The following is a 56537-nucleotide window of genomic DNA, read 5'->3' as shown; positions in this document are numbered from 1 at the left end:
CGCAGCCCAGCAGGTGGACGCCGGAGGAGGCCAGCGCGCGGACCTCGCCGAGCAGCCCGGCGAGCGGCGCGCCCTCCTCGAAGTCGCTGACCACCACGACCAGGGTCCGGCTGGGCACGGTGACCAGCGAACGGGCGTGCGCGAGGCCGGCCGCGATGTGCGTACCGCCCCCGACCCGGACCTCCAGCAGCAGCGACAGCGGATCCGCGACCCGGTCGGTCAGGTCGACCACCTGCGTGGAGAACGCCAGGAAGTGGGTGGACAGCGTCGGTACGCCGCCCAGCACGGCGGCGGTCAGCGCGGACCAGATGACCGACGCCTCCATCGACCCGGAGACGTCGACGACGAGGACCAGCCGCCAGTCCGCCTCCCGGCTCGCCCGGGTGCCGAACACGGGCCGTTCCGGTACGACCACCACTCGGCCGTCGCCGGTACGGCGGGTGTGCGCCAGGTTGGCGCGCAGGGTGCGGGCCAGGTCCAGCCGGCCGCCGGGGCGGTGGGTGGGGCGCGGTGTGCCCAGCCCCGACAGCGCCGGGCGCAGCCGGGTGGCGAGTTCCCGGGCCAGTTCGTCCACCAGCCGCTTCACCAGGGGCCGCAGCCGGGCCAGTTGGGCCTCCGGCAGGCCGCCGGCGAGGGACAGCACCGAGCTCAGCAGCTCCACGGACGGGCGTACGGCCGCCGGGGCGAGCTGGGTGAGCACGTCGGGCCGGCCGGCGTCGGCCGCCTCGGCGAGGACCTCCTCGCGGACGTCGGCCCCGAACAGCGCCTCCAGTTCCTGCGACCACTCGCGGGCCGTGGGGAAGGCGGGCTCCGATCCGCCGGCCTGGCCGGCTCCGCCACCGTCCAGGTCGGCGGCGCCTTCGCCGCGTCCGGTGCCGTACAGCTCGTCCAGGGCCCGGGCGTAGGGGCGGGCGCCGGCGGACAGCCGGTCCCGGTGCCGGCCGAGCAGCAGCCGCCACCGATCGGCGGCCCCGAGCCCGGACCCGCCCGCGGGGCCGGACCCGGACCCGGCCGCGGCCCCGTCCCCGGTCAGGGACCGGGTCCCGGCTCCTGTCCCGGCCCGGGGCCCGGTCATCGCCGGACCGGCACCGGGCGCGTCGCGGTCCCCGTACGCGCGGTCCTCGTCCGGGTGGTCCGCGTCCGGGCGTTGACCCTGCGGAGGGAGCGCGCTGACCGCGGCCAGGCCCGCCGCGTCGGCGGCCGCCCACAGCGCGAGCAGTTCGGGCGGCGCCTCCAGTGCCAGGTCGACCCGGTCGCCGAGCCGCTCCCCCACGGTGGTCAGCAGCCGCTCGCGGGCGGCCGGGGCCAGGGCGTCGAACCCGCCGCGCAGGGCGGGCAGCCGGTCCAGGAACTCCCGGTCCGGGAGCGCTTCCACGCGGTCCAGGAGCGGGGCGAGCGCCTCGGGGGAGGACTGGAGCAGCGGGCCGGCCGCCGTGAGCAGCCCGGCGAGCCGACGGGTCAGCGCGCGGCGGGTGTCCGGGGAGGTCGCCCCGTCGATCCAGCCGGCCGTCCGGCCGCCGAGGCCGGCCGCCGGATCCAGGTCGAGCACCACCCGTACGGCCGCCGCCGCGCCCTGCATCAACGGGCTTGCTTCGGAGGCGAGTTCGGCGAGTGCCTGGTCCAGGCGGACGCCGAGGTGGCGGACGGCGGCCCGGTCCGCCAGTGCCACCAGAGCACCGGCGTCGGCGGGGCTGTCACTGCCCGCGAGGCCGGGCAGGGACCGTACGGCCGCCTCCAGCAGCTCGCCGGAGAGGCGGCCGGCCTCCGCCCGGTCCCGTTCGGCGGTGCCGGGCAAGTGGCCCCGCCGTAGCGACTCCAACAGGTCGAGGGCCTCGAGGAGTTCGGGCAGGGCGGCGCTGCCGGGCAGCTCCCGGGCGGCTTCCCGCAGCCTCGCGCCGACCAGTTCGGGCAGGTCGCAGCGCGCGGCGGCGGCCAGCCCGGCGAGGATCCCGGCAGGGGTGGGGCCGCCTTCGGCGGCCTCGCGGCGGGCGGTCTCCCGGAGGGTGCCGGCGGCGGCCTGCGCGGCGGTGACCCCGCGGACCCCGGCCAGGTCGAGCCGGGCGGGGACGGAAGGGGTCCAGGACAGCCGCCACTTGGTGCCGAGGGCGGTGCCGTCGCCGGTGGCGGCGACGGCGAGCGGTTCGCCGTAGCCGGTACCGATGACCCGGAGCCGCTGGAGCAGCACCTCGCGGCGGCCGTCGAGGGGGGACCGGAGCGGGTCGAGGCGCACCTCGCGCGGCTCGGGGTCGGCGGGCCCGGGCAGACGCAGGGCGGCCAACTCCTCCTCGACGGAGGGGCCGAGGCCCGAGCGGGGCGCGCGCGGACCGATCCGGCCGCGGGCGGTGCCCACGCACACCGCTTCCAGGGCGCGGGCCAGGGCCCGGCCCCGGCCGAGGGGCTCCCCCTGCCCGAGCACGGTGGTGACGGCTTCGAGGAGTTCCCCGCGTCCGGGCGCGGGCAGTCCCCGGAGCGCGGCCAGGTCACAGGCGAGCCGCAGCGTCTCGGCGGCCTCCCCGGTCCCGGCGGTGTGCCCGGCGCGCCGGAGGTGTCTGCACACGGCGGTCACGGCGGTCCCGGCAGCCTCCCGCACCCGCTCGGGGTCGCCACCCGCCTCGAACACGGCCTGCTGCCACAGGGGGTCGCGGATCCCGGCGGGGTATCCGGAGCGGGAGTCGAGGAGGTCGAAGGAGTACGGCACGAACGAGGTGACGGCCGGCGCCGCGACCCCGCCCCCGTCCCCCACGGCCCCCGCCGGGCGCCCGGCGGCCCCGTCCCGGAGCCCCGCGTCCTCCGAGCCGGCCGAGGGGCCGCCCAACCCGGCGCGCCCGGCTCCGGCCCGGGACCCGGTGGTTTTGCCCGGCACGCCCGTGTCCGCGGCGGCCGTAGGGCCGCCCGCGACCCGCCCGGCCGCGGGCACCGTCGGCGCGCCCGTGTCCTCGTCCCCACCGGCACCGCTGTGTCCTCCGATCGCCGCCGCAGGACCAGCGGTCTCGCCCGGCACGGCGGTGTCCCCGGCGGGCGCGGAGGCCGCGAGGACGCGAGCGGCCCTGTCCACAGCACCCGACACCACGGCGGCCGCCGTCCCACCGGGCATACCCCCGGCCCCGGACACCCCCGGCCCGCCGGGGAGTGCGTCCCCGACATCCGCACACGACACCGGGGCCATACCGGACGCGGCGTCCGCGAGGACAGGAGCGGCCTCATCGGCAGCCCCCGACACGACGGCAGCCACCGTCGCAGCGGTCATCCGGCCGGCCTTCGACGCGCCCCGACAGTCGAGGCGTTCGCCCCCGACATCCAGGGACGACGCCCGACCCACGGCGAGCGTGGTCGGCCCGGCGACCGCGGACCCGCTGGGGGTCACGTCCACGGCGCTCGACACGGCAGCGTTCGCCGTGGCCTCCGGCGTCGGGCCGGTCGCGGACTCGCCCCGCCCGCCGGGGTGTTCGGCCCCGAGGTCCGCGGACGACGCCCGGCCCACGCCGGACCCAGCGAGGACAGGAGCGGCCGCCCCAACGCCGCCCGACACCAAGGCGGGTGCCAGGGCCGGGGCGTGGAAGGCGCCGATGACCGCGGCCACGCGGCGGCCCGACGCGGCGGCCGCGGCGATGACCTCGCGCATGCGGGCCTCGCGGGCCAGGTCGGTGGCGGAGACCTCCGCCGCGTCCGAGCGCAGCGCCCAGCCCACGCCGAGGGCCGCGCGGCGGACGGCCTCCGGCGTGCAGCCGGGTGCGAGGACCTCGACCGCGCGGTCCCAGAGGTCGTCGCCGTCCCGGCCGGTGCCGGACGCGCTGAGCGCGTCCGCGTACGAACGACCCCGCGGCGTCCCCCGCGTCCCCGGCGTCCCGGCCGCGGGTTCCGGGTGCGACCAGCCGGGATCGGTCAGCGGCAGGTCGCAGCACAGCACCTCCGCCCCGCGCTCGCGGGCCCAGCGGACCGCCGCCAGTTCCGGGGAGAAGTCGGCGAACGGGTAGAACGCCAGTTGGCCGCCCGCGCCCTCGCCGGCGAGGGCGACCGGCGCCACCGTCTCGGGGTCCGCGAGGTGCTCCAGCCACGGCTGGAAGTCGGCCGGCAGCTCCACGCAGACCACCTCCGCCCCCGCCTCGTCCAGCAGCGCGGGCACCACCGCGGCCAGCGCCGGGCTGTGGTGGCGTACGCCGAGCAGGTACGGCTCGCGCGCCGCGGCCAGCGCGTCGAGGGCCGCCCGCGGATCACCAGTGGTCACCGTCACCGCAGGCTCCCGCGCAGGTCCCACAGGCGGCGCCACATCGCCGAGCCGTCCTCCGCCCGGCGGCGCACCGGTCCGTCCCAGTAGCCCAGCAGCCGGGCGTGGTCCGCGGGGTCGTCCTTGCGGACCACGCCCAGGAGGTGACCGGGCAGCAGGTCCAGGACGTCGCCGCCCGGCAGGTAGGCGGCCGACAGCCCCAGCGAGGCGGCGACCTGCACCGCCTCGGCCGTGGACATGACCGTACCGGGACGCTCCACGTCCCAGCCCTCCGCGCTGCGGCCGGAGCGCAGGTCCCGGAATACGGTGACCAGGGCGTCCAGCACGGAGTCGTCCACCCCGAACGCGGCGCCCGCCCGCTGCACGGCCGCGACCGCCTGGCGCCGGACGAGGGTCGCCTCGGCGTCGGCGTCCGCGATCGGGTCCACCGTCTCGAAGTTGAAGCGCCGCTTCAGCGCGGCGGACATCTCGGAGACGCCGCGGTCGCGGAGGTTGGCGGTGGCGATGACGGTGAAGCCGGGGGCCGCGGCAACCACCGCGTCCTCGGAGGCGGTCAGTTCGGGGACCGTGACCCGCCGGTCGGAGAGGATGGAGACCAGGGCGTCCTGCACCTCGGGGAGGCAGCGGGTGATCTCCTCGACCCGGACCACCCGGCCGGTCCGCATCGCGGCGAGCACCGGGGAGTCGACCAGGGCCTGCGGAGTGGGGCCCTGGGCCAGGAGCAGCGCGTAGTTCCAGCCGTAACGGAAGGCGTCCTCGGTGGTGCCGGCGGTGCCCTGGACGGTCAGGGCGCTGGTGCCGGAGACGGCCGCCGCGAGCAGCTCCGACAGCATCGACTTGGCGGTGCCGGGCTCGCCGGTGAGCAGCAGGCCGCGTTCCCCGGCGAGGGTGACGACGCAGCGCTCCACCAGGGCCCGTTCGCCGACGAACTTGGGCGCTATGGCCAGCTTGGCGGGCAGGCCGGCACGCCGCTTGGGCAGGGCCAGCTCGGCGCCGTCGCTGCCGCACACGAAGGTGACGACGGCGCGGGGGGTGAGGGCCCAGCCGGGCGGTCGCGGGCCGGGGTCCTGGGCGGCGAGGAAGGCGAGTTCGGCGGCGTACCGCTCCTCTGCGGGCTGGGTCTGCCGCGCCGGTACGGCGGCGGCCTGCTGGGTCTCGGTCATGCGGGTTCCTTCGGAAGACGTTCTTCGGCTGGTGGACGGCGGACGATGAGCAGAGCGGAACAAGAACAGCGGCGGCCGGTCCCCCGGCCAGGGACCCGCCCCGTCCGGCCCCGGAGCCGGACGGACCAGACAAGGCCCGGCCGGGCAACCGGACCAGGCCCGCCCAGGCCCCGACCGGCACCCCGCCACGGGACTCGGCCAGCACCCGAACGAGGCCCAAGCGGGGCCCAGGACCGGACAGGCACCCGGCCCGGCCCGGCCCAAGAGCGGACCAGACCAGGCCCGGCCAGGGACATGACCGAGGGCCGACCGGAGCCGGCCAACGGGCCCGGACGAGGCCCCCTGCCGGGACCCGATCGGACCGAGACGGCCCGGAGCAGACGCCCAACCGGGCCCAAGGAGCCTCGCAGGGGCCCGACCCCGAGGCCTGGCCGGGGCCCCGGCCAGGCCCGAACAGGGGCCCGACCGTGGCCCGGCCGGAGCCGGCCACGGGCCTGGACGAGGCCCCTGACCACCACCCGGGCGAGACCCCGGTCAGAGCGCCCCGGACCCGGACACGGGACCGACCGGGACCCGACGGGGGCCCGGTCTGGCCCCGGACGAGGCCCCGACGAGCCGGACCAGGCCCGGCGAGGACCTGGACGAGGCGCGCCCACAGCCCCCAACCGCAGGCACCCGACCCGAGTCCGACCGGCGCTCCGACAGGAGCGCTTGGAGCGGATGCGCCCCGGCGGGCCGGACGGTCCGCGCCGGACGAAGCCCGGATGAACCTGGACGGAAGCCGGACGGGGACCGGACGGGGACCGGACGGAACGCCGGACGGGGGGCCGGACGGACCCCAGGGGGACCGGCCGGACCCCGGACAGAACCCGCCGGACGGACCCCGGAACCGCACCCGCCGACGGACCCCGGACCGAACCCGCCGGACAGAGCCCCGACAGGGGGCCGGACCGGACCCCGGAGGGCAAGCCCGGATGGCCCTGGATCCGACCCCGGGGGTCAGCGGCGGCGGCGGGTGCGTTTCACCTTCAGTTCCTCGAAGCGCGGCCGGTCGCCGGCCCCCGTCCGCTGCCAGGCCCGCGCGTACAGCTCCGCCGGCGGTTCGTGTGGGACGAGGGCGCCGAGCACCGGCCGGCCGTGGCCGACCGGACCGAACATCGGCAGCTTCCACTCCTCCACCGGCAGCCCGGGCGACGCGAGGTCCGCCCAGCCGCCGGGCAGGAACAGCGTCCGGCCGGCCCGGCGGCGGTCGCCGGACACCACGAGGTCGGTGGCGGCGAGTTCGGCCCGGGCGGCCTTCAGCCGGGCCGGCTTCCAGCCCGTCCACCGCGCGGTGTTGCGGTCCGTCGGGTCGGGCATGGCGAGCAGCATCAGGTACAGCGCCGCCGCGTCCGTACCCAGCCCGTGCTCCGCGGAGGCCTCGGCCACCAGCCCGGGCACGGACCGCGAGGGGTCCTGCGGCCACCAGGTGCCGTCGGGGCCGGCCTCGCCGGCGACCGGGGCTCCCGGGTCGGCCAGCAGCCGGGCGAAGGCCGGGTCGCGGGCCAGGCGCAGAGCCGTCTCCAGGGCGCCGGGCCGCTGGTCCTCGCCGCGCAGGGCGGCGAGGTAGGGGTCGGAGCCGGTGGAGTCCAGCAGGGCGGGCCGTACGGCGGGCTGCGGCCGTCCGTCGTGCGTGGACAGGAACACCGCGCCGTACCGCTCGTACTCGGGGGTGGTCTCGGTCGGCGTGCCCGCCGCGACGCGGAACTGGGCCAGGTCCACGTAGTGGCCGTAGGCCAGCAGCAGACCGGGCGCGGCCAGGCGGGCCCGCAGCGCGGTCAGCGCGGACGGCAGCGCCGCCCGGTGCGGGTCGCCGGCCGGCAGCCGGTGGGCCAGCCAGCCGGCCGTGGCCATCGCGCCGGTCAGCACCGACGAGGTGAACGGGTCGGTCGCGGGGGCGGCGGGGGTGGCCCGGTCGCCGTCGATCCGCCAGTCCACGTCCGTGCTGAGGGTGTGGGAGCCGGCCGGGTCGAGGAGTGCGGGCAGTGCCCGGTGGGCCGGCCAGCCGCTGGACACGGCACGGGTGGCCTCGGCCGCGAGCCAGTCGGGCACCGGGGTGCGGCGGCCCACGCGGGCGTTCCACAAGTCGGCGGCGGCCGCGGCGTCCGGACCGCGGGTCCACAGCTCTTCCGGGGCGGCGGGCAGCAGTGCGGCCAGCACGGCCCGGCGGACCTCCTGCGGGACGGCGCGGAGTTCGTCGCGGGCGGCGGCGGCCTCGGCCACCTTGAGGCCGAGCGTGGCGCGGAGGTCGGCGGGCAGGAAGTTCCGCTCCCAGCGGCCGATCCCCGGCATGCCGGCCACGACCAGCGCGGCCAGCGCGCCGGACGCCCCGGTCAGCCGGGAGAACTCGGCGGCGGCCTCGGGCCGGTACGGGGCGGTGCCGTGTTCCCGGGCGGCCGCGAGGAACGCCGCCGCCCATCCGGCGGGCCGGGAGCGGTCGCCCACCGGGGCCGTGCCGCGCACGGTGTAGGGGCCGGGCACCTCGAAGCGGCCTTCCGGGTCGTGCAGCAGGGCCCCGTACTCGCGGCCGTCGGGCACGTCCCGGTGGTACTCGGTGATGCCGAGGGCCGCGCCGCCGCCCAGCGGCAGGACGCTGCGGTGCCCGCCGGAGTGCTCCGCGCCGTCCGGGGTGCGCAGGTGCGGGGCGTCCAGGTGGACGACGAGGCGCCGCCAGTGCGGCGCGGAGCCGGCCACGGAGGTGAGGTCCAGCGCGTCGGCCCGCGCCAGCAGGGTGAGCAGCGCCTCCCGCTGGTCGTCGGGGATCCCGGGCACGGCGGCCCGGTAGGCGAGGACGGCGGGCTCGTCCAGCAGGTCGGCGAACGGCAGCCCGGTGTAGGGCAGGGAGGGCAGGTCGAAGTGGAGGCGGCCGGGCACGGCGGTGGCGGTGGTGTCCGCGCGGGCCGTCTCCAGCTGCGTGAGGAAGAGGTGGGAGACGTCCGCGTCGGAGCCGTAGCGGTAGTAGCCGCCGTCGAAGACGCCGCCGAGCGCCTCCCCGACGAGCCGGTCCGCGGGGCCGCGTTCGCGTACGGGCGCGGGGGCGGCGGACGGGTCCAGCCGGGCGGCGACGGAGTCCAGGGACTTCTGCTGGGCCAGCGCGAACCGCAGGTGCCTGACCACGCCGGCGAGCAGTTCGGGCGCGGTGAGCTCAGGGAACGCGGCGGTGACCAGGCCGGGCAGCTCGGACAGCTGCCCGGCCGCGGCGGCCGCCTTGAGCAGGGTGCCGGTGGCCGCGTCGTCGGCGGCGCGCAGCGCGGCCGATCCGCGGGGGTCGCGGGGGCGCAGGGCGTACCAGAAGTCCTCCGGCGGCAGCGGTCCGCCGGCCGTGCCGGTCAGGCCGCCGTCCGCGTCGGCGGTGGCGGTGACGACGCCGTCCGGGTCGGTGATCCGGGTCTGCCGCCACTTGCTGGTCAGTGCCCGGGGCCGGTCGTCGCCGGGGAAGGCGAGGGCGGCGAGCGGCATGTCGGAGCCCTCGGGCAGGGTGACGGTGCGGCCGCCGGTGTCCTGGGCGTGCCAGCCGTTCCCGTGCAGCCGGACCGCGCGCCAGCCGAGCAGGCCGCCTGCGGCGGGGCCGAGGGCGGAGCCCTCGACGGTCGGGGCGGGCCTCAGCCGCGCGGAGCGCCGGGCCAGTCTGGCGCCGGTGTGGGCGGTGTGGCCGGTGTGGGCGGCCGTCGCGTCGGCGAGGAACGCGGGCAGGGAGCGGCGGCCCACGGCTCCGGTGGCGGGGTCGTACTCGGCCCAGCCGCTCTGGTCGGGCTGGTCGTCGCGTTCCCACACCCAGTACGAGGTGCCGTCGGACAGCAGTTCGCGTTCGGCGGGCAGCCGGGTGTCGCCGCGGTGCAGCACGCCGCCGCCGGTGGTGCGGCCGCCGCCGGGCAGTTCGAGGCTGAGGTGGTCGGAGCGCAGCGACCAGTACGCGGGGGCCCCGTCCAGGGTGAGCACGGTGTCGGGCGCGGTGTGCCAGTACCCCTGTACCTGGTCGCGGCCCCAGGTGGTCCAGAACACGAGCAGTGCGCCGTCGACGTAGTGGAAGCCGTACCGGTAGCCGGAGCCGTTGGGGCCGCGCAGGTCGTGGGTGAGGACCGTGCCGTCGGCGTCGATGACGTGGACCCGGACGGTGTTGGCGACGATCAGGTACGGCCAGGCCTCGACCACGGTGAGGCCGTTGCGGTCGTCGCGCGGGGCGAGGGCGGCGACGGCCTCCTCCCAGGCGGGCCAGGTGAATTCCTCGAAGAGTCCGCCGCGCAGGGTGCGGGCGAGGATCGCGCCGACGTCGGTGGCGGCGGCCGCGGCCACTTCCCGCGGGGCGAGGGCGAGGGCCTCGGCGGGCAGCCAGGCCAGCCGGCGGATCGCGTCGGGCAGCGCGGGCAGGCCGCTGGCGGCGGAGTTGCGGGCGACCTCGGTCATCCACTCCGTCAGCATGGGGCGTCCGCCGGGCGAGGCGGCCAGGCGGCGCATGACGGCGGCTCCGGTCGACGCGTCCCCGAAGGAGTAGGCGCCGGCCCTGAAGGCGGGGCGGAAGCGGGGGTCGGCGGCGAGGGCGACGAGGTCGCGGGGGTTGTCGCCGCGGGCCCAGTCGGCCAGGTTCAGCTGGTCGTGGCGGTTGGGGTGCTTGGGGTCCGGCGGGTCGGCCACCGGGACGTCCAGGGCGAGCAGCAGGTCGAGCAGGTCGACGTCCTCGACGCCGACGCGCAGGGCGCCGTCCTGGTCCGGGCGGGCGGCGAGTTCGGCGCGCAGCCGTCCCGCGGCCCGGGTGACGAGGTCCAGCAGGGCGGGCGGGGTGGGGCGGGTTCCCCAGCCGCGGTGCCGGGCCGCGTGGTAGCGCTCCAGCCAGCCGGCGGCGCCGTCGGGGCAGCGCTGCTCCTCGGGTGCGTCCGCGTCGGTGAGGCCGGCGGTGGCCCCGGACTCCTCCAGGACGGCGAGCCACAGGTCGCTGAGTTCGCCGTCGTCCCCGGGCGGGGTCATCGCCAGCAGGGTGCCCCGGACGGCGGGGACCCGGCGGGCGAGGGCGACCAGCGCCGACCGGTGGGTCTTCCACCATCCGGCCGCGGCGCGCAGGGTGGCGGGCAGCGGCAGGAGTTCGGCCAGGTACTCCTGTTCGGGTTCGGTGCCGGTCAGGCCGGCCGCGCGGGCCAGCCGGCGGAGTTCGGTGGCGGCCTGCGCGGACGGGGCGAGCCCGCCGGCGGTGCGGCGTACGCACAGCCGCCGGAAGCGTTCGAAGGCCTCGGCGGGCTCCAGCCGGGCGGACAGCTCCTTGGCGTAGGCGGTGAGCACCTTCACGGGGAGGGCGCCGGCCAGGGCGAACTCCAGCAGGACGGCGTCCAGGCGGTCCTCGTCCACGGGCAGCCCGTGCCGGGCCTCGCTGGTGCGGGCGCGGGCGAAGAGCTGGCCGGCGTACGTGGTGTTCTCGACGGCGAGGAAGATCCGCGCGGCCTGCTCGTAGAAGACGGGCAGGAAGTGCGGGACGGCCGCGGCGAGCCGTCCGGCGAGTTCGTGGCAGGCGTCCAGCGCGGCCTTGGGCTTGGACTTGGCGTGGCGGGCGAGCCGGTCCAGTTCGGGGACGACGGCGAGGGCGTGGTGCCCGTCCTCGGGGTGGTGGACCAGCACCCACTCGGGGAAGCCGAGCGCCTGGCGGCGGCCCAGGCCGACCACGGCGGGTGCCTCCGCGGGCTCCAGTCCGAGGAATCCGGCGGCGAGGTCCTCGGCGGCGCCGAGTTCGGCCGCGGCCAGCCGGACCACGACCCGGTCCTCGCCGAGGGCGGGGTGCCGGTAGGCGCGGGCGGTGAGTTCGACGGCGGCGGGGCCGGCTCCGCGGGTGCCGGGCGGGAGCACCGCTCCGGCGGCGAGCAGGTCCGCGGGCGCGAGCACCGGCGCGGGGGTGGCGTCGGACGCGTCGGACGCGTCGAACGTGTCGGTGGTCTGCGTGGTGGCGGTCATGCGTTCCGGCCTTCCTCGATCGTGCGGCCGGCGTAGAGCGCCGCGGCCATGCGCATCCCTTCGGACCAGGCGACCGGTCCCACGTCCGCCAGCCGCACCGCGCGGCCGTCCTCGTCCTGCCAGCTCAGTCCGCCGGTCTCGGACTCCCCGTCCCAGTACGGTTCGCCGATCCACACCGAGGCCTCGGTGCTGCGGCCCCCGTCGAGGACCTTGCAGGTGGCGTAGCCGCCGGAGACCCGGTAGCCGAGGGAGGTGGCGCGGGCGGCCAGTCCGAACCGGGAGGCGAACTTCCCGCCCGCGTAGTCCCGCACCTCGGTGGCGGTGGGCTTGAAGCCGTCGGCGGGCTTGGTCCAGGTGGCGCGGTGGATCTGCTCCACCTTCTGGGTGATGCCGAGTTCGGCGGCGAACTCCCGTACGTCGTCGAGGTCGGGCAGCAGCACGGGGTGGGGCAGGGTGACCGTGCGCGGGGTGAGCCGTACGGTCTCGCCGTCCAGGTCGACCACCTTCAGCGCGCCGTCCCCGGTGACGTCGCGGAGGAAGCCCGTCTCGTCGGGGTCGTCGCCGACGACGGCGACGTCGCGGAGCGCGGAGCTCCAGGCGTCGTCCCGCCAGACCCGTGCGATCAGGCCGGTGGGGACCGGGAGCGAGGACACCATCCAGGCGTCCACCTGCGCGACGCAGGCGGCCTCGTGGCGGTCCAGCCACTCGCCGAGCCGGCGCAGCCGGTCGACCTCGGGGTGGTCGCGGAGGGCCTTGGGCAGGGATTTCAGCTGCCGTCCTCCGTTGCGCCGCGCGGCCACGCGACCGTCTTCACCGAGGGTGATCTCGTACCCCTCGCCCGCTGTCAGCCAAGCCATCTGCCCGTGCCCTCCACCTGTCCCGACCGAATCCGCGCAGCCGGAACCAGGGCGCCAACGCCTCGGTGAGCTGCGGTATGCGGGGAGACTAGCCAGGGCCACTGACAACGCGATCAGCGGGCCGGGCGAACCGGAGGGAAGCGTTCGGGAACAGAGGGGGCGTCAGACGGCACTTCCGGACTTCCCGGGCGCGGGGCGTGGCACGTGGGACGTCAGACGCGGACGCGAGACGCGGGACATGGCCCGACAGGGCGGCGCGGCGGGGGCGCGGGGCGTGGCCGTACCGCTCCCCCGGCCGGCGGCGCGGCGTCAGCGGGCGAGCAGGGCCTCGGCCATCGCGGCGTGCAGGGCGGCGCCGGCGGCCATGGCCTCCTCGTGGAAGACGACGCGGCCGGAGTGGATGTCGGGCGCTTCCCCGGCGGGCGTTCCGGGCGGCCGGGCGCCGAGGAACGCCATGGCACCGGGGACGCGTTGCAGTACGTACGAGAAGTCCTCGGCGCCCATGACCGGGTCGGGCAGGCGGTGGACCCCGTCCGGGCCGAGCAGCCGGCCGGCGGTGGCGGTGACGAGGTCGGTGACGTCGGGGTCGTTGACCACGGGCGGGTAGCCCTCGGCGAACTCCGTCTCGGCGGTGGCCCCGTGGGCGGCGGCGACGCCCCGCGCCACGCGTTCGATCCCGTCACGGGCCGCCTGCCGGGCTGCGGGGGACAGGGTGCGGCAGGTGCCGGCGAGGGTGGCGCTGCCGGGGATGACGTTGGTGGCGGTACCGGCGGTGAGGCTGGTGACGGTGATCACCGCGGGGTCGAAGACGCTGACGGTGCGGGTCACCATCGTCTGCAGTGCCTGGACGATCTCGCAGGCCACGGGCACCGGGTCGAGGGCGAGGTGGGGTGCGGAGGCGTGCCCGCCGCGGCCCCGTACGGTGATCCGGATCCGGTCGGAGCCGGCGAACAGCGGGCCGGGCCGCAGGTGCAGGGTCCCGCTCTCGTGGCGGGTGGTGACGTGCAGGGCGAACGCGGCGTCCACGTCCGCTCCGTCGGGCTGTCGCAGCACCCCTTCCTCGATCATGCGGTGTGCGCCGCCGCCCGCCTCCTCGGCGGGCTGGAACATGAACACCACCCGGCCGGCCAGCCGCTCGCGGCGCGCGTGGAGCAGCCGGGCGGCGCCGACGAGCATGGCGGTGTGCGTGTCGTGGCCGCAGGCGTGCATGGCGCCGGGGACCTGCGAGGCGAAGTCCAGCCCGGTCTCCTCCGTCAGCGGGAGGGCGTCCATGTCGGCGCGCAGCAGCACGGTCCGGCCGGGCCGGGCCCCGTCCAGGGTGGCGGTGACCGAGCTGAGGCCCTCGCCGGTGACGACGCGCAGGGGCAGGCCGGCGAGGGCGTCCAGGACGGTGCGCTGGGTCCGGGGCAGGTCCGTGCCCAGTTCGGGGGTGCGGTGGATGGTGCGGCGCAGCTCGGTGATCCCGGGGAGCAGTCGGCGGGCCGCGCTGAGGAGGTCGGGGTCGTCGTGGTTCACCGCGACCAGTGAACCGGGTCGGGCCCGCCCCCGCACGGTCACGACACGCGGGCGGGCGGGCGGCGCGTGCCGGCGGGCGGGGTCGGCCGCGTGTGACGGACGCGAGCGCCGCGGACGTGCCGGCGCCCAGCACCATGCTCACCACCAGCAGCAGTGAACTGCTCATGGCCAGCACGAGCAGGACCAGGCCGGCCAGGGCCAGCCTGTCGGAGATCGTGACGACCTGGGTCCGCACGCTACGGCGGTTGCGGGGAGATACGAGCGGTCCCGAGGGACGGTCACGAGCTCCCCGGCAGCCGGTTCACCGGTGCCGGCCCGGCGGGTGATACCTCGTCACCTCCGCCGGACCGGCGGGTGAAACCTCGTCACCTCACGCCGGACCGGAGCGCGCCCGTCCCGCCACGGCGCGGTGCCGCGGCGGGAGGGCGGCGGCACGGCGCCGGCCCATCGGGGTCCGCGGGGTTCAGCCGCCCGCGGCGGCGTGCCGCGGGGCTTCCGGCGGTGCGGCGGGGGCGGTGGCCGCGGTCTGGGCCGGGTCCGCGTTCCCGGTCCGGGTGAGGCCGCCGTGGGAGCGGAGGGCGAGCAGGTAGCCGGCCTGGAAGCGGCTCTCCGCGCCGAGTTCGTCCATGAGTTCGGCGATGTGCCGCCGGCAGGTCCGCAGTGACATCCCGAGCCGCCGGGCGATGAGTTCGTCCTTGGCCCCGCCTGCCAGCCGTCCGGCGATGGTGTCCTGCAGCTGGGCGGAGGTGGCCGCGGTGTACGAGGCGGCGAAGGGTTCGGCGAGGCTCCAGGCGTGGCCGAAGACGGAGCGGAGGAAGGCGACGGCGGACGGTTCGCGCAGCACCACGGCCGCGTCGGGGTTGTCCCAGACGGGCAGGAAGGCGGTGGCGCGGTCGAAGACCAGCATCTTGCCGAAGAGTTCGCCGAGGGTGCGGACCTCGGCTCCGGCCGCGGTGACGGCCTGGACGTACTCCTGGGTGCCCGCGCTGTAGCGGGACGTGTGCTGGTACAGGGTGTGCAGTCGCACTCCGCGGCGCAGCATCTCCAGGTCCCTGGGCAGGGCGCGTTCCAGGTAGCCGGGCGGGCGGCCGCCGCCGGGCTGCACGGTGAGCACCTCCTCGGTGCAGCGGGCGGCGGCGTCGGAGATCAGCAGCATGACCCGGTCGCGGGACTCGACCACCTCCACGGCGCCGGTGTCGGCTCCCCGCCGGTAGGTGTCCTCGTACAGCGGGATCAGCGAACTCAGCCTGGCGCGGGTGCGTTCGAGGACCTCGAGGCGGCGGCGCAGCGCGTTCTCCTCGGGGCCGACGAGTTCGGCGGTGGCCGTGTACGGGCTTACGGCGCGCAGCGGGGCGGATCCGTCGTCCGGGTCCTGGACGGCCAGCCGGTGCCGGAGGAGTTCGGCGGCGGCCCGCTCCGCCGCCGGCCCGTCGAGTCCGAGGGCGCCGGCCAGGGCGGCGGCGGTCGCGGCGCCGTGTTCCAGCAGCCGGGTGTAGAGCCGGACAGCGGTGGGACCGAGCTCCGTGAGGCCGCCTTCCCCCGGTGGCTCGGCGGAGGAGTGCGGCCGTAACCGCCCCCGCACCCCGCCCGGCACCCCTGTCTGTTCGCTTATGTCCATTTTTGCCACCCCTCCCCTTCGTGCCACGCACTTTGCTGAGGGCCGCCCGCCCTGGACCGGGAGTTCTCCCCCGGGTGATTCTTGGGTCGTCGGAAAGAAAAGACGCCGGCAGGAATACCCGCCCGGAATTCAGTCCCAAGGTCCTCAGGAGTACAGCATGAAGTTCACCCGGTTCCTCTGTGCGGCGGCGCTGGCCACGGTCATTACGGGCAGCCTCGCCGCCGGAGCGGCGAACGCCGCCGGCTCCGGTGCGAATTCGGCGCAGCCCCCGGCCGCGTGCGAGACCCGCCCGGGGGACACCGAGTGGACCAACCCCGCGACCCACTGCCCTCCGGTCCTCTAGAGCCCTTCCAGGCCCGGCGGGTTCCCGATTCACGCGAAAGCCGCTGGAAAACCCGATGCCGAACCCCCCTCCCGGCCGCTGGGAGAATCGTTTCCCCTGGTGGCCGGCCCTGTCTCTGATCTGCGCCGCCACCTGCGCCCTCGCGCTGCACCGACGGATCACCGGTCCCGCCCCCTCTCCCCCGGGCCTGCCCCGCGGCGGGCTCCGCCCCTTCCGGGACGACGCCGCCGCCCACCTCACCACCTCGTGGTGAGGCGTGCGGGGACATGACGCCCCGCCGCCGCAATGGGACTCGAAACGTCCGTCGAGTAAATCAGCCGCACGGCACTCGGCAAGGCCCGGTCGAATGGGATCGGCCGAAATCAGGCCCGATCCTTTCCCCCGCCCGCGACCGGGTACGGCCGGGCCCGCAGGCACCCTGCCCGGCACCACCGGAAATCCCGGCGTCCGGGCCGCGTATTCACCCGCAGTCCATTCCCCCTTCGGTGGGAGCACGGCCGCCGGCCGGCCGCCACCTGCCCGAAAAATCATCGGAAACATTCACAAAAGGAGAAAAGTCATGACCATCAGCCGCAAGCGCATCGCCCTCACGCTGGTGAGCACCATCGCCGCCGCCGGCGTCCTGCTGCCCGTCACCGCCTCCTACGCCGCCGAGGCGCCCCTGGCGAAGCCCCGGCCCGCCGCCGTGCAGCCGGTGGCCCCGGGCGAGGCTGGTGCCCTCGCGGGCCGGGTCGACGTGGCGTCCGCGATCCTCGACATCACCCAGAAGATCTACAACATCGTCAACGAGGCCATCGAGCGCGGCCAGAACCGCTCCGGCTACGTGAAGTCCCTCATGGAGGGCGCCTTCTACGAGTCCGGGCAGCGCTACAACGTCATGGTCATCAACAACGCCAACCACCACACCGCCAACCTGCACGGGGTGGTCTACGACGCCAAGGTCAGCGGCATCCACGGCACCTACCGGGTGCTCGTCTTCGAGTCGGGCCAGTTCACCAACCACGGCGACGGCGGCTGGATCAACTGGGCCTTCCGCGGCTGGTTCGACCGCGACGGCGGCTACGTCAACTTCCGCCGCTCCTGGTGACACCGCGCACCGCGCCGCAGCACCCCGCCCCGCAGCACGCAGACCTCCGTACGCCACTCCCTCGGGCCACCGGCCTCGAAAGAACAGGAAACCCCGCCATGCGCCGCAAGACCGCCCTCGCCACGCTCGCCCTGACCGCCCTCGCCCTGACCGGGGCCGCGCTCCCGGCCCAGGCGGCCGAACGCCCCGCCGCCACCGCCTCCGTACAGGCCCCCGCCTCGTCCCCGTCCGCGGCGGCGGAGCGGGTGGCCCCCGCGGCGGCGGCCGGCAAGAGCGTCTCCGTCAAGGTGTCCATGGACCAGCTCGGTCGGGGCGCCGCCATCGCCGAGGCCCTGCGCTCCATCAGCACCGACGACCGCGGCGCCTTCGTCCAGGAAGCCATGAACAAGGCCTTCGACGCGGCCGGCGGCAGGCACAACGTCATGCTGTTCAACCTGAGCCAGAACTACGACGACCGCTTCAACGGCACCCGGGTCTACGCCAACGTCCAGTGGGGCAACATCCACTACGGCCTGTGGATCTTCGAGTCCGGGGAGTTCACCAACCAGGGCGACGGCGGCTGGATCAACTGGGGCTTCCGCGGCTGGTTCGAGCGCAACGGCGGCCACGTGAAGTTCAACCGCTCCTGGTAACCCACCCGCCCGCGGCCCACCTGGGGACCACCGGAACGACCCGGGGACCACCCGGAACCACCCGGAACGACCCAGTCCCAACCCGCGAACGCCAACCGGTGGCCCCCTCCGGTCCTCCACGGACCCGAGGGGGCCGCCGGGCGTGCGCGGTCAGCCCTGACCGGCGATGTTGACCATCCAGGTGATGCCGAACCTGTCGGTGCACATGCCGAACACGTCGCCCCACATCTGCTTCTCCAGCGGGACGGAGACGGTGCCGCCGTCCGCGAGCTTCTCCCAGTAGCCGCGCAGCTCGTCCGCGTCGTCGCCGCTCAGGCTCACCGCCATGTTGTTCCCCGGCTCGTGCGGCATGCCCGGCGGCGTGTCGGCGCCCATCAGGGTGAACCCGGCGGGGGTCTCCAGCATGCCGTGCATGATCTTGTCGTCGTATCCGGGCGGCCCCCCGGAGCCGTACTCGCCGTATCCGTGCAGGCTCAGGTTCCCGCCCAGGACGCTCCGGTAGAACTCCATGGCCTCCCGGGCATCGCCGGAGAAGCTGATGTACGGATTGAGTCGCGACGCCAACGGACGCTCCTTCTCGGGACGAGCACCAAGTACCGGCAGCGTACGGGCGTCCCGGGCTAAATCGGACGGGACACGCGCCCGCCTGTCGCCCGGAACCGCCGCTGCCTGGTGGAATGCCTTACTCGACGGCCGACGGCGACGGGGGTGACGGGGCAGGGTGTCCGAGCAGGGCGGGCTGGAGACGCGTCTGCGCGCCGCGGAAGCGGCCCTCGACCGGATCGGAACGACCTCCGACGAACGGCAGACCTGCCGGGAGCTGGCCCACTTCCTGATCCGCACGCTGTGCGACGCGGCGGCCGTGGACCTGGCCGGCCCCGGAACGGAACCCGCGCGCGTGGCGCTGGCCGGAGCGACCGCCCTCCTCGAACCCGCCCCGGACGTCGCCTCCGCCGTACGGGCGCTTGACCGTGGCCACCCCCTCCGGGCGTGGACCGCGGGAGCCCCGGACACCCCCGTGCACCTGGTCGTGGTCCCGCTGATCACCCGCGACGAGGTGTACGGCACGCTCCTCGCCGCGCGCAGGCACGTACCGTTCGGCGACCAGGACCTGGCGACGCTGCACTTCGCGGCGCGGCTGGCGAGCGTCCACATCGGGTACGCCCGCCGGCTGTCGGCGATGGAACGGTCCACGACCGAACTCCAGCGGGCCCTGGTCTCCGAGCCCGGCCGGCCGCACCCGAACCTGGAGGTCGCCAGCCGCTACCTGCCGCACGGCGGCGGCACCGTGGTGGGCGGCGACTGGTTCGAGACGGTACGGCTGCACTTCGGCCGCACCCTGGTGGTGGTCGGCGACGTCATGGGGCACGGCCTGGACGCCGCCGTCGACATGAACGCCTACCGCGCCGTCCTCCGCGAGATCGCCTCCACCGACCTCGCCCCGCACCGGGTGCTGCGGCAGATGGACGCACTGTCCGCGGAGGACGAGGCCCGCAGACCCGCCACCTGCCTGCTGGTCCGGGTCGACCCGGCCCGCGGCACCGCCGTCTACGCCAGCGCCGGGCACCTGCCGCCCGCGGTCTTCACCCGGGACGGCGGCGAGCTGCTGGACGTACCGGTCGGCCCGCCGCTCGGCACCGGCATGGGCGGCTACGAGGCGCTCGCCCGGCCGATCGACACCGGTCAGGTGCTCCTGCTCTACACCGACGGCCTCGTCGAGCGCCGCGGCGAGGACATCAACGCCTCGTTGGACCGCCTGATCTCACTGCGCGTCAGGGTGGACGCGCCGCTCGGGGACGTGGTGGACGCGGTCTGCGACGGACTGGACGCGCAGCACGCCGAGGACGACGTGGCCGTACTCGCCGCCCGCCTGCGGCACCGCCCACCGCGCCACCCCCACGACGCCGCAGACCATCCCGCTTGAGGCAGCGCTGCACGCCGGGGTCCCCGACGACGAGCCGGCCGACACCCGCCGTTCACCGCCGACCCCACTGCACTTCGGGGGTGCTGGTTCCAGCGTGGCCAACTCGGCCCTGAACTCACGCTCCCCGCCTTCGAGCGTCGGGTCCTGATCCGACGGCGGCGCCGGGCCGTCCGGTGGTGGTCGGTTCGGGGTGTGGGGGCGGCCTTGATTAGGCTCGCTCTGGCGCCCCTGTGATCGTGTACGACCGAGGAGGTCCTCATGTCCCCCGCCGGCGAAGACCAGCAGCTGCTGGACCCGGTCAGCGTGCTCAACGCGAAGACGACGCTCGTGCAGCTCCTGGCCCGTGCGGGGGTGCGCACCGGGGACGCGGAGGAGCTGATCGGGCTCGTCGAGGCCGGTGCGCTGGCGGTGGCGCACGCGCAGGTCGCGGGGAGCGGGACGCCCGCCCCCCGGGAGGACGGCGCGGACTACGCGTCCGGATGGCGCGACGGTGCGAGCGCCGTCCGCGACGAGCTCGGCGAGCTCGCGGAACGCACGCTGCGGGACGCGTTCGGTGCGGGGGCGGCGGAGGGTGCGCCCGGTGACGTCCGTCCCGTGGGGAGGATGGAGCTGGAGCGGGCGCAGGTGGCCGTGCTGCCCCTCTACCTCGCCGTCAGCCAGGTCTCGGACCTCGACCCGGAGGTGTCGAAGCCGGTGCTCACCGCCGTCCTGGGCACGATGGGCGCGCGGGAGCGGGCCGCGTACGCGGGGCGGCTGACGCGGTTCGCCTCGTCCCACCGCGACCGTCTGGAGCGGCTGTACGGGGGGCACGGGCCGGGCAGCCCGATCGCGGTCCACGGGCGCTACACGCTGCTCCACTCCCCCACGAGTGTGGCCGTGCTGGAGCGTCTGATCACCACGCCGGCGGAGCTGCGGGAGGAGTGGGACGCCGCCGAGCTGCCTCCGATGTGGCTGGACGGCCTGCTGAACGCGTGGGCCGCGTCGGCCTGACGGGACCGCCGGCCGGCCTGCCGCGCGGCTCGAAGGGGCTGCGGCGGGGCGGGCGTCAGCTGTCCCGGAGCCCGGCCAGTTCGGCGTCGATGGCGCCGCGCAGCAGGTCGCGCGCATGGTCGATGCGGGTGCCGCCGCTGAGCCACCGCATGCTCAGTCCTTCGAGCAGGGCGGTCAGCCGCTCGGCGGCGGCGGCGAGCGACGGGGCCGGTGCGGTCGGCTCCACCTGGCCGAGCAGCGCGGCCACTTCCTGCACCCACACCCCGGTGGCCCTGGCCAAGTCCTCGCGCAGGACCTCGTCGAAGACGGCGCTCGCCCGGAGTTCACCCCACGCCGCGCTGTTCTCGCGTACCTCCACCGTGTCCTGGAGTTCCAGCAGCAGGGATTCCTCCAGTTCCTCGCGGGGCGAGAGCGGAGGGTCGGACGGGTCGCGGTCGGTGGTGTACCGCTCGGCGCGGTCGTTGATGAACTCCAGGGTCTGACGGAGGACGCCGGTGCGGTCCTTGAAGTGGTAGTAGATCAGGGCGGTGGAGACACCGGCCTCGGCGGCGAGTTCCTCGACGCGCAGTCCGCGGACGCCGCGCCGGGCGATCACCCGGGCGGCCGCTTCGAGGATCCGTGTGCTGCGCGACGCCATGGCCCGCACCTTACCGGGACGCCCCGGGCCGCGGGTAAGCGGCCCGTCACGGCGCGCGCTGGTCAGGAGCGTGCGCTCGGGTCCCGTACCCGTTAGGACCCGTGACCGCCGCAGCCGGCGCCGTGGCCTGCGCGGTCACGACCGGCGCCGTCAGATCCGCCCGGGCTCGAACGCCGGCGAGGCTGGAACGGCCCGACGAGGGCGCCACCCCCGCAGCCGGGCCCCGGTGCGGCCGCCCAGGCCCGAGCGCCCCGCACCCCGCGCCTCGAACGCCGGCGAGGCTGGACGTGCCGGCCGTGCGGTGGGTCCGGTCGGTCGGCGGGGTCGGCGGTCGGCAAGGGGGCGGGGCGGGGACATGAGGTGTGCCACACCCGGGCTTCGGCTCTTCCCCGTCGAACACGCACTCTGGTAGACGTGGCGGAACCAGTCCGTTTCCGCCGAAAGCACCCGCCATGAACCAGGGCCCCGATTCCGATCAGCTGATCTTCACCATCGATCTGACCGTCGAGGAGGCGCGTCGGCGGGCCGAGGTGATGGCGGCCCTCGGTTCCGAGTGGGATCCGGTGGCGGTGCTGCGGGACGAGGACGCCGCGTACGCGTTGCTCTACTCGGGTCTGGACGCCGAGCAGCAGCGGATCCACGCCGCGCTGGTGGAGGCGGGCGTGCTGCCCGGACGGGAGCAGGGCGATGCGGCTTCCCATTGATCCCCACGCCGACCGGGCCCGCCGGGCCTGGGTGGCGTGCCCGGGGTGCGACGACGCGCGGGGCTGCGAGCCCTGCGGGCAGGGCCGCAACTGTGCCGCGCACTGGCGTTACCTGATCTCCAGCAACGGGCACCGGGTGCATCTGCAGTGCCCGAACTGCGCCCATGCCTGGACCCTGGACACCTCCACCTCCACGCCCCGCGGCCGCCGTCCCGGGCGCTGAGGTTCAGCAGATCCGCGGCAGCTGTTCGCCGAGCGGCATGTCCACGACGCGGGTGCCGCCGAGGCCGGTGCGGGCGACGACCATGCCGGGGTGGGCCTCCACGGCTTCGCCGATCACGGTGGCTTCGCCGCCGAGCGGGTGGGCGCGCATCGCGGCGAGGACGGCGTCGGCCTCGCCGCGGGGTACGAAGGCGACGAGCTTGCCCTCGTTGGCCACGTACATCGGGTCCAGGCCGAGCACCGCGCAGGCGTTGGCGACGGGTTCGGGTACGGGGACGGCCCGTTCCCGGATGACGACGCCGGTGCCGGAGGCGGCCGCGATCTCGTTGAGCGAGGCGGCCAGGCCGCCGCGGGTGGGGTCCCGCAGGACGTGCAGGTCGGGTGTGACGGCGAGCATGGTCTCGACCAGTCCGCCGAGGGCGGCGCAGTCGCTCTCGATCTCGACCCCGAACTCCAGGCCCTCCCGGACGCTCATGATCGCCACTCCGTGCAGACCGATGGCGCCGCTGACGATCACGACGTCGCCGGGGACGACGCGCTGGGGGCGCAGGTCCACGCCGTCGGGGATCAGTCCGATTCCGGAGGTGTTGACGTAGATGCCGTCTCCGTGGCCGGCTTCCACGACCTTGGTGTCGCCGGTGGCGACCTGGACGCCGGCCGTCCGGGCGGCCGCACCGAGGGCGTTGGCGACGCGGGCGACGACGTCGGTCTCCACGCCCTCCTCCAGGATGAAGCCGCAGGCGAGGTAGGCCGCCCGGGCACCGCTCATGGCGAGGTCGTTGACGGTTCCGTTGACGGCGAGGTCGCCGATGCTGCCGCCGGGGAAGAACAGGGGCCGCACCACGTAGGAGTCGGTGGAGAACGCCAGCCGGGCGCCGCCGAGTTCGAGGGCTGCGGCGTCGGTGGTGGTGGAGAGCGCCGGCCCGCCGAACGCGGGCGCGAAGACCTGTTCGACGAGTTCGGCCGACATGGCGCCGCCGCCGCCGTGGCCCATCACGACCCGGGACCGGTCCGCCGACGGGGCCGGGCAGGTCCAGTTGAGGAGGTCGGGTGCCTGCTCCGGCACGCCGGCGCGAGTGGTCTCAGACAACGGAACCGGCCTCCGTGACGCGGGAGTTGGAAGTGGGCACGGGTGGGGTCGGCAGCGGTCGCGGTGCGGTGCCCCGGTCGAGCCGCCGGTAGAGGTAGTAGGCGGCGCAGGCGCCCTCGCTGGAGACCATGGTGGCGCCCAGCGGCGAGCGGGGCGTGCAGACCGTGCCGAACGCCTCGCACTCGTGGGGCTTCAGCAGGCCCTGGAGCACCTCGCCGCTGCGGCACGCGGCCGGTTCGCGGGTGTCGATGCCCTCGACGGAGAAGCGGACCTCGGCGTCGAAGTCGCGGTACCGCTCCGACAGCCGCCAGCCGCTGTCCGGGATGACGCCGATGCCCCGCCACGCCCGGTCGGTGACCTCGAAGACGTCGTCGAGCATGGCGCGGGCGGCCGGGTTGCCCTCCGGGCGGACGGCCCGGGCGTACGCGTTCTCGACGGCGTGTTCGCCGCGCTCCAGCTGGCGCACGGTCCGCCGTACGCCTTCGAGGATGTCGAGGGGTTCGAAGCCGGTGACCACGATCGGGACCCGGTACTTCGCGGCGAGTTCGGGGTACTCCTCGGTGCCCATCACGCTGCACACGTGGCCGGCAGCGAGGAAGGCCTGTACGCGGCACTCCGGGGACCGCATGATGGCCTCGATCGCCGGGGGCACCCGGACGTGGGAGACGAGCAGGCTGAAGTTGCGGATGCCCAGCCGGCGCGCCTGGTGGACGGTCATGGCGTTGGGCGGTGCCGTGGTCTCGAAGCCGATGCCGAAGAACACCACTTCGCGGTCCGGGTTCTGTTCGGCGATCCGCAGCGCGTCGAGGGGCGAGTAGACGACGCGGACGTCGCCGCCCGTCCCGCGGACCTGGAACAGGTCGCGGCCGGTGCCGGGCACCCGCAGCATGTCGCCGAAGGAGCAGAACACCACCCCGGGGCGGGAGGCGATCTCCAAGGCCTTGTCGATGACCTCCAGCGGTGTCACGCACACCGGGCAGCCCGGCCCGTGGATCAACTCGATCTCCTCGGGCAGGAGTTGGTCGATGCCGTGGCGGATGATGCTGTGCGTCTGGCCGCCGCAGACCTCCATCAGCGCCCAGGGGCGGGTCACCGTCGCGCGGATGTCGTCGAGCAGCCGTCGGGCCAGCCCGGGGTCCTGGAACTCGTCGATGTACTTCACCGGTGCACCTCCCCGGCGGCGCCGTCGTGCGCCGGCCGTTCGCTTCCCGCCGCTTCGGCGGCCGACTCCCACGGGTCGCCGAACTCCTCCTGGAGCATGCCGAGGGTCTCGAACAGCTCCAGCGTCCGCCGCGCCGACTCCTCGTCCAGTCGCTGCAGGGCGAACCCGACGTGGACGATGGCGTACTCGCCGACCTTCAGGTCCGGCAGGTACTCCAGGCAGACCTCCTTGACCACGCCGCCGAAGTCGACGGTGGCCATCCGGGTTCCCTCCCGGTCCTCGACGTCCAACACCCTTCCGGGTACCGCCAGGCACATGTGCTTCTCCTCACTGTCGCTGTCCCGGTCCCGCGCCGGGGGCCGCCCCGGCGGCGGCACGGGCGGCCACGACGAGCTGGCCGAGCGCCAGCCCCCCGTCGTTCGGCGGGATCCGGCGGTGGCGCAGCACCCGGAAGCCGTCCTGCCGCAGGGCGTGGGCGCACGCCGAAGAGAGCACCGTGTTGGCGAACACTCCCCCGGTCAACGCGACGGTATCCACGCCGAGTCGGGTGCGGGCGGCGGCGCAGGCGGCGTGCACCAGGCCGGCCACGGCGTGGTGGAACCGGGCGGCGACCACGGCCTCGGGGACGCCCGCGCGCACGTCCTCGGCGACGGCCGTCAGCAGCGGCGCCGGGTCGGCGGCGATCGGGTCCCCGGCCCGCGGCGCGTCCAGCCGGAAGGCGTAGCGCGGGTCGGCGCCGGTCCCGGGTGCGCGGAGCGCGGCGGCCTCCAGCTCGATCGCGGCCTGCGCCTCGTAGCCGGAGTGGTGGCAGATGCCGGCGAGGGAGGCGACCGCGTCGAAGAGCCGGCCCATGCTGGACGTCGGCACGCAGTTCACTCCCCGCTCCAACTGGCGGCGCAGGAGCGGGAGTTCCGCCGGAGGACAGGCGCGTACGCAGGGCAGTTCCGGGTCGGGTGCGAGGTCGGCCGCGTACAGGTGGGCCAGGGCCATGCGGTAGGGGTGCCGTACGGCGGCGTCGCCGCCGGGCAGCGGTACGTAGGCCAGGTGCGCGAACCGCGTGAACCGGGCGTAGTCCGCGAGGAGGAACTCCCCGCCCCACACCGCCCCGTCGAGGCCGTACCCGGTGCCGTCGAAGGCGACGCCGAGCACGGGACGGGTGCCGTCGAGGCCGTTCTCGGCCATGGCGGCGGCGACGTGCGCGTGGTGGTGCTGCACGGGGACGACCGGCCGGCCGGCGGCATGGCGGTGGGCCCAGCCGGTGGACCGGTAGCCGGGGTGGCGATCGGCGGCCAGCAGGCCGGGGCGGACGCCGGTGACGGACTCCAGCTGCCGCTCGGCGGAGGCGAGGGCCTGCTGGGTGGCGAGGTCGTCCATGTCGCCGACGTGGGCGGACAGCCAGGCCCTGCGGCCGTCGCCGAGGCAGAAGGCGTTCTTGAGGTCGCCGCCCACGGCGAGGGCCGGGACGACGTCGACGGGCAGGTCGACCGGCAGGGGGGCGTAGCCGCGGGAGCGGCGCAGCACCAGCGGCTCGCCGTCGCAGATCCGGACGACGGAGTCGTCGCAGGGCACGTGGATGGGGCGGTCGTGCAGCAGCCAGGCGTCGGCGAGGCCGGCGAGCCGCGTCAGGGCCTCCGTGTCGTCGGTGACGATCGGCTCGCCCGAGAGGTTGCCACTGGTCATGACCAGCAGGCGGGGCCCGTCGCGGTCGGGGGCGCCGAGCCCGAGGAGCAGGTGGTGCACGGGGGTGTACGGGAGCATGACGCCGAGGTCGGGGCTGCCGGGCGCGACCGCCGGGGCGGGGGCGGTGCCGGGGCGCGGGCGGGCGTCCTGGCGGCGGCGCAGCAGGACGACGGGGCGGACGGGGCCGGTGAGGAGGGCGCGTTCCGCGGGGCCGAGGTGGACGAGGGCTTCGATGTCGGCGGTGTCGGCCGCCATCACCGCGAACGGTTTGTCGCCGCGCGCCTTGCGGCGGCGCAGTGCGGCCACGGCGGCGGCGTTGGTGGCGTCACAGGCCAGGTGGTAGCCGCCCAGGCCCTTGACGGCCAGGATCGCGCCGGCGGCGAGCATCCGCCGCGCCTCGGCCACCGGATCCGGCCCGGGCTCGGGCGCCGGCCGGCGGCCGCCCGGGTGCGTCCCGTGGCCGGACGCCGGGTCCGACCCGCGGCCGGGCGCCGGGTCCGGCCCGGGGCCGTGGACCGACTGAGGTACGGAAGACGGCCGTTGGCGGCGGGAGGCCGGTGCGGTGACCAGGCGGAGCCGGGGGCCGCAGCCGGGGCAGGCGACCGGCTGGGCGTGGAAGCGCCGGTCCGCCGGGTCCTCGTACTCCCGGGCGCAGTCCGGGCACATGGGGAAGCCGGCCATGGTGGTGTGGGCTCGGTCGTAGGGCAGGCCGGTGACGATGGTGAACCGGGGGCCGCAGTGGGTGCAGGTGATGAAGGGGTGCAGGTGGCGGCGGTCGGCGGGGTCGGCGAGTTCGGCGAGGCAGTCCTCGCAGGTGGCCGTGTCGGGCGGTACGAGGGTGCGGGCGGTGCCGCCCCGCCGGGAGGGCACGATGGTGAACCCGCTGCCGCCGGCGGCGGCGACCTCGGCCGTCTCCACGGACTCCACCCGGGCCAGCGGCGGCGCTTCGGGCGCGATCCGGGCGCAGAAGGCCGCCACGTCCGCCGGCTCCCCCTCGACCTCGGCGACCACGCCGTCGGGGGTGTTCGTCACGTGGCCGGACAGCCGCAGCCCGGTGGCGAGGGCGTACAGGTAGGGCCGGAACCCGACGCCCTGGACGACCCCGCGTACGACCACCCGGCTGCGCCGCGCGGCCGGGGCGGGCGCGGGACCTGGCCGCGCGGTGGTCACGCGCCGGCCCGGGCCATCACCGGGGTGTGGACCCCGTTCCCCCCGGCGGCGGCCAGGGCCCGGTCCAGGAGCACGCCGGTGCCGCGGCCGTCGCGTACGGAGGTGAGGGCGACTTCGACGCCGGGGTTGACCTGCTCCACGTTGCGGCGGAAGGCCGCCTCGTCGAAGTCGGCGGCCGCGGCCAGGTCGGTCTTGGTGACGACCACCAGGTGGGCCAGCCCGAACGCGGTGGGGTACTTGAGGGGCTTGTCCTCGCCCTCGGTGACCGAGGCGAGGACGACGCGGAGGGTTTCCCCGAGGTCGTAGCCGGCCGGGCAGACGAGGTTGCCGACGTTCTCGACGAACAGCAGCCGGGTGTCCTCGGGCAGCCAGTCGTGCAGGTGCCGGGCGACCATGTCCGCCTCCAGGTGGCAGAGGCCGTCGGTGAGGACCTGCTTGACGGGGACGCCGGCGCGGGCGAGGCGTTCGGCGTCGCGTTCGGTGGCCAGGTCGGCGGTGAGCGCGGCCGCGCTGACGCCCCGTTCGACGGACAGCCGCAACTCGGCTTCCAGCAGGGCGGTCTTGCCGCTGCCGGGGCTGGAGAGCAGGTTGACCACGGTGGTGCCGCGGGCGGTGAGTTCGGTGCGCAGGACGCCCGCCGCGGCTTCGTTCCTGGCGAGGACCGCCCGCTGGAGGTCGACTACTCGGCACATGTTCGGCTCTCCTCGGTGATCGGTCGGGGCAGCGGTTCGGGTACGGGACGGGCCGTCCCGGCAGCGGCAGCGGCATCCGCATCGGCAGAGGCAGCGGGTGAGGCGGCGACGGCAGCCGTACCGGCGTCCGGAGCGGCAGCGCCGGCACCCTCGTCGGCACCCCCGCCCCCGCCCTCGTCCGCCCCCGCCCCCGCCTCCGCCCACCTGACCTCGCGGATCCGCAGTTCGCGGCCGGACACCAGCTCCACGGCCGCCCCGCCGCAGCCCGGGCAGAGCAGCCGCGGCGGCATGCCGACCGCCCAGACCTCGGCGCACGGCTCGCAGCGCGCGGAGCCCGGGACGGTACGGGTGATCAGTTCGGCGCCCTCGGCGACGGTGCCGGCGCAGGCGAGCCCGAAGCAGAAGTCGAGCGCGTCGGCGACCACGCCGGCCAGCTCGCCGACGTCCAGCCGGATGGTGGTGACGCCGGCGGCCCCGCGGGCCCGGGCCGCCGTCTCGACCTGCTCGACGACGGCCAGCGCCACGGACATCTCGTGCATCGCTCGCTCTCCGTCCCGGCCCGGTCCTCCTGTTACGGGCGCCATTACAGGACGGGCGGGCGGTGCGGCGTCGCCCGGCGCGCCGGTCCCGGCGCGCGGTGTCGTCCGTTCGGTGCAGCCGGAAGCAGCCGGAGGGTCACATCCTGCTGATGCGCAGGTAGCGCCGGACGTCCGGCAGCACGCCCTTGGCCAGGGCGACCACGGCCAGCGCCGCGGTGACGGCGGCCGCGGCGGTGCCGATGCCGTTCCTGTGCTTGGCGGACTTCTTGTGGTGCTTCATACGACGGCCTCCTCGGCGACCAGTTCACGGACCATGCGGACGGCCTCGGGAACCGCGGCCCCGACCCGCGGGCTGAGGCCGATGCCCTCGTCGAGGCAGGCGGGTTCGCAGCCGACGACGAGGATCCGGCTCGGTGGTTTCGCGCCGGTTCCGGCGCACAGGGTGTCCAGCAGGGCGAGGACGGTGTCGGGGCCCATCCGGTGACCGTCCAGCGGTACGTGGGTCCTGCCGCCGGTACGCCCGTCGGGCTCGGTGACGTCCAGCAGGTACAGGGTGCCCGGTTCGCCGCCGCGCGCGGTGACGTCGACGAGGACGAGGGTGTCGAAGCCGTCGAGCAGCCGGTAGGCGAGGTCGACGCCGCGGATCCCGGTGTCGACGGCCTCGACGCCGTCGGGGAGCGGTTCGCGCAGCAGGCGGCGTACGGTCTCGACGCCGAAGCCGTCGTCGCCGAGGAGGATGTTGCCGACGCCGGCCACCAGGGTGCGGGCGGTGCCGGGCGGGGGGTGGTTCACGTCTCCTCCGGTGCTTCGACCTCGTCGGGCTGGAAGTAGAGGAACCGGCCCTGTTCGCGGCGGATGTCCGCGCCCGGGTCGTCCTCCAGGGTGACGGCGATGTGGACGCCCCCGTCGACGTCGTGCAGCACGGCCTCGACCAGGGCGGTGCGGCCGGCCACGAACAGGTCCTGGGCGTCCGTGCGGTGCAGCCGGGGGCGCAGGACCACCCTGCTGCCGGCGCGTACGGGGTGCCCGCCGACCAGGACGTGGTCGCGGGCGGGGTCCACGGTGGTGTCGCCGCCGGGGTCCCACCAGGGGGTGTCCGGCGCGAGGACGTCGCCGGTCGCCGGCCGGTCCGGTCCGGTGGCCTCCCGCAGGCCGCGGACCGCTCCGTGCAGGCGTTCCAGGATCTCGGGCGGCATGGTGTCGGCGAGGTCGATGACGGCCGCGGCGCGCGGGTCGGTCCCCCGGGCCTCGCGCTTCTCCTCGTCGGTGAGGGCGGCGGTGCGCAGGGCGAGGATCTCGTCGATCTCGGTGGCGTCGTAGAGGGCGCCGGGGCTCTCGGGGGCGATGGCCGGGTGGTCCTCCAGGATGATCGGCGAGGAGAGCACCAGGTCGGAGCGGCCGGGTTCGCCGGCCAGGACGGGCCAGGTGCGGAGGTTGTCGCAGCCGGCGACGGCTCCCCTGGCCCATTCCGGGGGGTCGGTCATGGAGAGGAAGGAGCCGCTGTCGAGGCGGAGCAGCGTGTGCGTGGCGACCAGCGAGTACGGGAGTGCCGCGTGCCGGTCGGCGGCGGGGCCCGGGATGAAGGGCGTGGTGTTCTCCACGGTGACCGTCAGGCGGGCGACGCGGTAGGGGCCGTCGAGTTCGGTCGCGGTGATCCGCACGGTGCCGGTGATCTCCTCGCGGCGGCGCAGGAGCCGGCCGCGGACGCGTCCGTCGGGGCCGGTGACGTGTTCGACGTCCTCGGCGGCGGGGCGGGTGAACGGCAGTGCGGTGCCGTCGCCTTGGAGTTCGGTGACGGGGACGGTGAGGGTGACGGTTTCCTCGACGCCCTCGTCCCAGGCGACCAGGAAGCGGTCGTCCAGGCGGAGTTCGGCGGCCGGGGTGAAGGTGCCGTCCTCGTGGCGTTCCTCGACGGTCCGCCGCTGGACCCTCAGGAAGCGGACTTCCAGGGCGAGTTCGGCGCCGGTCCTGGGTTCCATAAGGCATTCGGTGCGCTGGAGGTGGTGTTCCTCGGTGCGGGCGCTCCAGGCCGGCGGGACGAGGACGCCGAACTGCCAGCGGAACCTGTTCTTCGCGGCCGACGCCCGGTAGGGGTAGAGGACGTAGCCCTCGAAGAGGACGGCGTCGGCGACCTGCCGGGCGGCGGCGAACCGTGCCTCGGTGGCGGGGGCGAAGGCGGCGGGGGTGAGGGTCATCGGGTGTCCTCCGCGGCCGTCGCGAGGAGGGACTCGACGGTGGCCTGCCAGGAGGGCAGGGCCCGTCGTGACCGGTAGGCGAGGAGGGCGTCCATGGTGTCGTCGGGGAGCCGGATCCAGCCGCAGCCGGGGAAGTGCTGGTCGATCATCTCCTGCCAGACCTTCACGGGCATCCGGTGGGCGACTTCCTTGTCCCAGGGCACGGGTTCGACGTGGAAGCCGCCGGGGCCGGTGAAGGCGGTGCCGGAGAACAGCAGGAGCAGGGGGACCTCTCCGCCGGTGAGGGCCCGGAAGTAGCGGGAGGCGGCGATGTCGGTGTCGTAGGTGCAGGGCACGGTGAGGTCGGTCTCGATCTCGCCGGTGAAGCCGGGGACGATCGTGGAGACGTGGGCGAACTGCACCGGGTTGAGGGTGTTGCCCCAGCGGGAGCGTTCGCCGAACAGGTCGGTGAGGGCGGCGGCTTCGGCGTCGTCGTATCCGCGCCGGGCTGGTTCGACGCGGATCTGGCAGCGGAGCGCGAGGGCGTGGACGCGGGTGCCGGGCGTGGCGGTGATCCGCAGCCGGAACACCAGGGTCGGTCCGGCGGCGTAGGGGTCGGCCCGTACGCCGGTGCAGGCGAAGGAGAACTCGGTCACGGCCGGCTCCCCCGGGGCTCGCGGGCGGTGTCGCGTACGCGGGCGAAGACGGAGTCGAGGTCGGCGCGGGCCTCGGCACCGCCGTCGAAGCCCTGCCAGTGCAGTCGCATGCGGCCCACCAGTTCGTAGCAGAGGTCGATCGGGACGAGGAAGCACTCGGTGTGTCCCCCGTGCCGGCGCAGCAGCAGCGCCTCCACGTCGGGTTCGAGGTGGGCGGCGAGCCGGGTGGCGTCGAGGACGGTCCGCCAGGACTCCTCGTCGAGTTCGCTCTCGGTGGCGCCGGCGGGGCTCGGGTAGAGGGCGACCGGCCGGTCGAGGGCGGAGTTGTGGAAGAGGAACGCGACGGAGACGGGGATCCGCAGCGCCTCCCACACCCGGTCGTCGACGTGGTGGTGGGGGTCGCTGAGGTAGCGGGCGGGGACGGTGCGGAAGCGTCCGGGACCCGTGCCGGAGTGGTCCATCAGCTGGGAGCAGGGCACGCAGGCGCAGACCAGGGCGCGTCTGCCGGTGTCGGCCAGGTGCGGGTGGCTCTCGCCGGCGAGGTGGGCCCCGCACAGTTCGCAGCGTTCCTCGCGGGGCGGCCGGGGCGCGGTGAACCGGTACAGCCCGGCGGGCCGGCGGGTCGTACGGCCGGGGCCGCCGGGCAGAGCGCCTGGAACACCGCCCGGCAGACCGCCCGGCAGGCTGCCGGGCGGGCGGACGGGGTGCCCGGTGTGGCCGGTCACTGGGTGCCGGCCGGGGCGAGGCCGCCGGCGCCTGCGCGCGGCGGGGCGTTGCCGATCTGGAGCAGCGGCGGCTCCGGCGCGCCGGCCGGCTCCAGTTCGACGGAGGTGACCTCGGGGGCGAAGCAGGACAGGGCGTCGGCCGCGGCCTGCCGGACGGATTCGCGGGTGCTGGAGCAGCCGCAGCCGGAGGAGCCGGCCGGCTGGAGCCGCAGCCGCAGCACCCCGGTGTCGGGGTCGAAGCCGGCGTTCGACGCGGGCTGCGACAGTCCGGCCAGGGCGCGGTCGATGCGGTCGGGCAGCGCCTCGGGGTGCAGCCCGTGCAGGTTGAGCAGGCTGGCGACGAGTTCGTCGCCGAGCAGCGCGGCCGTGGGGCCGGCGGAGCGTCCGAGGAGGTCGAGGATGCGGGCGAGCCCGCTGCCGTAGAACTCCATCAGCACCCGTACGACTTCCTCGGCCGCCTCGCACGCCTCGGTGTCGCCGGTCCGGGCCAGGCGGTCGAGGACGTCCTCGACGCGCCGGCCCGCCTGCTCGGCGGTGGTGGCGGGGCTCATCCGCCCAGTCCGCTCAGGCCGGTGGGCACGTGCATCGCCTTCACCGTCCGGCCGTTGCCCGTGTACATGTGGACGCCGCAGGGCAGGCAGGGGTCGAAGCTGCGCACGGCCCGCATGATGTCGATGCCCTTGAAGTTCTCCGGGGAGTTCTCCTCGAAGATCGGGGTGTTCTGCACGGCGTCCTCGTAGGGTCCGGGGGTGCCGTAGCTGTCGCGGACGCTGGCGTTCCAGGGGGTCGGCGGGTAGGGGTGGTAGTTGGCGATCTTCCCGTCGCGGATGACCATGTGGTGGGAGAGCACGCCGCGCACCGCCTCGGTGAAGCCGCAGCCGATGGACTCGTCCGGCACCTCGAACTTCTCCCAGGTCTGGGTGCGTCCGGCGCGGACCTCGGCCAGTCCCTGTTCGGCGCAGTGCAGCGCGATGCCGGCCGCGTAGGCCTGGAAGTAGGTGCGGGCGCGGTTGCGTTCCAGCGCGTTGCTCCAGCGCGGGATCTTCCACTCGAAGGTGGTCTCCGGCTTGGTCATGGTGCGCGGCAGGTTGATGACGACGCTGTGCCCGGTGGCCTTGACGTAGCCGACGTCGACGAGGCCGGACAGCGCGGTGGACCACAGGCGGGCGATGGGGCCGCCGCCGGTGTCCAGGGCGAGGTGGTCCTTGCCGTCGAACCAGCGCGGGGACATGACCCAGCTGTACTTGTCGTCAAAGTCGCGTTTCTGCGGGGCCGGGATGGTGTGCTGGTTCCACGGGTGGCGGGGGTCGACCGGGTTGCCGAGCGGGTCGTGGGTGACGAACTGCTCCTGGCCCTGCCAGTCCTCGTAGTAGGAGCTGCCGAGCAGGATGCGGATGCCGAGGTTGATCCGGGTGAGGTCGTTGGTGACCAGCTTGCCGTCGACGACGATGCCGGGGGTGACGAACATCCTCCGGCCCCAGTCGGTCATGTTGGCGTAGGTGAAGTCGCAGTACTCGGGGTCGTTGAGGGCGCCCCAGCAGCCGAGCAGGACGCGGCGTCGGCCGACCTCCTCGTAGCCGGGCAGGGCCTCGTAGAAGAAGTCGAAGAGGTCGTCGTGGAGCGGGACGACGCGCTTCATGAACTCGACGTAGCGCATCAGCCGGCTCATGTAGTCGGTGAAGAGCTGCACCGAGGCGACGGTGCCGACGCCTCCGGGGTAGAGGGTGGAGGGGTGCACGTGGCGGCCCTCCATCAGGCAGAACATCTCCCGGGTGTAGCGGCTGACCTGGAGGGCCTCGCGGTAGAACTCGCCTTCGAGGGGGTTGAGGGAGCGCATGATGTCGGCGATGGTGCGGTAGCCGTGGTCCTCGGCGTGCGGGGCCGGGGTGCGCTCGGCGAGTTCGAGGACTCCGGGGTTGGTCTCGCGGACCATCTTCTCGCAGTAGTCGACGCCGACCAGGTTCTCCTGGAAGATGTTGTGGTCGAACATGTACTCGGCGGCCTCGCCGAGGTTGATCACCCACTCGCCGAGGTGGGGCGGCTTCACGCCGTAGGCCATGTTCTGGGCGTAGACCGAGCAGGTGGCGTGGTTGTCGCCGCAGATGCCGCAGATGCGGCTGGTGATGAAGTGGGCGTCGCGCGGGTCCTTGCCGCGCATGAAGACGCTGTAGCCGCGGAAGACCGAGGACGTGCTGTAGCACTCGGCCACGCGCTTCTGCTTGAAGTCGATCTTGGTGTGGATGCCGAGACTGCCCACGATCCGTGTGATGGGGTCCCAGGCCATCTCCACCAGGCCGCTTCCGTCGCCCTTCGTCTTCGCCTGAGATGCCATGGTCTGTGCGGTGCCCTTCGTCAGCTGGTCGACTTCGCGAACGGTGCGGTGGGTGGGGTGGTTGGGGTGGATGGGGTGGCTGGAGTCGGTGCGGTGGGTGGGGTGGACGGTGCCGGTGGGACCGGCGGGGTCCGCGCGGGCGCGGCCCGTGTCACCACGGCGGCCGGTAGCCGGTGGTGATCCGCTCGCCGGTGTGCCGCCACTTCGGCTCCTTGTCCACGGTCTTGGCGGTGATGGTGCGGAGCCGGCGCACGAGGGAGCCGTACACGCCGCTGGCCGTGCTGGAGACCCGCCCGCCGGGCGGTTCGTCCATGAACGGCATGAACTTGTCCGGGAAGCCGGGCATCGTGCAGGCGATGCAGATGCCGCCCACGTTCGGACAGCCGCCGATGCCGTTCATCCAGCCGCGCTTGGGGACGTTGCACTTGACGACCGGACCCCAGCAGCCCAGCTTCACCAGGCACTTCGGCGAGTCGTAGGAGTCGGCGAACTGGCCCTGCTCGTAGTAGCCGGCGCGGTCGCAGCCCTCGTGGACGGTGGCTCCGAACAGCCAGGTCGGGCGGAGCTTGTCGTCCAGCGGGATCATCGGCGCGGAACCGACCGCCTGGTACAGCAGGTACGTCAGGGTCTCGGCGAAGTTGTCCGGCTGGATGGGGCAGCCGGGCACGCAGACGATCGGGATGCCGGCGTGGGACTTCCAGTCCCAGCCGAGGTAGTCCGGGACGCCCATGGCGCCGGTCGGGTTGCCGGCCATGGCGTGGATGCCGCCGTACGTGGCGCAGGTGCCGATCGCGACCACGGCGAGCGCCTTGGGTGCCAGCCGGTCGATCCACTCGCTGGTGGTGATGGGCTGACCGGTCTCCGGGTTGTCGCCGAAGCCGCACCAGTAGCCCTCGCGCTTGATGGCCTCGTTGGGGATCGATCCTTCGATCACCAGCACGAACGGGTCGATCTCGCCCCGCTCACCCTTGAAGAACCACTCGATGAAGGTGTCCGCCCCGTCCACGGGACCGCACTCGAAGTCGATCAGCGGCCAGTGGACGGCGATCTTCGGCAGCCCGGGCAGCGCGGACAGCGCGATCTCCTCGATGCTGGGCTGCATGGCGGCGGTCAGCGCGACCGAGTCGCCGTCGCAGCTGAGACCCGCGTTGATCCAGAGGATGTGGATCGGCTTCTCGTCGGTGCCGGCGGCGGCGCCCGGTTCCTCGACCGGGGCGGGGGCGGTTGCGTTCATGGGGGCGCCTCCTGGGGACGGTGAGGCGGAGGCCGTCGTTGGGACCTCCGTACGTGCTAACGGTCGGCCTGTCCGGCCGGCAGCGCACCCGGGCCGTCCGGGCAGCCGGCGGGCTGTTCCGCCTTGCGGGCGAACGCCCGGCGCAGCGCGTGGTAGGGCGCGCCGGGGTCCTCGAAGATCCGCCGCATGCGCGAGAGCTCCTGCTCGCGGTGGGCGGCGAGGGGGCTGACGGCCTCCCGGCGCTCGTGCTCGGCCTTCTTCGCGGCGACCCGGGACGGCAGACCCGGGTGTGACGCCAGACGTACGGCCAGTCGGGTGACCTCGCCGGCGAACGCGCCGGGCCCGCACTCGACGACCCGGTCGACCAGCCCGGCGCCGAGGGCGGCGGCCGCGGACACCGGCCGGGCGTCCCCGGTGAGCCGGGCAGCCATGGCCTCGCCCACCTTCCGCGGGAGGGTGTGCGTCCAGTACTCCGACCCGTACAGGCCCATCCGCCGGTAGTGCGGGTTGAGCACGGAGCCGGAGCGGCACCAGACCTCGTCGGCGGCCAGGGCGAGCATCGCCCCGCCGGCGGCCGCGTTGCCGCCGACCGCGCTGACGACCAGCCGGTCGGTGGTGGTGAGGACCGCCTCCACCAGGTCGTCCATGGCGTTGATGTTGGCCCAGGACTCGGCGGCCGGGTCCGCCGCGGCCTCGATGACGCCCAGGTGGATGCCGTTCGAGAAGAAATCGCGCTGTCCTCCGAGGACGAGGACGGCGGTGGGGCGCCGGCAGGCGCTGCGGTAGGCGGCCAGCAGGCGCCGGCAGTGGCCGGTGCTCATCGCCCCGCCGGGGAAGGCGAAGGAGAGCACGCCGACGGGACCGTGCTCCCGGTAGCGGATGTCGGACCAGGTACGGTGCCCTTCCCGCGGCGGCCGGGCCGGGGCGGGCAGCTCGGGCAGCCGGGGCAGCCGCCCGGCGAGCGCCAGGGCGGCGGGGAGCTTGCAGGCGCGCGGTTCGCCGGCGCCGGTGCGGGCGCGGATCTCGGGGATCCACACCGCGCCGTCCACCGTGGCGCGGCAGACGGCGCCCGCGCGGGTGGCGAGCAGTTCGCCGGGGCGGCCGCGCAGGCCGTCCTCCGGGTGCCCGCCGTGCAGGAACCACTCGGCGCCGAGCAGTTCGTCGCGGACGCCGGGCTGCGAGTCGGCGGCGCGCAGGGCGCGCAGCACGGTCCCGGTGTCGTCCGCGTCCCAGGAGATTCTGCGGTGCTCCTGCCGGAAGGCGGGCCGGGCCCGGACGCGGCCGGTCTGCGGGCTGGGGACGGCCCCGGCGGCGACCCGTTCCACCGCGAGGTGGACGGCGGTCAGGGCCGCGTCGGACAGTTCGTTGCGGTACAGGTCGCTCTTGCCTACCCCTTCCGGTACGCGGAAGCGGGCGGTGGCCCAGACGTCCCCGGCGTCCATCTCCTCGTCGGCCTGGAGGACGGTGACGCCCCACTCGGTGGCGCCTTCGTGGACGGCCCAGTCCAGGGAGGACGGGCCCCGGTCGCCCACCGGCCCGGGGTGCACGATCAGGCAGCGGTGGCGGCTCCACACGTCGCGGGGGACGACGGTCTTCAGCATCGGGGCGAGGACCAGGTCGGGCGCGTGGCGCGCGACGGCGTCGCGCACCGCGTCCCCGTCGGGGGTGACCTCGACGGGGACACCGTGTCCGCGGTCCTGGAGCTCCACCCGGACGCGCTGGGTGAGGCTGTTGTAGCTGCTGGCGATGAGCAGAATGCGCATGGCGGCCCTTCCGGGGATGCTGTGGACGCCGTCACCCTCGGGCCGGCGGCCGGCGGTCCACGCGTCCCGCCCGGCGATCGTCGGGCACCCTCCGGCCGGTACGCGGGTGACGCCTCCCCCACTCACTCGTTCGAGGCGGGTTTCCCACCACTTGGCGGGCGGCCCGGGCGTCCGCCGGGGGCGCGGGCGGCGCGCGGGTGGGAGAATCGGAGTACCCGGGTGCGCAGCAGGACGGAAGGCGCGGACCCGCAACGGACAGGCAGGTCGGCTCATGGCCGAGAAACCGAAGTCCTCCCGGCACGTGCGCGGCGACGGCACCGGGCGCGGCAAGGGGACCGAACACCACCACGGGTGGGCACCCGACGTGAACGAGACCCGGCAGCAGGACAACCCCAGTGCCGAGCGCTCCTTCCACGCCGAGCAGGCGCCGCCTCCCGGCAAGGGCCGCAAGGTCTCCCGGCAGGAGCGGAGCGGCGTTCCCGGCGACACCGTGCGCAGCGACAACCGGCGCGGCGAGCAGCAGGACCGCGGCACGGAGGAGGGCATGCGCGACACCGGCGCCAAGGGCCGCTCCCGGCGCCCGAGCGGCACGAGGGACGCCTCGGCGTTCACCGGTGTGAACCCCGACGACTCCTCCGACAAGGGCCGCCGCCCGGGCTGACCCGACCGGGGCTGACCCGGCCCGGGCCGCTCAGCGGTCCGCGCGCGGGGACTCCACGGCGCGCGCGGGACAGGCGGAAGGTGGCGTGCCCGAGGGCCACCGCCTGGAAGAAGCCCGCGAACATCCCGTGCATGCCGCTGAGCACCGCCGTGTCGTACACGGCCGACAGGTCCGGGGCGCCGCCGACGAAGGTGCCCTCCCCCAGCAGGTCGAGTACGGCGCGGTGGGCGCGGTAGGCGGCCTCGTCACCGCTGTAGAGGACGAACGCGTCGGGCGTGCCCACGGTCGGCGGTCGTCGGCGACTACGCACGGGCGGCCCGGTTGCACGCGCAAGGCCTGGAGCTGGCCGAGGAGTTCGGGTGGTGGACGGAGGCCGCGAAGCGGCTGTGCGCGCTGGGCCGGCTGGCCCTCCTGACCGGGGACCACGGCGGCGCCCGGGAACGGCACGAGCGCGCGTGGAAGCCGGCGCGGGGGCAGAACCACGGCGCCGGTGAGGCCGACGCCCGGATCGGCCTGGGCATGATCGCCCGGCGCACGGGGGACCTGCCGGAGGCGGAGGCCCACATGGACGCCGTTCTGGCCTGGTTCCGCGCCACCGGGTACGGGCCGGGTGCGGCCCTGGCCCTGGCCTTGGCCGAGCTCGGCTTCACGGCCGTGGCCCTCGCGGTGGAGGGGCTGGCCCGTGCGGCGGCTGCGGGCGGGGCGCCGGAGCGGGCGGCGGAACTGCTGGGCGCCGCGGACGCGGCGCGCGTCTCGGTCGGCGCCCCGCTGCCGGAGGCGGAGCGGCACGACGTGGGCCGCATCCGGTCGGCCTGCCGGGCACTGCTCGGCGCGGCGGCGGCCGACGCGGCGTTCGCCCCGGGGCACGGCCGCCGGCTGGGAGCGGACCGTGACGGAGTCGTCCCGGCGCCCCGTCGCGTGACCCCCGCGCCCGGGAGCGCGGGCCGGCTCGACCGGCGGGCGGCGACCCGGGGTGGGCGGCGTGGTGCGGCGTGGCGCGGTCGGTCGGCGGGCGAGGGGCCGGGGCCGGTGTCAGGCTGGGGGCGTAGCCGATCCCTGAAAGGCCGTCGCCATGATCACCACCGATTTCGTCCCCGGTTCCCCCTGCTGGCTGGACCTCGGCGCCCCCGACGTCCGGGCCGCCGCCGACTTCTACGGTGCCGTGCTCGGGTGGGAGTACGAGTCCATGGGCGAGGGGGAGGACATGGAGGGCGGGATGTTCCGCAAGGACGGCAAGATCGTCGCCGGGCTGGGCAAGCTCACCGAGGAGGGTGCCCGCTCGGCCTGGATGATCTACTACACCGTCGCCGACGCCGACGCCACCACCCGGGCGGTGGAGAGCGCCGGCGGCACGGTGCGGGTGCCGCCCCGGGACCTCGACGAGTGGGGCCGGATGGCCCAGTACAGCGACCCGCTGGGCGGCCAGTTCGCCGTCTGGCAGCCCGGCACCAACGCGGGCGTCGAGCTGGTGGACGAGCCGGGCTCACTGTCCTGGACCGAGCTGTACACCACGGACGCCCGTGCGGCGCAGGAGTTCTACGGCGGCGTGCTGGGCTGGCGGTTCAGCGACATGCCGCTGCCGGGCGGCGGGGGCACGTACACCCTGATCACGCCGGCCGGGCAGCCCGAGGAGCGCATGCACGGCGGCCTGATGGAGATGGCCGCGACGGACCTCGCCCTCGCGGGCGGGAAGCCGTACTGGCACCCCGTCTTCAACGTCACCGACTGCGATGCGGCCGTCGCCCTCGTCACCGGGAACGGGGGCCGCGTGCAGATGGGCCCCGAGGACGCCGAGGGCGTCGGCCGGCTGGCCGTCTGCGTGGACCCGGCGGGCGCGGACTTCGTGGTGATGACCCCCGCCGAGCCCGTCCCGCAGGGCTGACGGACCGCGCGTCCGCCGTCAGGCGCAGGGGGAGGCGGCGATCCGTCGCGGCGGGCGCGCAGCACGTCGAGCTGCCCCAAGTGGGGTACAGCAGAGCGCCGTTGTGGTGCGCCGGGGCACCGCCACCCGCAAGGGGCGCGCCCTGACCTGCCGTTCCGTGGACACGGGGTTGACCGATCCGCCCGCGGCGACGTAGCTTCTGGCCAACCGGCTCGTGAGCTCATGGAAGGAGGCGAAGTCGGATGTCGATCATCTCCGACGTGCACCGCCTCGCTCACCAGATCGCCTGGGCTCCGGGTCGTGTAGCACACGGCTGCTGAACAGCCCCCTTTCCGGCGTGCCCCGTTGCGGCCCCGGAACTTCTGCGTTTCTGTCACTGCCTGCGGCACGCCCTCGCGTGCCGATGTGCGCTCGCGCCCTCCGGGCCCTCCCGGGCCCCTGGGGCTCCTCGAAGCTGCGCCACGAAAACAGAAAGCTCCTGAAATGGCGACTAGGACGATCAAATCGACCGCGCGGATCACGGTCAACGGGAAGGACTCGCCGATCGCGCCGGCCGCGCCGCACACCACGGTGCTGGACTTCCTGCGCGAGCGCGGCCTCACCGGGACCAAGGAGGGCTGCGCCGAAGGCGAATGCGGCGCCTGTTCGGTCCTCGTGGCGCGCCCCGGGGTGAACAAACCCACCGACTGGGTGGCGGTCAACGCCTGCCTGGTGCCCGTGGCGGCCCTCGACGGTCAGGAGATCGTCACCTCCGAAGGCCTCGCCACCCCCGGCGCACCCGGCACACCGCCCACCCTGCACCCCGTACAGGAGGAGATGGCCGTCCGCGGCGGCTCCCAGTGCGGCTACTGCACACCGGGCTTCGTGTGCAGCATGGCCGCCGAGTACTACCGGCCCGACCGCTGCGCGCACCCCGGCACTGACACCGGCACGGACACCGGCCCGGACGCCGGAGCGGGCGCCGGCCCGGGCACCGGGACCGGCGCCGGCGCGGCCCACGGCGGCGACTCCGAGCACGGCCCCAACGGCTTCGACCTGCACGCCCTCAGCGGGAACCTGTGCCGCTGCACCGGCTACCGCCCGATCCGCGACGCCGCGTTCGCCGTCGGCGCCCCCGCCGGGGACGACCCCCTCGCGCAGCGCCGCGAGCAGTCCCCGCCCGCACCCGTCGCCACCGAGTACACCGGCGACGACGACCGCACCTTCCTGCGGCCGGCCACCCTCGCCGACGCGCTGCGGCTGCTGCGCGAGCGGCCCGACGCCGTGGTCGTCGCCGGAAGCACCGACTGGGGCGTCGAGGTCAACATCCGCTCCCGCCGCGCGGATTGCGTGATCGCCGTCGATCGCCTGCCCGAACTGCGGGAGCTCCGCTCCGGACCCGGCTTCGTCGAGATCGGGGCGGCCCTGACGCTGACCGAGACCGAGCGCCGCCTCGACGGGCAAGTCCCGCTGCTGGCAGAGCTGTTCCCCCAGTTCGCCTCCCGCCTCATCCGCAACAGCGCGACCCTCGGCGGCAACCTGGGTACCGGCTCCCCCATCGGCGACAGCCCGCCGGTCCTGCTCGCGCTGGAGGCGTCGGTGGTGCTCGCCGACGCCGACGGCGAGCGCGAGGTACCCCTGTCCGACTACTTCACCGGCTACCGGCAGAGCGTGCGCCGCCCCGGCGAGCTGATCCGCGCCGTGCGGGTCCCGCTGCCGCTGTCGCCCGTCACGGCCTTCCACAAGATCGCCAAGCGGCGGTTCGACGACATCTCCAGCGTGGCCGTCGCCTTCGCCCTCGACATCGAGGACGGGACCGTCCGCAAGGCGCGCATCGGCCTGGGCGGCGTGGCCGCGACCCCGATCCGCGCCCTCGCCACCGAGGCCGCCCTGGAGGGCAAGCCCTGGACGGCCCCGACCGTGGAGGCCGCGGCGCAGGTGCTGCGGGCCCAGGGCACGCCGATGGACGACCACCGCGCCAGCGCCGGATACCGCTCCGCGATGCTCGGCCAGAGCCTGCTGAAGCTGTACGCACAGACCACCGAGGCGGTGTCGTCATGAGTCATCTGTCCGAACGTCCCGAGAAGCCCGTCGTCGGCGTCCCGATGCCGCACGAGAGCGCGGGCCTGCACGTCACCGGCACCGCGCTCTACACCGACGACCTGGTCCACCGCACCAAGGACGTGCTGCACGCCTACCCCGTCCAGGTCATGAAGGCCCGCGGCAGGATCACCGCGCTGCGCACGAAGCCCGCGCTCGCCGTGCCCGGTGTGGTCCGCGTGCTGACCGGTGCCGACGTGCCCGGCGTCAACGACGCCGGGATGAAGCACGACGAACCGCTGTTCCCCGACGAGGTCATGTTCCACGGCCACGCCGTCGCCTGGGTGCTCGGCGAGACCCTGGAGGCGGCCCGTCTCGGCGCGGCCGCCGTCGAGGTGGAACTGGAGGAACTGCCCTCCCTCGTCACGCTGGAGGAGGCCATCGCGGCGGAGAGCTTCCACGGGGCCCGGCCCGTGATGCTCACCGGCGACGTCGACGCCGGTTTCGCCGACTCCGCGCACGTGTTCACGGGCGAGTTCCGGTTCTCCGACCAGGAGCACTTCTACCTGGAGACGCACGCGGCACTGGCCCACATCGACGAGTCCGAGCAGGTGTTCGTCCAGAGCAGCACCCAGCACCCGTCGGAGACGCAGGAGATCGTCGCGCACGTACTCGGGCTGCACAGCCACGAGGTCACCGTGCAGTGCCTGCGGATGGGCGGCGGTTTCGGCGGCAAGGAGATGCAGCCGCACGGGTTCGCCGCCGTCGCCGCGCTCGGCGCCAAGCTCACCGGCCGGCCGGTCCGGCTGCGGCTCAACCGCACCCAGGACCTGACCATGTCCGGCAAGCGGCACGGCTTCCACGCCACATGGAAGATCGGCTTCGACGACGCGGGCCACATCCAGGCCCTGGACGCCACCCTCACCGCGGACGGTGGCTGGAGCCTGGACCTGTCCGAGCCCGTGGTGGCCCGGGCGCTGTGCCACATCGACAACACCTACTGGATCCCCAACGCGCGCGTCGCCGGGCGCATCGCCCGGACCAACAAGGTGTCCAACACCGCCTTCCGCGGCTTCGGCGGCCCCCAGGGCATGCTGGTGATCGAGGACATCATGGGCCGCTGCGCGCCGCTCCTCGGCCTGGACCCGATGGAACTGCGGGAGCGCAACTTCTACCGCCAGGGGCATTCCACGCCGTACGGGCAGCCGGTCGCCCACCCCGAACGGATCTCCACCGTCTGGCGGCAGGTCAAGGAGGACGCCGGCGTCGCCGACCGCAGGCGCGAGATCGCGGCCTTCAACGCCGCGCACCCGCACACGAAGCGGGCGCTCGCGGTCACCGGCATCAAGTTCGGCATCTCCTTCAACCTCACCGCCTTCAACCAGGGCGGCGCGCTGGTGCTGATCTACAAGGACGGCTCGGTCCTGATCAACCACGGCGGCACCGAGATGGGGCAGGGCCTGCACACCAAGATGCTGCAGGTCGCCGCGACCACGCTCGGCATCCCGCTGCACAAGGTGCGGCTGGCCCCGACGCGTACCGACAAGGTGCCGAACACATCGGCCACCGCCGCCAGTGCCGGCGCGGACCTCAACGGCGCGGCGGTGAAGAACGCCTGTGAGCAGCTGCGCGGGCGGCTGCTGCAGGTGGCGGCCTCCCAGCTGGGCGCGAACCCCTCCGACGTGCGCATCGTCGAGGGCGTGGCCCGCGTGCTGGGCAGCGACGAGGAGCTGGCCTGGGACGACCTGGTGCGCACCGCGTACTTCCAGCGGGTGCAGCTGTCGGCGGCCGGTTTCTACCGCACCGAAGGGCTGCACTGGGACGCGAAGGCCTTCCAGGGCTCGCCGTTCAAGTACTTCTCGTACGGCGCGGCCGCGGCGGAGGTGGAGGTCGACGGCTTCACCGGCGCGTACCGCATCCGGCGGGTGGACATCGTGCACGACGTCGGCGACAGCCTGTCGCCGCTGATCGACGTCGGTCAGGTCGAGGGCGGGTTCGTGCAGGGCGCGGGCTGGCTCACGCTGGAGGACATGCGCTGGGACACCGGCGAGGGGCCCAACCGCGGCCGGCTGCTGACGCAGGCGGCGAGCACCTACAAGCTGCCGAGCTTCTCGGAGATGCCCGAGGAGTTCAACGTCCGGCTGCTGGAGAACGCCACCGAGGAGGGCGCGGTCTACGGGTCCAAGGCGGTCGGCGAGCCCCCGCTGATGCTCGCGTTCTCGGTACGGGAGGCCCTGCGGCAGGCCGCGGCGGCGTTCGGGCCGGCCGGGGTCAGCGTGGAGCTCGCGTCCCCCGCGACCCCGGAGGCGGTGTACTGGGCGATCGACGCGGCCCGCGGAGCCGGCGGGCCCGGCGGCAGCGGGCTCGCCGGTGCCGGGGCCACCGCCGACGCCGGCGCCGGTGCCGGCGGCACGAGCACGCTGAGCAATGCCTGAGATGACGTGGGTGGCCGCGGTCGCACGGTTGCGGGCACGCCGGGAACCCGGCGTACTCGTGACCGTCGCGACCGTGCGCGGCCACGCTCCGCGCCGGGCCGGGGCCAAGCTCGTCGTGGGCCGGACCGGGACCTGGGGTTCGATCGGCGGCGGCAACATCGAGGCGGTCGCCATCGACCGGGCCCGGGAACTGGCCGGCACGCCCGGCGCGGAGCCGGAGCTCATGGAGTTCGCCCTCAACGACAAGGTGACCGGCCGGCACGGTGTGCAGTGCTGCGGCGGGGCCGTCAGCGTCCTGCTCGAACCACTGCCGGTGGTCGAGGCGGTGGCGGTCTTCGGCGTCGGCCACGTCGGCCTGGAACTGGCCCGCATCCTGGCCCGCCAGGACCTCGACCTGCACCTGGTCGACACCCGTCCCGACATGCTGACGGACGCGCGGCTGGCAGTGCTGGCGGACGCGGTGGCGCAGGTCCACGTGCACCACACGCCGCTGCTCCCGGAGGAGGTGCTCGCGGAACTGCCGCCGGGCAGCCACGTCCTGATCATGACGCACGACCACGCCGAGGACGCGGCGCTCTGCGACGCCGCGCTGCGCACGGCGGGGCTCGGTTCGATCGGCCTGATCGGCTCGGACGCCAAATGGGCGCGGTTCCGCAAACGGCTGTCCACGGAGGGCGGCCACGACGACGCCGCCATCGACCGGATCAAGACGCCCATCGGCCTGGACGACATCACCGGCAAGGAACCGGCCACGATCGCGGTGAGCGTGGCCGCGGACCTCCTCCGCACCTTCGAACGGTCCCCGATCCGCCCCTAGGCCCGCCTCGGCCCCGAGGGCGGGGGCGGGGCGGTCGATCGATCGATCGCTCAGTCGAGGCAGAACTCGTTGCCCTCGACGTCCCGCATCACGATGCACGCGTCGTGGCCGTCGTAGAGGAGCCGCACGCGCGCCGCGCCGAGCGGGACCAGCCGTGCGCACTCGGCTTCGAGCGCGGCGAGGCGCTCCTCCCCCACGAGCCCGGTCCCGACCCGCACGTCGAGGTGCACGCGGTTCTTGGCGGTCTTGCCCTCGGGGACCCGCTGGAAGAACAGGCGCGGGCCCGCGCCCGCGGGGTCGACGCAGGCGGACCACGAACCCCGGTCCTCGGCGGCCTGCGGTACGACGTACCCCAACACCTCGCACCAGAACCGGGCGAGACGCTCGGGTTCGGCACAGTCGAAGGTCACCTGGAACTGTTCGATGGACGCCACCGGCGCACGCTACCAAGGGCTTTCGGGCACCGTCACGCCAATTCCACTGCTCCACTGCGTAGTTGCGCGACGCCACCACCGCCCGCCGGAGCCCCGTGTGCCCCGGCGGGGGCACCGGACGGGTGCGGTGAGCGGTCAGGCGGGGGTGAGTCGCGCCGCGCCGAAGGAGACGTCGAACCGGTCGCACCAGATGGTCACGCTCGTGTAGTCCGCGAGCCGCACCCCCGCCGGGATCGGGTAGTTCTGGTCGCCCTTGTTGCCCTTGAGCTTGCCGAGGCTGACGTGCTTGCCGTCGTCGAACACCCGCCAGCCCGCCACGCCTTCCTTCACCGGCGCGTCGGTCAGCCAGACCCGCAGGTCCGGCCCGTTGCTGGTGTCCAGGCCCTCCAGACGGAGCGTGCGCGACCCGTCGGGGAGCTCGACGATCCGCGCCGTGCCGGTGGTGGTGTGCTCGTGGCTGATCAACCCGCCCTGGGCGACGGTGCGCGGACCGGCCGCACCGGCCGCACCGCCCGCACCGGCGGTGGGGGCGGCGGCCGGCGCGCTCGGGAGCGACTCGCTGACCCTCTCGTCCGTCCACAGCTTCCACGGCTGGAACCAGTACACCCCCGCCGCCGCCAGCACCACCGCCACCACGACCGCGCCGAGCACCAGTGGCGTCCGCCGCTTCCCGTTCCGTGCCACTTCGTCGACCTTCCGTCCGCACTCGTCTGCCGTTCAGGTCGATTGAACCCCGGGCACGCCCCGACGGCCACCACCGGCCGGTGACGATTCCCTTACGTGCTCAGAGCCGGCGCAGCTTCGTCGTGAAGACCTGGTCGGCCACCTCGTCCCCGAGGACCAGCCCGTCCTCCGCGTCCCACGGGAAGTGCACGCCGAGCCAGATCCGTTCAGCAGCGGCTTCTACTCGGGGTCCAGACCGCCCTCGCGGACCGCGGAGACCGGCCGCCACAGGTCGATCGGCGTCAGGAACTTCACGTCCCGCACCGCGATCCCGGCGTCCGCCATGGCCGCGGAGACCAGCGCGAAGAGGCGGGCGTTCTCGTAGGTGGTGAGCCGGCGCTGGGTGGCGACCTCGCGGGTGGCCTGGAGCAGCTGACCCGCCGGTGGCGGCCAGTGCCGCCGCCACGGCCAGCACACGCAGGTGGCGCTGGGAGCGGCGCCGGACGGTTCGGGTGCTCGTGGACATGCTTCGACTCCCCGTGATCGCGCGTATGGCTGATCACCACCACACGGTGGCGGCGAGATCATCGCGCCTTGGACCAGACCGCCGGGTCCCTCGGGGCGGAATGGCCGACCCCGCCCGGGTGGTTGACCGGAACTCCGGGGGGTGGTGCGGCGCCCCTGCCCGGGCGCGTGCGGCGCCCCGGCCCGGCGCGTGCGCCCGGCGCGGCCACCGCACGGGTCATGGGATCCGACTGCGCGGGCCGGCGCGAGGGGCAATCGGGAGGCGAAACCCATGTGGCGCCGGTCGGCGGGGAATTGGCGGGCCGTCCGGGGGCAGAAGGGAACGCACAGCGGATCGGCCCGAGAACGGAAGCGAGTGTGATGTCGTGTCCTTCCCCTCCCACCCCCGGACCCCGGACGGACCCACGCCGGCCCAGCCGGGCGGAGCCGCGCAGCAGGGCAACGGAATGGCGGTCGCGGCGCTGGTCCTCGGCATCGCGGCGCTCCTGCTGTTCTGGACCGTCTTCGGCGGCCTCGTACTGGGCCTGCTGGCCGTGGTCCTCGGCGTCATCGGCGCCCGGAGGGCGCGGGCGGGCCACGCGGCGCGCGGCACGATGGCGGTCACGGGCGCGGTACTCGGAGCGCTGGGGCTGATCGCCTCCGCGGTGATCCTCGTCATCGGCGCGTCGGTCATCGGCTCGGAGGAGTACAAGGACTTCGACGAGTGCCTGCGGCACGCCCCGACGCAGAGCGAACGCGAAGCCTGCGCGAGGGAGTTCGACAAGGACATCAGCGACTGACCGGCCGGCGCCGCCGGCTCGCGGCTGGTGGTCTTCCGGTCGAAAGCCGGTCGGCCCCGGCCGCCGGCCTTCTGAGCGCCATCGCCCCTGGGTACGGTCGCCCTCCACCTGTCGGTCTCCGACCCGGAACAGTGGGGGGAACGTGCCCAGATCACGATCACACAAGAAGTCGCGTACCGGATGGTGCGCGGCGGCGGCAGCCGCCATCGTGCTCCTGCCCGTCACCGCGCCCCAGGCCTTCGCGGAGCGGCCGTCCGCCGGCCCGCCGGGCGGGCGGGCCTCCTCCGTGCCGGCGTCCTGGCTGCGCTCGCTGACCCCCGAGCAGCGGACGGCGTGGCTGGCGCAGAAGGAGGGGGACGCGAGGACGGCGCCGCTCGACGACGTCGCCGGGGCGGCGCAGGAAGTCGGCAGGAACCAGCTCCAGGACGTGTTCTCCGGCGTCGAGCTGTCCCGGGACCGCACCGGCGTGGATCTGTACCTGACCGACACGTCCCGCGCCGGGGAGTTCACAGCGGCCATGCTCAAGGTCGGGAAGGACCTGAAGCTGAAGTCCCTGACGATACGTCAGGGCAGGAACACGCGTGTCGAAGCCCTCGCGGAAGCCCGGCGGCTGCTCGAGGCGGAGGACCTGCCGTTCAAGGTGTACGGGGCGTCCTGGACCACGGACGGGGGCGCGGTCAAGATCGACGTGGACCGGCCCGCGACCGTCGAGGCCTACCAGCGGGACAGCCGCGCCGGGCAACCGGGTCACCCCGCGCTGTCGGTGAAGTTCGAGGTACTGGCCGGACAGGGGCAGCCGGTGACCGCGGCGACCCGGGAGAACGACCGGGCGCCCTTCTACGGTGCCGCCGCGATCGGATGGGCCACCCCGGATCGGGCGAACTGCACCACCGGCATCCCGGTCGTCGACCGGAACGGGCAGCGCTGGATCACCACGGCCGCCCACTGCGTCGGGAGCGGGCCCCTGTACACGCACGGCGGCAACCTGATCGGCAGCGCGTGGTTCAACCGCAGCTACGACGTGGCGTTCATCAACGCCGGCAGTGCCCGGTACACCTGGGACGGCCTGGACCCGAACGGGTACACGCGCTACCTGGCGGGCTGGAGTTACGCCTCCAACAACCAGGAGGTGTGCCACCTCGGCTACAACTCCATGGTCGCCGACGACCGGATCCCCTGCCGGCACAAGGTCGTCGACAGCGAGTACCTCTACCGCCTGAACGGCTTCCCGGAGACGATCAAGGGGGTGAAGGCCGTCTCGCAGATCCACCCGGTGTCCGTCGTGGGGGGTGACAGCGGCGCGCCGGTCGTCGCGTTCGGCAGCGGCGAGAACCGCATCGTCAAGGGGTTCGTGAGCGGCTACACCGCCACGAACACCCTCGTCTTCGTCGACTTCCAGGACATCAACCGGGCGTTCAGCGTGAACCTGCCCTAGGCCGGTCCCGCCGGGGGAGGGTCAGGCGGGGGTCCTGGGTCCCGCGGCGCGGCGGAGCCGGTTGGCGATCGCCAGTCCCAGGCCCTCCTCCGGCGGCAGGGACGCGACGACCAGGTCGCAGCCCCGCTGGTCGAGCCGGCGCAGGTACCCGTACAGCCCGCGCGCGTACGCGGCCATCGACTGCGGGACCGGTACCACGGCGTGCGCCTTCACCGGGGCGTCCGCGAGCGAAGGGGGAAGGAGGACGCCCACCCGGTGGCCGCGTTCCTGCGCGAGCTCGGCGTCGGCGATCACCTGTCCGGGTTCCACCAGGACGACCCGCGCGCGCGGCGCGTAGTGCGACGGATGCTGTCCCGGCACCCGGACGCCGGACGCCGAGGGCACCTCCGGCGGGTACCCGAGGACCGCTTCGAGGTTCTCCCGGGTCACCCCGCCGGGCCGCAGCACGGCGGGCACGTCGCCGGTGACGTCGACGATGGTCGACTCGACGCCGACCTGGCAGGGGCCGCCGTCCAGCACGAAGTCCACGGCGTCGCCGAGCTCCGCGAGGACGTCGTCCGCCGTGGTGGGGCTGACGGAGCCGAAGCGGTTGGCGGACGGGGCGGTGATCCCGCCGCCGAAGGAGGAGAGCAGCTCCAGGGCGAGGGGGTGGTCGGGCACGCGCACGGCCACCGTCTCCAGCCCGCCGGTCGCTTCGAGGGGCACCCGCGGCGCGCGCCGCAGGACCAGCGTGAGCGGCCCCGGCCAGAAGTGCCGGGCCAGCAGCCGCGCCGTCGCGGGCACCTCCGCCACCCAGTCGTCCAGCTGCTCGGCGCCGCCGATGTGCACGATCAGGGGGTGGGTGGGCGGGCGGCCCTTCACCTCGAAGATCCGGGACACGGCGGCGGGGTCCTCGGCGTTCGCGCCGAGTCCGTACACGGTCTCCGTGGGCAACGCCACCAGCCCGCCGGCCCGCAGCACGCCCGCCGCCTTCTCGATGTCAGTGTTCCTCGCCGTCACCCCCGCATCTTCCCACCTCCGCAGGGGCGCGTGCGTCCGGGTCCGCCCGGTCCGGGTGACCGACGCCGGTACGGTGGCGGGTCCGGGCGCGCCGGCGGTGGCGTGGCGGTCGGTCCGCTCATCGCCGGATCGGCTCGTACCGATGCTCCGCCGGCCCGTGCACGGGCTCCAGCACGGCGGCGAACTCCAGGTCGACGGCCTTGACGGCGAGGCCGAGGACCGCGTCGGCCGCGTGGAGGACCGCCCGGCGCACCTCACGGGCGCGCCCCGGCAGCGGTCGGTCGAGCGTCGCCGCGATCGTGAGGGTGACGACGTGGACCGCCGTACGGCCTTCCCGGGCGGGGGTGAAGCGGCAGCTGGCGGCGCGGATGCCGGGGACGCTGTCGGCGGCCCGGCGCAGCACCTTCGCGGCGGTGGTCTCGGCGATGCGCAGCTCCTGTGCCTGGTCGTCGAGCAGCAGCATCGCGCCGAGCCGCACCTCGGCCCGGACGGCGTCGACGATCCGGTGGACCAGGCCCCGGCTGTCCGGCCGGCCCTGGGCGCGCAGGGCCCGGGTGGCCCGGTCCAGGGCCTCCAGCCCCTCGACGGCCGCACGGCAGTGCGGGCAGGCGGCGGTGTGCGGGTCGGCCGTGCCGGCCGGGTCACGGGCCTGCTCCCAGGCGTGGCCGAGGGTGCGCCCGCAGGGCAGCCGCTCGGTGGCGGCGAGCGGTTCCGCGCCGGAGCGCGGGAGGGAACCGGTGGTGGACGGGTCGTCTAGCGCCATGGCCGCATCGCCTCCATCAGAGCGCGCCGTGCGCGGACGAGCCTGCCCCGCACGGTCGGCTCGCTGCCGCCCACCACCCGGGCGATCTCGTCGTAGTGCAGGCCGTGCAGTTCCCTCAGCACCCAGCAGGCCCGCAGGTCGGGCTGGAGGGCCAGGAGCGCGCGTGCCAGGGCGGCCGCCGCGGCGTCCGACTCGGCCACCCGGGGCGGTGAGCTCCGCGCGTCGACGGCGGCGGGTTCGGGGATGCCGTCCAGGGGCAGCGGGGGCGGCCGGCGGCGCAGGGTGTTGAGGCAGCGGTTCGTGACGATGCGGTACATCCAGGTGCCGAACGAGGCTCCGTGCCGGAACTCCGGCAGCCGCCGCCAGGCGCTGATGAAGGCCTCCTGGACGGCGTCCTCGGCGTCCGCCCGGTTGCCGAGGAGGTGCTGGGCCAGGGCGAGCAGGCGGCCGCTGTGCCGGCGCACCAGGACGGCGAAGGCGTCCTCGTCGCCCTCGGAGGCGCGGACGGTCAGGACGCCGTCGTCCGGCTCGGCTGCGGGCTCGGCGGGCTCGGCGAGACCGTCCGGCCCGTCGGGGGCGGGCGACCGTGGGAGGGACCGGAGGGGCAGGTTCGTGCCGCGGGAGGGCGGGGGCCTGGACCGGCCGCGCATCCGCCGCTCGCCTTCTGCCGGAACCGGTCGGCGCGGCTGCGTACGCACTCTTCGATGGTAGGTGAAGGGCGCCGGCGCGAACGGATGGAGGGGAACGGATGAGGAAAACCGCCGCGGTGTGTCCAAAGCAGTGGGCACCGCACCGGCGCCCGCGGACGGATACCTCCGGGAGGTCCTCATGTCGGACACCATCAACCCGACGGGGCAGGGGAGCGTGCCGGGCCCCGAGGGGGGCGGCAGCCACGCACTGAAGGGCGACACGGGCGCCGGGACGGCGCCCGAGACGCGGGGCCGGACGACCATCTCCGACAGCGTGGTCGAGAAGATCGCCGGGATGGCCGCCCGCGAGGTGCCGGGGATCCACAAGCTCGGCACCGGCATGGCCCGCACGCTCGGGGCGGTGGCGGAACGGGTCCCGGGCAGCCGCCCCAGCGTTTCGCGCGGGGTGAAGGTCGAGGTGGGCGAGCGTCAGGCCGCCATCGACCTCGACGTGGTCGTGGAGTACGGCGTCTCGATCGTGGACATCGCGGCCGACGCCCGGACCGGCGTCATCTCGGCCGTGGAGCGCATGACCGGACTGGAGGTCGTCGAAGTGAACGTCGCCGTCGACGACGTCCACCTCCCCGACGAGGAGGACGAGGAGGACGACGGCGGCGGCGAGGGCCGTGTGCGGTGACCCGCTGCCCGCCCACCGGAAGGTGTCCGGACGGGCGGACGTGACGACAGACGGACGTGAGGACGGGTGAGTGAAATGAGCGCAGCAACCGCAGGCCTGCTCGCCGGCATGGCCCTCGGCTTCGCCGCTTTCTTCGGTGGCTTCTGGGCGTTCCTGCTGGTGACGTTCTTGGGCCTGGTGGGCTTGGTGGTCGGCCGCGTGCTGCAGGGTGACCTGAGGATGTCCGACTTCACAGGTCCCCGGGACCGGCGGTGACCTCGCCACGTGCCGCGGCCCCTCCGGCCGCGCCGGCTGCCGTGCCGGCGGCCGAACGCGGTGCCACGGTGATCCCCGAGAAGGTGGTGGCGCGCATCGCGCGCCGGGCCGCGCAGGAGGCCCTCGCCCACTACGCCGCGACCGCACCGGCGCGCAGCGCGCCCCTGGCCCGTCCGCGGGCCGAGGCCGCGGTCACGGATGGCACGGCCCGACTGGGCCTGACCCTGGAACTGCCGTACCCGGCCGACCTCGCCCGTACCTGCCGCGCGGTGCAGGAGCACGTCAGCGAACGCGTGGGCGAGCTGACCGGGATGCGCATCACCGAGGTGACCCTCGTCATCGAGCACCTGGTCCTGGCCGGCGGGCCGGAGCACCGTCGTGTGCGGTGAGCCCGGCGGCCCCGGACCGGGAAGGAGCGCGGGATGAACCGGGAACAGGACCCGGAACAGGACCGGGAACAGGACCGGGAACAGGCCCCCCGGGCCGGGACGGGGCCCGCCGTCGGAACCGGCGAGGTCACGCCCGTCACCGCGGGGCTGCTGACGAAGCCGCCGGCCGCCGGCGCTCACTCCCCCGGCGCGCGGTCGGACCGTCCGCACCGCACGCACCGGCCGTGGTCCGCACGCCGGATCCCGGCCGCGCTGACGGCCCTGGTGATCGGGGCCGGAGCCGCGGCGCTGCTGGTCGACGTCGCGAACGTCCGCGCCGGCCGGTCCGCCGCCGCCTGGCGCACGCGCCTCGCCGGCGAACTGGCGTCGCGCCCGCTAGACGACCACTGGATACGGATCGGCGCCGGCGTACTCGCCCTCCTCGGCCTCTGGCTGATCTTCCTGGCGGTCACCCCGGGCCTCCGGCGCCACCTGCCGCTGCGCACCCCCGGCCCAGGGCTGCGGGCGGTCCTGGACCGGCGGGCGGCGGAGAACCTGCTGCGGGACGCCGCCCTGCGCGTCCCCGGCGTCAGCGGCGTGCGGGTCCGGCTGGGCCGGCACCGCCTGCGCGCCCGCGCGGACGTGCGCTTCCGTGACCCGCCCCAGGTCAGGTCGGATCTCCTGACCGCTCTGAACGAGGAACTCGGCCGGCTCGCCCTCGCCCGGCCACGCTCGCTCGCCGTACGCGTCCGACCGCTCCGGAAGTGACACCATGAGCAGAAAATCCGCCGTCAACCGGTCCCTGCTGGCCCTGACGGGACTGGTGGCGCTCGGTACGGGCCTGCTGGTCCTCGCGGGCGGCTTCGACGTGTACCGGCGCTGGCGCCTGGCGCCCGGCGCCGGGATGCCGTGGGACGCGCCCCGCGACGTCCTCCTCGGCACCGCCGACCGGACCCGCTGGTCCGGGGAATGGTGGTGGTGGCCCGCCGTCATCGCCGTCCTGGCCCTGATCGTCCTGCTCGCCCTCTGGTGGCTGCTGGCACAGCTGCGCCGCACGCACCCGGGCCGCGTACCCGTCGGGAGTCCCCCGGACGTGGACGGCGCGGTCCTCCGCGAAGGCGCCCTGGGCGAGGCGCTGGAGTCCGACGCGGGACGACAGCGCGGCGTCCAGGGGGCGAAGGCCCGGATGGACGGCTCCTCCCGGCACCCGGAGGCCCACCTGGACCTCACCCTCGCCCCCGGCGGCGCTCCCGGCCCCGTCCTCCAGGACCTGTCCGAGGGCCCCCTGCAACGCCTCCGCGACTCCACCGGCCACCCCGACCTCCCCGCGACGGCCCGCCTACGGGTCGCCTCGCACAAACCCCAACGCGCCGAATAGCTGTACAGCTGCCGCGCCAGGAGGCGACGCTGGACGCCGGCGCCGACGGCGCCCCGCACGTCCACCAGCGCGCGAAATGCCGCGGAACGCCGATCGGAGCACCCATGGCCCCGGCCCTGCTGACCGCCACCGTCATCATCGCGGCCTGGATCGTCAGGACCGCCGCCGGCGAACTCCGGCGCCCCGGCTCGGCCAGGGCCGAGTGGGACGCCCTCCGGGACCCCCGCGCCGTGCAGGCGGGCGTCCTGACGGCCGGCCTCCTGGGCCTCCTCGGCTGGCTGCACGCCCGCGCCGAAGGCCTCGTGTGGGCCCTGCTCACCGCCACCCTGGTCACCTACGCCGTGTCGAGGGTCCGCTCGTCGTAGCGGCTAGGGCACGGTGAAGAGGACCTTGTCCTCGTCCGCGGCGGGATTCGCCCGCTTGAGCCTGACCCTGATGCTGGCTCCGAGCTGGAGCTCCAGGCCATTGGTCGATTCGACCTTGGCCAGCACGGCGGGGTCGGCCAGGAACACCCTGCCGTCGCGCGGCCTGCCCCGCTCGGCGTCGGTGTCGATGACCGCTGCGTCGAACACCTCGCCCACGCGGTCCTTGAGCACCGCGGCCTCGACCAGGTCCACGGTCTGCCGGTCCGCCAGGGCGCTCTTGCCGCGTGCCGCGTCGCACGGGAGGCAGTGCAGGGCCTCCAGCACCCAGTTCGGCGGGGCCTTGTCCGCGCACGCCGCCACGCACAGCTCACCGGTGTACCGGTCGACCAGGCGCCGCAGCGGAGCCGTGCAGTGGGTGTAGGGGGCCGCGATCGCCGCGTGCATCGTGTTCGCCGGCTTCTGGTTGTCGCGGAAGACGGTGTACTCCGCCCTGAGCATCGTGCCCGTGGCCTCGCTGAGGAAGGCCATGTGCCGCTGGTTCGCGGGGTCGAGCCCGCGGACCAGCGTGGCGTACGAGACGCCGGGCCGCCAGACGATGCCCAGGGCCTTCGCGATGTCGTGCAGGCGCTTGACCACGTTCTGGTCGGCCTGCTCCCTCTGGGTCCGCAGGATGCCGGTACCGGTGTCGAGCATGATCTGCGCCGCGGACATCCCCGTCATGAGGGAGATCTGCTCGTTCCAGCCCTCGATCGGCAGCGCCGCCGCGTACCGCAGCCGGAACGATCCGTCCTCGTCGAGGGTGACCTCCTGGTCCGGCAGGTTCACCGAGATGCCGCCGCGCGCGATCTCGACGGCCTCCCGCAGCCGGCCGATCTCGCGCAGGAGGGCGAGGGACTCCCGCGCCGTGCCGTTGTCGATGTCCTTCTGGGCGCTCGCGTAGTCGAACCGGGCCTTGCTGCGGATCATGGCCCGGCTCACGGACGAGGCGGTCAGGTTGCCGTGGGCGTCGAGGTCGTGCTTCCACAGCAGGGCGGGGCGGTCCTTGCCCGGCAGCAGGCTGGCCGCGCCCTCGGAGAGGACGGGCGGGTGCAGGGGCACCTTGAGGTCGGGGAAGTACAGCGTCTCGATCCGGTCGTGCGCCTCGACGTCCAGCGGGCTGCCCGACCTGACGAAGGTCGCCACGTCCGCGATGGCGTAGTACACGCGGTAGCCGCCACCGGACCGCCGTTCCAGGTGCATGGCCTGGTCGAGGTCCTGCGAGGTCGGTGGGTCGATCGTGAAGAACGGCAGGTCGGTCTCGTCCTTGTCGGGCATGCGCGCGTCGGCCACGGCCTTGTCGGCCGCTTTGAGTACGCGCTTGGGGAAGCTCAGGGGCACCTTCAGCTCCGCGCGGAGTTCCTCCAGGGCGGTGCGCAGGGCGGCCTGGGCCTGGGCGGACATGTGCATCGGGCGGCGTCGCATGCCCCGAGCGTAGGGCGGCGGTCACGGACCGGCACGGTGAACGGGTCCGGGCGGCGGAGCGGCCCCCCCTGGTCGACGCGCGGGCCTGCCCGCTCCGGCCGGGCCACCGCCCGGGTCATTGCCCCTGCTGCCCGGAGTCGTCACCCGAGCCGCTGCCCGAGCCGCTGCCCGAGCCGTTGCCCGAGCCGTTGCCGCTGTCGGTACCCGTGCCGTCGCCCGGGCCCTGGCCGGTGTCGGCGCCCGGAACCTTGTCGGTCCCGTTACCGGGAACCTTGTCCGTACCGGAACCCGGCGCCTGTTCGGGCTCCTTGGCGGGGTCCTTCTCCGGCTCCTTCGCCGGCTTCTCGGGCTCCTTGGCGGGTTCCTCGGCCGGGTCCTTCTCAGGCTCCTTCGCCGGCTTCTCGGGCTCCTTGACCAGGTCCTTGTCCGGCTCCTGGACCGGGCCCTTGTCCGGCTCCTTCGCCGGCTTCTCCGGCTCCTTGACCAGGTCCCTGTCCGGCTCCTTGACCGGCTTCTCGGGCTCCTGCGCCGGGTCCTTGTCCGGCTCCTTCACCGGGTCCTTCTCGGGCTCCTTCACCGGCTTCTCGGGCTCCTTCACGGGGTCCTTGTCCGGTTCCTTCACCGGCTTCTCCGGCTCCTTGTCCGGCTCCTTGACGGGGTCCTTCTCGGGCTCCTTCACGGGCTTCTCAGGCTCCTGCGCCGGGTCCTTGTCCGGCTCCTTCACCGGCTTCTCAGGCTCCTGCGCCGGGTCCTTGTCCGGCTCCTTCACCGGCTTCTCAGGCTCCTGCGCCGGGTCCTTGTCCGGCTCCTTCACCGGCTTCTCAGGCTCCTGCGCCGGGTCCTTGTCCGGCTCCTTCACCGGCTT

50 protein-coding genes and 3 pseudogenes (1 of these 53 only partly in view) are annotated in these 56537 nt (G+C 74.8%); 20 read left to right on the top strand and 33 right to left on the bottom strand.

Going from position 1 to position 56537, the window contains the following annotated elements:
* The 7 genes and pseudogenes from ACFY61_RS23845 to ACFY61_RS23815 form a co-directional block, all read right to left on the bottom strand.
* Positions 1-4231, bottom strand: the 5' portion of a protein-coding gene (locus ACFY61_RS23845; RefSeq protein ID WP_389474850.1) for a DUF5682 family protein. The gene continues 143 nt to the left of window position 1, outside the view; 4231 of the gene's 4374 nt are visible here — the first part of the coding sequence; it begins with the start codon at positions 4229-4231; its stop codon lies beyond the left edge, outside the window.
* Complete coding sequence (locus tag ACFY61_RS23840) at positions 4228-5388, bottom strand: AAA family ATPase (RefSeq protein WP_389474849.1); 1161 nt, start codon at positions 5386-5388, stop codon at positions 4228-4230. Before ACFY61_RS23840 ends, ACFY61_RS23845 begins: the two co-directional genes overlap by 4 nt.
* Before the next feature lie 999 nt (positions 5389-6387).
* Positions 6388-11361 carry a DNA-binding protein gene (locus tag ACFY61_RS23835; RefSeq protein WP_389474848.1) on the bottom strand — a complete coding sequence of 1658 codons (4974 nt, stop codon included), beginning with the start codon at positions 11359-11361 and terminating at the stop codon, positions 6388-6390.
* Entirely contained in the window at positions 11358-12218 is an 861-nt protein-coding gene (locus ACFY61_RS23830; protein ID WP_389474847.1) for a DUF4132 domain-containing protein, read from the bottom strand. Before ACFY61_RS23830 ends, ACFY61_RS23835 begins: the two co-directional genes overlap by 4 nt.
* Before the next feature lie 309 nt (positions 12219-12527).
* Complete coding sequence (locus tag ACFY61_RS23825) at positions 12528-13733, bottom strand: M20 family metallopeptidase (protein ID WP_389474846.1); 1206 nt, start codon at positions 13731-13733, stop codon at positions 12528-12530.
* A 157-nt stretch (positions 13734-13890) separates the two neighbouring features.
* A pseudogene (locus ACFY61_RS23820) lies at positions 13891-13968 on the bottom strand (hypothetical protein); the annotation flags it as partial.
* A 228-nt stretch (positions 13969-14196) separates the two neighbouring features.
* Positions 14197-15351: a hypothetical protein gene (locus ACFY61_RS23815; RefSeq protein WP_389474845.1), complete on the bottom strand. Its 1155-nt coding sequence runs from the start codon at positions 15349-15351 to the stop codon at positions 14197-14199.
* Between the two features lie 157 nt (positions 15352-15508).
* Here ACFY61_RS23815 and ACFY61_RS23810 point away from each other — a divergent pair, with 157 nt between their 5' ends.
* From ACFY61_RS23810 to ACFY61_RS23795, 4 genes are all read left to right on the top strand, one after another.
* Positions 15509-15694, top strand: coding sequence for a hypothetical protein (locus ACFY61_RS23810; RefSeq protein ID WP_389474844.1), 186 nt, complete (start codon positions 15509-15511; stop codon positions 15692-15694).
* A gap of 55 nt (positions 15695-15749) precedes the next feature.
* Positions 15750-15947: a hypothetical protein gene (locus ACFY61_RS23805; protein ID WP_389474843.1), complete on the top strand. Its 198-nt coding sequence runs from the start codon at positions 15750-15752 to the stop codon at positions 15945-15947.
* A gap of 306 nt (positions 15948-16253) precedes the next feature.
* On the top strand, positions 16254-16781 hold the full coding sequence (locus tag ACFY61_RS23800) for a stress protein (protein WP_389474842.1): 528 nt from the start codon (positions 16254-16256) through the stop codon (positions 16779-16781).
* A gap of 98 nt (positions 16782-16879) precedes the next feature.
* The gene (locus tag ACFY61_RS23795; protein ID WP_389474841.1) at positions 16880-17413 is read left to right on the top strand and encodes a stress protein; all 534 of its coding nucleotides are present in this window, start codon (positions 16880-16882) and stop codon (positions 17411-17413) included.
* A gap of 150 nt (positions 17414-17563) precedes the next feature.
* On the opposite strand, the gene ACFY61_RS23790 is transcribed toward ACFY61_RS23795, so the two are convergent.
* Positions 17564-17977, bottom strand: a complete 414-nt coding sequence (locus tag ACFY61_RS23790) for a VOC family protein (RefSeq protein ID WP_389474840.1) — start codon at positions 17975-17977, stop codon at positions 17564-17566.
* A gap of 157 nt (positions 17978-18134) precedes the next feature.
* On the opposite strand from ACFY61_RS23790, the gene ACFY61_RS23785 reads away from it, so the two are divergent.
* Positions 18135-19337 carry a PP2C family protein-serine/threonine phosphatase gene (locus ACFY61_RS23785; protein ID WP_389474839.1) on the top strand — a complete coding sequence of 401 codons (1203 nt, stop codon included), beginning with the start codon at positions 18135-18137 and terminating at the stop codon, positions 19335-19337.
* A gap of 258 nt (positions 19338-19595) precedes the next feature.
* Complete coding sequence (locus ACFY61_RS23780) at positions 19596-20327, top strand: hypothetical protein (RefSeq protein ID WP_389474838.1); 732 nt, start codon at positions 19596-19598, stop codon at positions 20325-20327.
* A gap of 55 nt (positions 20328-20382) precedes the next feature.
* Here ACFY61_RS23780 and ACFY61_RS23775 read toward each other — a convergent pair whose 3' ends face one another.
* On the bottom strand, positions 20383-20964 hold the full coding sequence (locus ACFY61_RS23775) for a TetR/AcrR family transcriptional regulator (RefSeq protein WP_389474837.1): 582 nt from the start codon (positions 20962-20964) through the stop codon (positions 20383-20385).
* A gap of 452 nt (positions 20965-21416) precedes the next feature.
* On the opposite strand from ACFY61_RS23775, the gene ACFY61_RS23770 reads away from it, so the two are divergent.
* A complete protein-coding gene (locus ACFY61_RS23770) occupies positions 21417-21668 on the top strand; it encodes a DUF6400 family protein (RefSeq protein ID WP_389474836.1) in 252 nt (83 codons plus the stop codon).
* Between the two features lie 226 nt (positions 21669-21894).
* On the opposite strand, the gene hypE is transcribed toward ACFY61_RS23770, so the two are convergent.
* The 15 genes and pseudogenes from hypE to ACFY61_RS23695 form a co-directional block, all read right to left on the bottom strand.
* Entirely contained in the window at positions 21895-22980 is a 1086-nt protein-coding gene (gene hypE, locus ACFY61_RS23765) for a hydrogenase expression/formation protein HypE (protein WP_389474835.1), read from the bottom strand.
* Positions 22973-24142, bottom strand: a complete 1170-nt coding sequence (gene hypD, locus ACFY61_RS23760) for a hydrogenase formation protein HypD (RefSeq protein ID WP_389474834.1) — start codon at positions 24140-24142, stop codon at positions 22973-22975. The genes hypE and hypD overlap by 8 nt, the downstream gene beginning before the upstream one ends.
* Entirely contained in the window at positions 24139-24459 is a 321-nt protein-coding gene (locus ACFY61_RS23755; protein WP_389474833.1) for a HypC/HybG/HupF family hydrogenase formation chaperone, read from the bottom strand. Before ACFY61_RS23755 ends, hypD begins: the two co-directional genes overlap by 4 nt.
* Before the next feature lie 10 nt (positions 24460-24469).
* Positions 24470-26992, bottom strand: coding sequence for a carbamoyltransferase HypF (gene hypF / locus ACFY61_RS23750; protein WP_389474832.1), 2523 nt, complete (start codon positions 26990-26992; stop codon positions 24470-24472).
* On the bottom strand, positions 26989-27684 hold the full coding sequence (gene hypB, locus ACFY61_RS23745; protein WP_389474831.1) for a hydrogenase nickel incorporation protein HypB: 696 nt from the start codon (positions 27682-27684) through the stop codon (positions 26989-26991). Before hypB ends, hypF begins: the two co-directional genes overlap by 4 nt.
* A gap of 191 nt (positions 27685-27875) precedes the next feature.
* Positions 27876-28223 (bottom strand): annotated as a pseudogene (locus ACFY61_RS23740) (hydrogenase maturation nickel metallochaperone HypA); the annotation flags it as partial.
* 136 nt (positions 28224-28359) lie between these two features.
* Positions 28360-28503: a DUF6893 family small protein gene (locus ACFY61_RS23735; RefSeq protein ID WP_389474830.1), complete on the bottom strand. Its 144-nt coding sequence runs from the start codon at positions 28501-28503 to the stop codon at positions 28360-28362.
* The gene (locus tag ACFY61_RS23730; protein WP_389474829.1) at positions 28500-29015 is read right to left on the bottom strand and encodes a hydrogenase maturation protease; all 516 of its coding nucleotides are present in this window, start codon (positions 29013-29015) and stop codon (positions 28500-28502) included. The genes ACFY61_RS23735 and ACFY61_RS23730 overlap by 4 nt, the downstream gene beginning before the upstream one ends.
* Positions 29012-30418, bottom strand: a complete 1407-nt coding sequence (locus ACFY61_RS23725; protein WP_389474828.1) for a hypothetical protein — start codon at positions 30416-30418, stop codon at positions 29012-29014. Before ACFY61_RS23725 ends, ACFY61_RS23730 begins: the two co-directional genes overlap by 4 nt.
* The gene (locus ACFY61_RS23720; RefSeq protein ID WP_389474827.1) at positions 30415-31053 is read right to left on the bottom strand and encodes a DUF6084 family protein; all 639 of its coding nucleotides are present in this window, start codon (positions 31051-31053) and stop codon (positions 30415-30417) included. The genes ACFY61_RS23725 and ACFY61_RS23720 overlap by 4 nt, the downstream gene beginning before the upstream one ends.
* Positions 31050-31700 carry a DUF5947 family protein gene (locus tag ACFY61_RS23715; RefSeq protein WP_389474949.1) on the bottom strand — a complete coding sequence of 217 codons (651 nt, stop codon included), beginning with the start codon at positions 31698-31700 and terminating at the stop codon, positions 31050-31052. Before ACFY61_RS23715 ends, ACFY61_RS23720 begins: the two co-directional genes overlap by 4 nt.
* 74 nt (positions 31701-31774) lie before the next feature.
* The gene (locus ACFY61_RS23710) at positions 31775-32329 is read right to left on the bottom strand and encodes a hypothetical protein (protein WP_389474826.1); all 555 of its coding nucleotides are present in this window, start codon (positions 32327-32329) and stop codon (positions 31775-31777) included.
* Positions 32326-34110, bottom strand: a complete 1785-nt coding sequence (locus ACFY61_RS23705) for a nickel-dependent hydrogenase large subunit (protein ID WP_389474825.1) — start codon at positions 34108-34110, stop codon at positions 32326-32328. The genes ACFY61_RS23710 and ACFY61_RS23705 overlap by 4 nt, the downstream gene beginning before the upstream one ends.
* Positions 34111-34261: 151 nt before the next feature.
* Complete coding sequence (locus tag ACFY61_RS23700; RefSeq protein ID WP_389474824.1) at positions 34262-35344, bottom strand: hydrogenase expression protein HypE; 1083 nt, start codon at positions 35342-35344, stop codon at positions 34262-34264.
* Between the two features lie 56 nt (positions 35345-35400).
* Positions 35401-37107, bottom strand: coding sequence for an enoyl-CoA hydratase-related protein (locus ACFY61_RS23695; protein ID WP_389474823.1), 1707 nt, complete (start codon positions 37105-37107; stop codon positions 35401-35403).
* A gap of 271 nt (positions 37108-37378) precedes the next feature.
* On the opposite strand from ACFY61_RS23695, the gene ACFY61_RS23690 reads away from it, so the two are divergent.
* The gene (locus ACFY61_RS23690) at positions 37379-37768 is read left to right on the top strand and encodes a hypothetical protein (protein WP_389474822.1); all 390 of its coding nucleotides are present in this window, start codon (positions 37379-37381) and stop codon (positions 37766-37768) included.
* On the opposite strand, the gene ACFY61_RS23685 is transcribed toward ACFY61_RS23690, so the two are convergent.
* Positions 37716-38051 carry a hypothetical protein gene (locus ACFY61_RS23685; RefSeq protein WP_389474821.1) on the bottom strand — a complete coding sequence of 112 codons (336 nt, stop codon included), beginning with the start codon at positions 38049-38051 and terminating at the stop codon, positions 37716-37718. The genes ACFY61_RS23690 and ACFY61_RS23685 overlap by 53 nt on opposite strands.
* Positions 38052-38840: 789 nt before the next feature.
* Here ACFY61_RS23685 and ACFY61_RS23680 point away from each other — a divergent pair.
* The 4 genes from ACFY61_RS23680 to xdhC all read left to right on the top strand — a co-directional run bounded on the left by ACFY61_RS23680 (position 38841) and on the right by xdhC (position 44921).
* Positions 38841-39650 carry a VOC family protein gene (locus ACFY61_RS23680; protein WP_389474820.1) on the top strand — a complete coding sequence of 270 codons (810 nt, stop codon included), beginning with the start codon at positions 38841-38843 and terminating at the stop codon, positions 39648-39650.
* Between the two features lie 483 nt (positions 39651-40133).
* Positions 40134-41690, top strand: a complete 1557-nt coding sequence (locus tag ACFY61_RS23675) for a xanthine dehydrogenase small subunit (protein WP_389474819.1) — start codon at positions 40134-40136, stop codon at positions 41688-41690.
* Positions 41687-44104 (top strand): xanthine dehydrogenase molybdopterin binding subunit, encoded by a 2418-nt coding sequence (gene xdhB / locus ACFY61_RS23670; protein WP_389474818.1) that lies wholly within the window; start codon positions 41687-41689, stop codon positions 44102-44104. The genes ACFY61_RS23675 and xdhB overlap by 4 nt, the downstream gene beginning before the upstream one ends.
* A gap of 1 nt (position 44105) precedes the next feature.
* On the top strand, positions 44106-44921 hold the full coding sequence (gene xdhC / locus ACFY61_RS23665; protein ID WP_389474947.1) for a xanthine dehydrogenase accessory protein XdhC: 816 nt from the start codon (positions 44106-44108) through the stop codon (positions 44919-44921).
* A 50-nt stretch (positions 44922-44971) separates the two neighbouring features.
* Here xdhC and ACFY61_RS23660 read toward each other — a convergent pair whose 3' ends face one another.
* The 3 genes from ACFY61_RS23660 to ACFY61_RS23650 form a co-directional block, all read right to left on the bottom strand.
* Entirely contained in the window at positions 44972-45355 is a 384-nt protein-coding gene (locus tag ACFY61_RS23660; protein WP_389474817.1) for a VOC family protein, read from the bottom strand.
* Positions 45356-45490: 135 nt separating this feature from the next.
* Positions 45491-46039 (bottom strand): DM13 domain-containing protein, encoded by a 549-nt coding sequence (locus ACFY61_RS23655; protein WP_389474816.1) that lies wholly within the window; start codon positions 46037-46039, stop codon positions 45491-45493.
* Positions 46040-46258: 219 nt separating this feature from the next.
* The gene (locus ACFY61_RS23650; protein WP_389474815.1) at positions 46259-46495 is read right to left on the bottom strand and encodes a hypothetical protein; all 237 of its coding nucleotides are present in this window, start codon (positions 46493-46495) and stop codon (positions 46259-46261) included.
* A 413-nt stretch (positions 46496-46908) separates the two neighbouring features.
* Here ACFY61_RS23650 and ACFY61_RS23645 point away from each other — a divergent pair, with 413 nt between their 5' ends.
* A complete protein-coding gene (locus tag ACFY61_RS23645) occupies positions 46909-47322 on the top strand; it encodes a DUF4190 domain-containing protein (protein ID WP_389474814.1) in 414 nt (137 codons plus the stop codon).
* Positions 47323-47464: 142 nt separating this feature from the next.
* Positions 47465-48757: a hypothetical protein gene (locus tag ACFY61_RS23640; RefSeq protein WP_389474813.1), complete on the top strand. Its 1293-nt coding sequence runs from the start codon at positions 47465-47467 to the stop codon at positions 48755-48757.
* Between the two features lie 21 nt (positions 48758-48778).
* Here the strand turns inward: ACFY61_RS23640 and ACFY61_RS23635 are convergent, their stop codons facing one another.
* The 3 genes from ACFY61_RS23635 to ACFY61_RS23625 form a co-directional block, all read right to left on the bottom strand.
* Positions 48779-49756, bottom strand: coding sequence for an L-threonylcarbamoyladenylate synthase (locus ACFY61_RS23635; RefSeq protein WP_389474812.1), 978 nt, complete (start codon positions 49754-49756; stop codon positions 48779-48781).
* Between the two features lie 118 nt (positions 49757-49874).
* Complete coding sequence (locus ACFY61_RS23630) at positions 49875-50519, bottom strand: hypothetical protein (RefSeq protein WP_389474811.1); 645 nt, start codon at positions 50517-50519, stop codon at positions 49875-49877.
* Positions 50510-51127 (bottom strand): RNA polymerase sigma factor, encoded by a 618-nt coding sequence (locus ACFY61_RS23625; RefSeq protein WP_389474945.1) that lies wholly within the window; start codon positions 51125-51127, stop codon positions 50510-50512. The genes ACFY61_RS23630 and ACFY61_RS23625 overlap by 10 nt, the downstream gene beginning before the upstream one ends.
* 220 nt (positions 51128-51347) lie before the next feature.
* Between ACFY61_RS23625 and ACFY61_RS23620 the strand changes: the two genes are divergently transcribed.
* The 6 genes from ACFY61_RS23620 (at position 51348) to ACFY61_RS23595 (ending at position 54211) form a co-directional block, all read left to right on the top strand.
* Positions 51348-51845 carry an Asp23/Gls24 family envelope stress response protein gene (locus ACFY61_RS23620; RefSeq protein WP_389474810.1) on the top strand — a complete coding sequence of 166 codons (498 nt, stop codon included), beginning with the start codon at positions 51348-51350 and terminating at the stop codon, positions 51843-51845.
* A gap of 75 nt (positions 51846-51920) precedes the next feature.
* Positions 51921-52100 carry a hypothetical protein gene (locus tag ACFY61_RS23615; RefSeq protein WP_389474809.1) on the top strand — a complete coding sequence of 60 codons (180 nt, stop codon included), beginning with the start codon at positions 51921-51923 and terminating at the stop codon, positions 52098-52100.
* Positions 52097-52489, top strand: coding sequence for an Asp23/Gls24 family envelope stress response protein (locus ACFY61_RS23610; RefSeq protein ID WP_389474808.1), 393 nt, complete (start codon positions 52097-52099; stop codon positions 52487-52489). The genes ACFY61_RS23615 and ACFY61_RS23610 overlap by 4 nt, the downstream gene beginning before the upstream one ends.
* A 33-nt stretch (positions 52490-52522) precedes the next feature.
* On the top strand, positions 52523-53236 hold the full coding sequence (locus ACFY61_RS23605) for a DUF6286 domain-containing protein (protein ID WP_389474807.1): 714 nt from the start codon (positions 52523-52525) through the stop codon (positions 53234-53236).
* Between the two features lie 4 nt (positions 53237-53240).
* Positions 53241-53846, top strand: a complete 606-nt coding sequence (locus tag ACFY61_RS23600) for an alkaline shock response membrane anchor protein AmaP (RefSeq protein WP_389474806.1) — start codon at positions 53241-53243, stop codon at positions 53844-53846.
* Positions 53847-53950: 104 nt separating this feature from the next.
* Positions 53951-54211, top strand: coding sequence for a hypothetical protein (locus ACFY61_RS23595; RefSeq protein WP_389474805.1), 261 nt, complete (start codon positions 53951-53953; stop codon positions 54209-54211).
* A 3-nt stretch (positions 54212-54214) separates the two neighbouring features.
* Here ACFY61_RS23595 and ACFY61_RS23590 read toward each other — a convergent pair whose 3' ends face one another.
* A complete protein-coding gene (locus tag ACFY61_RS23590) occupies positions 54215-55672 on the bottom strand; it encodes an RNB domain-containing ribonuclease (RefSeq protein ID WP_389474804.1) in 1458 nt (485 codons plus the stop codon).
* A 115-nt stretch (positions 55673-55787) separates the two neighbouring features.
* A pseudogene (locus ACFY61_RS23585) lies at positions 55788-56537 on the bottom strand (hypothetical protein); the annotation flags it as partial.

Origin of the sequence: Streptomyces sp. NPDC012888, assembly GCF_042900645.1 — a bacterium.
Classification (GTDB): Bacteria; Actinomycetota; Actinomycetes; order Streptomycetales; family Streptomycetaceae; genus Streptomyces.
The sequence above is the reverse complement of the archived record's forward strand: the minus strand, read 5'-3'. Positions and strand labels throughout refer to the sequence as shown.

Coding starts and splice junctions, on each gene's coding strand:
- ACFY61_RS23840 (WP_389474849.1), bottom strand. CDS start 5,388: ATGACCGAGACCCAGCAGGCCGCCGCCGTACCGGCGCGGCAGACCCAG.
- ACFY61_RS23835 (WP_389474848.1), bottom strand. CDS start 11,361: ATGACCGCCACCACGCAGACCACCGACACGTTCGACGCGTCCGACGCG.
- ACFY61_RS23830 (WP_389474847.1), bottom strand. CDS start 12,218: ATGGCTTGGCTGACAGCGGGCGAGGGGTACGAGATCACCCTCGGTGAA.
- ACFY61_RS23815 (WP_389474845.1), bottom strand. CDS start 15,351: ATGGACATAAGCGAACAGACAGGGGTGCCGGGCGGGGTGCGGGGGCGG.
- ACFY61_RS23810 (WP_389474844.1), top strand. CDS start 15,509: ATGAAGTTCACCCGGTTCCTCTGTGCGGCGGCGCTGGCCACGGTCATT.
- ACFY61_RS23805 (WP_389474843.1), top strand. CDS start 15,750: ATGCCGAACCCCCCTCCCGGCCGCTGGGAGAATCGTTTCCCCTGGTGG.
- ACFY61_RS23800 (WP_389474842.1), top strand. CDS start 16,254: ATGACCATCAGCCGCAAGCGCATCGCCCTCACGCTGGTGAGCACCATC.
- ACFY61_RS23795 (WP_389474841.1), top strand. CDS start 16,880: ATGCGCCGCAAGACCGCCCTCGCCACGCTCGCCCTGACCGCCCTCGCC.
- ACFY61_RS23780 (WP_389474838.1), top strand. CDS start 19,596: ATGTCCCCCGCCGGCGAAGACCAGCAGCTGCTGGACCCGGTCAGCGTG.
- ACFY61_RS23775 (WP_389474837.1), bottom strand. CDS start 20,964: ATGGCGTCGCGCAGCACACGGATCCTCGAAGCGGCCGCCCGGGTGATC.
- ACFY61_RS23770 (WP_389474836.1), top strand. CDS start 21,417: ATGAACCAGGGCCCCGATTCCGATCAGCTGATCTTCACCATCGATCTG.
- ACFY61_RS23755 (WP_389474833.1), bottom strand. CDS start 24,459: ATGTGCCTGGCGGTACCCGGAAGGGTGTTGGACGTCGAGGACCGGGAG.
- hypB (WP_389474831.1), bottom strand. CDS start 27,684: ATGTGCCGAGTAGTCGACCTCCAGCGGGCGGTCCTCGCCAGGAACGAA.
- ACFY61_RS23735 (WP_389474830.1), bottom strand. CDS start 28,503: ATGAAGCACCACAAGAAGTCCGCCAAGCACAGGAACGGCATCGGCACC.
- ACFY61_RS23725 (WP_389474828.1), bottom strand. CDS start 30,418: ATGACCCTCACCCCCGCCGCCTTCGCCCCCGCCACCGAGGCACGGTTC.
- ACFY61_RS23710 (WP_389474826.1), bottom strand. CDS start 32,329: ATGAGCCCCGCCACCACCGCCGAGCAGGCGGGCCGGCGCGTCGAGGAC.
- ACFY61_RS23705 (WP_389474825.1), bottom strand. CDS start 34,110: ATGGCATCTCAGGCGAAGACGAAGGGCGACGGAAGCGGCCTGGTGGAG.
- ACFY61_RS23700 (WP_389474824.1), bottom strand. CDS start 35,344: ATGAACGCAACCGCCCCCGCCCCGGTCGAGGAACCGGGCGCCGCCGCC.
- ACFY61_RS23695 (WP_389474823.1), bottom strand. CDS start 37,107: ATGCGCATTCTGCTCATCGCCAGCAGCTACAACAGCCTCACCCAGCGC.
- ACFY61_RS23690 (WP_389474822.1), top strand. CDS start 37,379: ATGGCCGAGAAACCGAAGTCCTCCCGGCACGTGCGCGGCGACGGCACC.
- ACFY61_RS23680 (WP_389474820.1), top strand. CDS start 38,841: ATGATCACCACCGATTTCGTCCCCGGTTCCCCCTGCTGGCTGGACCTC.
- ACFY61_RS23675 (WP_389474819.1), top strand. CDS start 40,134: ATGGCGACTAGGACGATCAAATCGACCGCGCGGATCACGGTCAACGGG.
- xdhB (WP_389474818.1), top strand. CDS start 41,687: ATGAGTCATCTGTCCGAACGTCCCGAGAAGCCCGTCGTCGGCGTCCCG.
- xdhC (WP_389474947.1), top strand. CDS start 44,106: ATGACGTGGGTGGCCGCGGTCGCACGGTTGCGGGCACGCCGGGAACCC.
- ACFY61_RS23630 (WP_389474811.1), bottom strand. CDS start 50,519: ATGGCGCTAGACGACCCGTCCACCACCGGTTCCCTCCCGCGCTCCGGC.
- ACFY61_RS23620 (WP_389474810.1), top strand. CDS start 51,348: ATGTCGGACACCATCAACCCGACGGGGCAGGGGAGCGTGCCGGGCCCC.
- ACFY61_RS23615 (WP_389474809.1), top strand. CDS start 51,921: ATGAGCGCAGCAACCGCAGGCCTGCTCGCCGGCATGGCCCTCGGCTTC.
- ACFY61_RS23605 (WP_389474807.1), top strand. CDS start 52,523: ATGAACCGGGAACAGGACCCGGAACAGGACCGGGAACAGGACCGGGAA.
- ACFY61_RS23600 (WP_389474806.1), top strand. CDS start 53,241: ATGAGCAGAAAATCCGCCGTCAACCGGTCCCTGCTGGCCCTGACGGGA.
- ACFY61_RS23595 (WP_389474805.1), top strand. CDS start 53,951: ATGGCCCCGGCCCTGCTGACCGCCACCGTCATCATCGCGGCCTGGATC.
- ACFY61_RS23590 (WP_389474804.1), bottom strand. CDS start 55,672: ATGCGACGCCGCCCGATGCACATGTCCGCCCAGGCCCAGGCCGCCCTG.